Genomic DNA, 56,687 nt, shown 5'->3' on the forward strand with positions numbered 1-56,687 from the left:
CTTCGGGCAGTTGAAGTCCGAGATGTTCTATCTGCAGAAATTCGACACGGTCGAGGACCTCAAGGCCGCGATCGATGAGTACATTCATTGGTATAACTACGAACGGATCTCGTCACGACTTGGCGGCCTTGCCCCGATGGAATATCGAAGCAAGACCGCCAAGGATGGTGAGCCTATTTACGAACTATGCTGACCTCACAGCAGTCCAACTTTTGGGGACCAGTCCACGCGAGGTTGCTGGGCCGCCGTCAGGTAGCAATTAGGGGAATGGGCGGGAATGGGAAGCGGCGCCGACTCGGGGGAGTCGGCGCCGCTTTTCCTTGCCTCGACTGATGGGCTCGTGCCTTCGCTGAGGGGCTGCGGGTCAGCGTCCGCGCATCGCCTTGTGGTTCGGGCGGGCCTTGTTCGGGTCGATGCCCTTCGGGATCGGCGGGCGTGTGCCCTGCGTCCCGAGAGCAGCCAGACGGTTGCGCACGGCCAGGACCTCGGCGCGGTTGAGCTTGCGCGGCAGCTTCTGCACGGCCGGGACGACCTGCTTCATCGCGAGCTGGCCCTCTTCTTTGCCGCCCTGGAAGGTGTGGACCGGAACATTGGGGAGGATGCGTTCGTGGCGCTTCTTCTCCTTGGCCAGCAGCTTCGCACTGCGTCCCTTCGGACCTTCGCTCAGCAGCACGACGCCGGCGCGACCGGTCGACCGGAACACGAGGTCGCGGCTCTTCGGATCGACGGCGATGGGCTTCTCATCCATCAGGTAGCCGCGGCGGGCCGTGTTGAGAACGGCGCCGAAGGCTCCCGGCTGTCCGTCCATCTGAGCGAAAGCGGCGGTCTCGGCGAAGCGGCCGAGCATCAACATCCCCAGCAGCAGACCGACCATGAAGCCGAGGATCGTCGTGAAGATCGCGGTGGTGCCGCCGATGAGCAGACCGATCAGCAGACCGATGAGCGTGCACCCGAGGATCGCCGCAGCCAGCAGCCACGGGGTCGCTTTGTTGTGTTTGGCGGACAGCTCATAGACCTGACGCATCTGCGCCAGTCGGCCGGGCTTCTTGTTCGGATCCTTTGGCTTGCGCCGGAAGAGTCCCTTACGCGGTTCTTCGCTCATTCTCTCACTTGCTCTTGAGGGGCGTTGCGGCGTCGCCTCCGGAAATCAGGGGGAGGCCGACGCTCATTGCTCAGCAGTCAAGTCTACCTCTTCGCCGGGGCCGAAGGTATCCACAACGGCCTGTGCCTCCTGCCTGGCGGGGGTGTGCTTGTCCAGGTGCGCCAGATGCGAGGGGATCGCCTCTCCGCGGCGACGCATGGCGGTGGCCCATAGGCGGCCGGCACGGTACGACGAGCGCACGAGCGGACCCGACATGACACCGAGGAAGCCGATCTCCTCTGCGGCATCGCGCAGCATCACGAAATCGGCGGGCTTGACCCACCGGGTGACGGGATGGTGCCGGGGAGAGGGACGCAGGTACTGAGTGATGGTGATGAGGTCGCATCCGGCATCGTGGAGGTCCTGCAGCGCGGAGATGATCTCGTCGTTCGTCTCGCCCATCCCGAGGATGAGGTTCGATTTCGTGACCAGACCAGCCTCGCGGGCCTGGGTGATCACCGACAGCGACCGTTCGTAGCGGAATGCGGGACGGATGCGCTTGAAGATGCGCGGAACCGTCTCGACATTGTGCGCGAGCACCTCGGGGCGGGAGGAGAACACCTCGGCGAGCTGATCCGGCTTGGCATTGAAATCGGGGATGAGCAGCTCGACGCCGGTGCCGCGACCGTCGACATACGAGAGGTCGTGGATCTGGCGCACGGTCTCGGCATAGAGCCAGGCGCCGCCGTCTTCGAGGTCGTCTCGTGCCACACCGGTGATAGTCGAATAGCGCAGACCCATCTCCGCCACCGAGGCGGCCACGCGGCGAGGTTCGTCAGCGTCGAATTCGGCCGGTCGGCCGGTATCGATCTGGCAGAAGTCACAGCGCCGGGTGCACTGTTCGCCGCCGATGAGGAAGGTCGCTTCGCGATCTTCCCAGCATTCGAAGATATTCGGGCAGCCTGCCTCTTCGCAGACCGTGTGCAGCTCCTGCTTGCGCACGAGCGACTTCAGGGCGGTGTACTCGGGGCCGATATGGGCCTTCGCCTTGATCCAGGCCGGCTTGTCCTCGATGGGAGTCTCGGAGTTGCGGGCTTCGACGCGGAGCATGCGGCGGCCCTCTGGTGCGATCGTCATCTGAGTTCTCCTAAGCGGTGATGGTCTCGTGCAGGATTTCGTCGAGTCGCTGCGCCACATCTTCGGGAGTGACCGTGCGACCGAGCTCAGCACTGATGGACGTGGTGTCGGCGTCTGTGATCCCACACGGGATGATGGACTCATAGGCGCCGAGGTCGTTGCTGCAGTTGAGGGCCAGGCCGTGCATCGTCACGCCTTCGTGGATGCGGATGCCGATAGCGCCGATCTTGCGGTCACGACGGAGTTCGTCGCCGCGCAGCCAGACACCGGCACGGCCCTCGATCGTGGTCGCCTCGATCTCGTATTCGGAGAGCAGTCGGATCATCGCGTCCTCGAGTTGGGACACGAAGAGTCGGACCTCTTTGGGGTCGTTGAGTTTGTAGATGAAGTAGGCGACCAGCTGTCCGGGCCCGTGCCAGGTGATCTTCCCGCCGCGGTCGACGTCGATGACATCGGTGCCGTCGGTCGGTCGTTCGAAGTCTTCGGTGCGCTTGCCGGCCGTATAGACCGGGGAATGCTCGAGGAGCAGGATCGTCGATCGACGGTCACCTGCGAGCACTTCGGCGTGGTATCTCTTCTGCAATTCCCAAGTCTGCCGATAGTCCGAGAGGACAGGGGCGAACCCGAGCGTTTCTGTGGCCAGGGGCATGGCTCCACACTATGACTCTTGTCCCCAGTGTTCAATTTGTTTCCAATCACATCTGGGGGCCGCCAACGACGCTGTGGCCCTTGACACATAGCGACGTCGGCTAGCATCATTAAACAACACTAAACGCGACTGATCATCATCAACGGAGATGACGAACCATGACATGGGAATTCCAAGCAACGATCGCGGATGATATCCATCGCGTCGTCGATTCAGACGGTCGCAGTGCGTGGGGCGTCGTGCACAATGATTTCGATGCCGACGATCCCCGTGTTCTCGCGCTCACCGAGGTGGCGCTTCCGATCGGCGCCCGTTCGCTTCTCATCGTCCCCGCTTCGCCCGGTGGGCTCGTCCTCGACGTGATCCGCGCCTACCAGGGACTGACCGAGGCCGAGCTGTGCACCCTGTTCCTGGGCATCGTCGAGGAGCTCACGACGTGCACACGACCAGAGGATCGGCTCACTCTTTCCGCGTTCTCCCTCGACGCCCACGGTCGACCGGTCATCATTCCCGGAGTCTCGGCGCCCATGGCGACGACACCGCGCCGCGCGGTGGGAGAGATGATCTATCACGCCGTCTACGGGCGGCCGTGGGCCGAGGTGCTGCTTCCCGTCGAACTCGCGCTGTCTGAGTCATCGTCGGCTCTGCGATCGCTCGTCGCAGGTCTCTTGGACGATGCGGCGTCCGATATCGGCTTGGGCGGCGCTCTCGCCGAGGCGGCCGATTCCCTTCGTACACTCGACTGTCCCGCTGCGCTGCCGCTGGTGCCTGCCGAGAGCGGAACGTCGCCGGAATCGGCGCTCACAGCTCGACTGCGCGCGGCAACCGGGCTCAGACCGCACCGGCGATCCGAGGAGGACATCGATTCGGCGCTCAGCGCATCGGCTCCTCCTCTGCGCGGGGGCGGAGTGACTCCGCTGCGCGCCGAGGCGAAGAGCTCGCGACGTTCGAGACGCGAACGCAGGCGCGCAGTTGGCCGAAGGGTATTGATGACATCGCTGCTGGACCCCGTGGACTCCCTGTGGACCCGCCTGCTCGCGGTGGACCTGCAGCGGGCGTTCGGGCGCAGCACTCTGCTCATCGGGGTCACCGTGTGCCTGACGGTACTCGGCGGAATAGTCGTCTGGTCCTCATGGTCGTCCACCGCGGCCGTGAGCGGAGAAGAGGCGTCGTCCGCCGAGAGGGCGGACCTGTCACCCGAAGCGACGTCGACGCCGAGCGCAGACGACGTGACCGCCGTCCTCGAGAAACTGTGTGAGTCCCGCGCAGCAGCTCTCAGCAATCGCGACGAGGCGGCTCTGAAGGCGCTTACGGTGCCCGAGTCGGCCGCCGCAGCAGCCGATGAGCTCATCGATCTTTCGGCGTATGCCGACTCCGACTATGCGATCGATGTCGAGGGCGTGGAGATCGTCGCCGCCGACGATGACCGGGTGGTCGCCTCGGCGCTCATGAGGTCGAGCGGAGGCACCGGGGCCGACCTGGTGGAGTTCGCCGAGCAGACCGTCGAATTCGAACTGCACAGAGTCGAGGGGGCCTGGCTCGTAGCGGAGGTCCGGGAGGCGACGACGCGGTGAATGGCCCGAGGGGCCGACCACGAATGGTCGGCCCCTCGAAAAAGGTGTGTCGGTCGGTCAGGCTCAGAGGTCGAGATCGGCCTCGAAGTTGCCTTCTTCCAGACGCGCCTTGATGGTCTGCAGGAATCGTCCTGCATCCGCACCGTCGACCAGCTGGTGGTTGTAGGTCAACGGCAGGTACACCATGTCGCGGATGGCGATCGCCTCATCACCGTCGGCCGTCTTCACGGCGATGGGACGGCGGACGATCGCGCCCGTGCCGATGATGCCCATCTGCGGCTGGTTGATGATCGGCGTGTCGAACAGTGCCCCGACGGAACCGATGTTGGTCACCGTGAAGGTTCCGCCCGACAGCTCGTCCGGCATGATCTTGTTGTTGCGGGTCCGGTCAGCGACATCGTCGATGGCCTTCGACAGACCTGCGACGCTGAGGTCACCGGCATCCTTGATCACGGGCACGAGCAGTCCGCGCGGGGTGTCGACCGCGACGGCCAGGTGCTCGTGATCGAAGTAGGTGATCTGCTGCGACTCGAGATCGTACTGGGCGTTGACCTTCGGGTGCACCTGAAGCGCTTCGACGATGGCCTTGGCGAAGAACGGCAGGTAGGTCAGCTTCGAACCGTGCTTGGCCTGGAATGCCTCCTTGTTGGCCTTGCGCAGTTTGACGACGCGAGACATATCCACTTCGACGACCTGCGTGAGCTGAGCGGAGACGTCGAGGGACTCGCTCATGCGCTTGGCGATGGTCTGGCGGATACGCGAAGCCTTCTCCGTGGTGCCGCGCAGCTTCGCAGCCTCCTCGGGGATCTCAACCTTGAACGGAGCCTTCGGAGCTCCGGCCGATGCGCCCGCGTCTGCCGCTTGAGCGGCAGCAGGGCCGTTCTTCGCGGCCGACTCGACATCCTGCTTGCGGATGCGTCCGCCCACTCCGGTGCCGGTGACCTGCGAGAGGTCGACACCCTTCTCGCGGGCCAGACGGCGCACGAGGGGAGTGACGTAGGCAGCGTTCTCGCCGACGGTGTCGGCGGCGGCAGGTGCCTGTGCAGCGGCCTCCACCGGCTCTTCGGCCTGAGCGGCAGAAGCCGACTGCGCCGACGCGTCTGCGGCCGGCTTGGGAGCCGACTCCTGCTTCGGCGCCTCCTCCTTGGGGGCTTCCTGTTCCGGAGCCTCTTCGGCGGGGGCTTCCTCCTTCGGAGCTTCCTCGGCAGGGGCTTCCTCCTTCGGAGCTTCCTCGGCAGGGGCCTCTTCCCTGGGCGCTTCCTCGGCCGGTGCGGATTCGGCCGGGGCACCGGAACCGATGCGGGCCAGAGGCGCGCCGACCTCGACGGTGTCGTCCTCGTCCGCCAGGTGAGCCTGAACGACTCCGGCAACGGGGGAGGGGACCTCGGTGTCGACCTTGTCGGTGGAGACCTCGAGGAGCGGTTCGTCGACCTCGACCTCTTCACCGACCTCCTTGAGCCAGCGGGTCACGGTGCCCTCGGTGACGGATTCGCCGAGCGCGGGCATCGTGATCTCGGTGCCTTCGGAGGATCCGGAATCCGAAGCGGCAGGTGCTGACTCCTCCGCCGGTGCCTCATCGGCTGCCGGTGCTTCGTCAGCGGGAGCCTCTTCAGCAGGGGCTTCCTCGGCCGGAGCCTCTTCAGCAGGGGCTTCTTCGGTCGGAGCCTCAGCAGGCTCCTCGGCGGGTTCCTCCTCGTCGGATGAAGCGCCGCTGCCGTCGCCGATGTAGGCGAGGTCGCCGCCGACCTCGACCACGTCATCTTCTTCGGCCAGGATCTTCTCGAGGGTGCCGGCATACGGGCTGGGGATCTCAGTGTCGACCTTGTCGGTCGACACCTCGAGCAACGGCTCGTCTACCTCGACTTCTTCGCCCACTTCCTTGAGCCAGCGAGTGACAGTGCCCTCGGTGACCGACTCTCCGAGAGCCGGCATCTGAACGGAATTCGACATGAGTATTCGTCTCCTCGGATCTTATGAGTGGAAGTGCAGGGGTTTGCCGGCCAGAGCCAGGTGGGCCTCGCCGAGTGCTTCGTTCTGCGTGGGGTGCGCGTGGATGAGCTGCGCGACTTCCTCGGGGAATGCTTCCCAATTGACGATGAGCTGAGCTTCACCGGCCTGCTCTGACAGACGCGCGCCGATACCGTGCACGCCCACGACCGGACCGTCCTTTTCCCGGACGACCTTGATCAGACCTGTCGTGTTCAGGATCACGGACTTGCCGTTGCCGCCGAGGTTGTACTCGAGGGTCTCGACCTGATCCTTGCCGTACTTCTCTTCCGCCTGTGCGGAGGAGAGTCCGACGGAGAAGATCTCCGGTTCGCAGTAGGTCACGCGGGGGATGCCGGATTCGACGACCGGTGCCGGGTTGAGTCCGGCGATCTCCTCGGCGATGAAGATGCCCTGGCCGAAGGCGCGGTGGGCCAGTTGGAGTCCGGGGACGATATCGCCGCAGGCGTAGATGTTGCCGACGCCGGTGTGGAGACGTTCGTTGGCGAGGACGAATCCGCGATCCATCGGGATACCCTGCTCTTCGAAGCCGAAGCCCTCGGTGACCGGGCCGCGGCCGACGGCCACGAGAAGATACTCCGCCTCGAGCGTCGAACCGTCTTCGAGAGTGACCTTGACCCCGTCGGCAGTCTCTTCGACGCCCTTGAACATGACGCCGAGCTTGAACTTGATCTTGCGCTTCTTGAAGGCGCGCTCGAGGTTCTTCGAGATGGTCTCGTCTTCGTTGGCAACGAGGTGCTTGAGGCCCTCGACGATCGTGACGTCAGCTCCGAAGGAGTTCCAGACGCTGGCGAACTCGACGCCGATGACGCCGCCGCCGAGCACGATGGCCGAGCTCGGGACCTTGTCGAGCTCGAGAGCCTCGGTGCTCGTGATCACGCGGTCGGTGACCTCGAGTCCGATGGTCTTCGATGTCGAACCGGTCGAGAGCAGAACGTTCGTGCCCTTGACGGTGTGGTTGCCGTCTTCGCCGGTGACCTCGACAGTGTCTTTGCCGACGAGCTTGCCGGTGCCGAAGTAGGTGTCGATTCCGCGAGCCTTGACCAGACCCTGAAGACCCTTGTAGTTGCGGGTGATGACCCCGTCCTTGTACTCGAGCACCTTGGCGATGTCGATCCCCTTGAACTCGGCTTCGATGCCGAAGGTCTCGGAGTTCTTGGCGGTGTCGGCGACTTCTGCGGCGTGCAGAAGAGCCTTCGTCGGCACGCAGCCACGGTGCAGGCAGGTGCCTCCCACCTTGTCGCGTTCGATCAAAGCGACCTTCATGTCGAGCTCTGCGGCTCGCAGAGCAGCGGCATAGCCACCGGTTCCGCCACCCAGAACGACAAGGTCGTAGGTCAATTCGTCACTCACGGATTTCTCCTCGTAGCTGTGAATAAGCCTGCAGTACGCAGCTTTCAGTCTTATCTTTCCACTTTTCTTGCGCGGGGCGAAGAAAAACGCTGTCTGATTGGACACAGGTGGGCATCATCACGTTCACCTCGACAGCGTGTAGAACCAACGGGCTCAGGCCTTCGCCTTCGCGATTTCGATGAGGGTGCGCACCGCGGCTCCGGTCGCGGCCTTCGGTGTGTAGCCGAAGGGTGCTGAACCGTTGAAGCTCGGTCCGGCGATGTCGATATGCGCCCAGTTCGCATCCTCTCCGACGAACTCACGCAGGAACGCCGCAGCGGCGAGCATGCCGCCGGGGCGCGGTCCTGAGTTCGTGAGATCGGCGGCGGTGGAGTCGAATCCGGAGAGCATCTCCTCGGGGATCGGCATCGCCCACATCTGCTCACCGGCCACGGACGCCGAGGCGATGACCTCTGCCCGTGCGGCCTCGGAGCCCATGACACCGGAGGTGCGTTCGCCGAGTGCGACGATCTGAGCACCGGTGAGTGTGGCCACATCGATGAGCAGATCCGGGTTCTCCGCACCGGCGTCGGTGAGCGCATCGGCGAGGACGAGTCGGCCCTCGGCGTCGGTGTTCGTGACCTCGACGGTCTTGCCGCTGCGCATCTTCAGCACGTCGCTGGGGCGCTGTGCCGAAGATCCGGGCATGTTCTCCGCCATCGGCAGCCACGCGGTGACACGCACCGGGAGCTTGAGGTCGGCGATGCCGAAGAGCGCCTGTACGACGGCCGCGGAACCGGCCATATCGGACTTCATGTCCTCCATGCTCTTCGCCGGTTTGAGTGAGATGCCGCCGGAGTCGAAGGTGATTCCCTTGCCGACGAAGCTGAGATGGCGCTTGGCGCCGCGAGGTGCGTATTCGACCTTGACGAGGCGGGGCCCGCGGGTCGAACCCTGGCCGACGCCGATGATTCCGCCGTAGCCTCCGGCCTTGAGCTCCTTCTCGCCGAGCACTGTGACCTTGAGCTTGCGGTCCTTGGCCTGGTCCTTGACGATCTCGGCGTAGGACTCCGGGTAGAGATCCAGTGGGGGAGTGTTGACGAGATCGCGAGCTCTGTTCGTCGCAGCCGCGATCACCTCACCGGCGTCATGGGCCGCGGCGAAGGTCTTGCCCTTGGGGCCGATGACGGTGATCTCGCCCGGAGTCCCGGCTTCGCTGCGGTAGTCGAGGAAACGGTAGGTTCCGAGTCCCGCACCCACCGTGATCGCTTCGACCTCGGTCGGAGTGGCGGCTGGCAGAGCCAGAGCGATCGACTCGGCACCGTCGAGTGCGCGCAGCGCCGCCCCCGCGCCGCGACGCAGCGATTCAGCAGCTGCGGCGACCTCGGAGTCATCGGGATCGAAGTCGCCGAGTCCCACGAGCAGGACGGAGTCGGCGGCGACACCCTTCGGAGCGGGAACACGAGCGGTGGATCCGGCCTTTCCGCTGAACCCGATGGCGCGAGCGGTTTCGTCGAGGGCGGTCTTCGCCGCCTTCGCCCCTTCGAGACCGAGGACCGTCGAGTCCGCTGCCGCCAGCACCAGAACAGAGGCGGTGGCCTTCACCGGTGAGGTCGTGGAGTAGCTGCTGAGGGTGGATGCACCAGCCATGAGTTCCCTTTCAGTCGTCTTTGAACGTTGATTCGATCCTAATGCCAAACACCCCGACTTGCTGAAGCAGTGAGTCGCGCGCCTGCTGAAGCGATGAGGGACTCTGACATATTCTTAGGTGCGTGTACTCATTGATCTTCAGACTCCTCTTCGTTCCCATGGATGCCGAACGGGCCCATCACCTTTCGTTCTCCGCGCTGCGCCTTCTTGACTCCACTCCTCTGCTCGGTCGCCTGCTCCGCGTCGTCTGTGCCCGCGGCACCGTCCGGCCCGCTCAGGTGATGGGACTGCCCTTCCCCAACCGAGTGGGTCTGGCCGCGGGGTTCGATAAGAACGGTGTGGGGGTCCGTGCTCTGTCGTCGTTGGGCTTCGGACATATCGAGGTCGGGACGATCACCGCCCATGCGCAGCCGGGCAATGATCGTCCGAGGTTATTCCGTCTGCGGAAGAATCTCGCCCTGCTCAATCGGATGGGGTTCAACAACGACGGAGCCCGGCAGGCGTCGTTCAACATCGCCGCCGAACGGAGGAAGATCGAATCTCTCCCGCAGCGGCTGCGTCCGATCGTGGGCATCAACATCGGCAAGACGAAGGTCGTCGAGGCGGCCGATGCGGTAGCCGACTACGCCGCCTCGACTCGTGCGCTGGCTCCCTTGGCCGACTATCTCGTCATCAATGTCAGCTCACCGAACACACCCGGACTGCGGGACCTGCAGTCCGTGGGCAGCTTGGAGCCGATCATCACCGCCGTCCGCGACACGGCCGCCGAGGTGGTCGAGCGCCCGCGGTCGACGCTGGGTCATGTGCCCCTGCTGGTCAAGATCGCCCCGGATCTCGCCGACGAGGATGTGATCGAGATCTGCGACCTCGCTCTGCGCACCGGCGTCGACGGACTCATCACGACGAACTCGACGATCGATCGCGGTGTGCTGACCGATGCCGAGGCGGAATTCGCCGAAGGTCAGGCAGGCGGCATCTCCGGACGCCCCGTGGCCGAACGCTCCCTCGAGGTGCTGCGTCTGGTCCAGAAGCACGTAGGCGACGAGCTCACCGTCATCTCCGTCGGCGGTGTCGCGGATGCGAAAGACGCCCGGGCTCGAGTGGCCGCGGGCGCCGATCTGGTTCAGTTCTATTCGGAGATGATCTACTCCGGTCCGTTCTTCCCCGGCCGCATCGCACGCGGCCTCGAGTCGAGCCGACTGCTCACTCGGGGTACTGGCGGCGCTTGACCTGAGGCTTGGGCATGCGCAGCGGACGCAGCTGGATGCTGCGCATGACTGCGTAGAAGGTGATGCCCCGTTCGACCTCGCCGAACTTGTTGCGCAGTCGGTTCTTGAGGATGTAGTTGAGCACGAACCCGTCGAGGACGATCAGTGCGATGAGACTCCAGACGGCGTAGGTGAAGTACTGCTGGATCTGCACCGGCTGCGTGAACGCGATGACGAGGATGAGGATCGCGGCAGGGATGAAGATCTCGCCGATCGAGAAGCGGGCATCGATGTAGTCGCGGATGTACCGTCGCTGCGGGCCCTTGTCACGGCGGGTGAGGTATTTCTCTTCGCCGTTCATCATGCCGATGCGTGCGCGGTCGCGCTCCTGCCGCTGCTGCTCCTTGGCTCGTCTGTTCGCAACCTTGCGATCCTTGTTCACCAAAGGCTGACGGCGCGCAGACTCCTGTTGGCTGCGCTTGGGCGTGGGCCGTCCCTTCTTCGCCTCCGCTTCGCGACGGGCGTCGGCTTCTGCGGAGAGGTCGTCATGGACTGGCTGAGAGGCGGAGGTTTCGTCCTCCGCGCGAGATTTTTTGCTTCCGAACACGAGATGAATGCTACCTTTGGAGAATGAGCGAATCGACTTCAGCACTTGACAGCGCACAATTGCACGCCGAACTGGACACCATCTTCGACGAGGTCCTCGGCAATCTCACGGATCTCGTCGCCATCCCCTCCGTCGCCTGGCCGAGCTTCGACGCCGGGAATGTCACGGCCAGCGCCGAGGCGGTCGCGGGCCTGGCGCGTCAGCTCGGCCTCGAGACGGAGGTCCTCACCGCGAAACAGTCGGACGGCACCGAGGGGTACCCGGCCGTCGTCGCCTCCGTGCTGGCGCCGGAGGGCGCCCCGACCGTCCTCCTGTACGCCCATCACGATGTGCAGCCGCCCGGACGCGCCGAGGATTGGGACACCGAACCCTTCGTCGCCACCCGGAAGGGCGACCGTCTCTACGGCCGCGGCGCCGCCGACGACAAGGCCGGGATCATGGTCCATCTCACGGCTCTGCGTCTGCTGGCTGACCGCCTCGGAGTGGGTGTGACCCTCTTCTTCGAAGGTGAGGAAGAATCCGGCAGCCCGAGCTTTCGCAATTTCCTCGAGACCTACCGGGACCGTCTGCGCGCCGATGTCATCGTCGTCGCCGATTCGGGCAACTGGGCCGCGGGCACTCCGGCCCTGACGACGAGCCTGCGCGGAATGTGCGCCGTCGAATTCGAGGTCTCCACCCTCGACCATGCTGTGCATTCGGGAATGTACGGGGGAGTGGCACCGGATGCGATGCTCGCGATGACGAAGCTGCTGGCCACCCTCCATGACGACAACGGCTCCGTCGCGGTCGCCGGCCTGCACTCGAGCACAAAGACGTCCATCGACTTCGACGAGACGACTCTGCGCGCCGATTCCGGGGTGCTCGCGGAAACCGAGCTCATCGGCACGGGCACCCTGGCCTCCCGTCTGTGGACCCAGCCGTCGGTCACCGTCATCGGTCTCGACATTCCCGATGTGGCGGTCTCCTCGAATACCCTGCAGTCCTCTCTGAAGGCCAAGCTCTCGATCCGACTCGCGCCCGGGGACACCCCCGCCTCGGCGGTCAAGGCCGTCGAAGAGCACCTGCGCGCGAATCTGCCCTTCGGGGCACAGCTGAGCATCGGGGAGACCGAGGGCGGAAGCCCCTGGCAGGCCGATGAGAACGACCCCGCGGTCCGGACCGCCCGCCAGGCGCTCACTGACGCTTGGGGCACCGAAGCGGTGACGATGGGCATCGGCGGATCGATCCCCTTCATCGCCGATCTGCTCGAGGTGTTTCCCGGCGCTTCGGTCCTCGTCACGGGCGTCGAAGATCCCGACGCCAGGGCCCACAGCGCCAACGAATCGCTCTACCTGCCCGATTTCAAGGCCGCGATCGTCGCCGAAGCACTGCTGCTGCAGCGCCTCGGCGACCGATCATGACAGAAACGGGGAATAGCTTACCGGGCACCGATGTTGTGAGCGGTGTAGCCTGGGGTCAGGAACGCGAGAAGGAGTAACCATGACTGTGACCGAAAAAGCCGAAGCCACCCACGAGGTGGAGCTGTCGTCGACCGCTGCCGACAAGGTCCGCAGCCTGCTGGAGCAGGAAGGTCGTGACGACCTGCGCCTGCGCGTGGCTGTCCAGCCCGGCGGATGCTCCGGACTGATCTACCAGCTCTACTTCGATGAGCGCTTCCTCGACGGGGACGCCGTCCGCGACTTCGACGGCGTCGAGGTCATCGTCGACCGAATGAGCGTTCCCTACCTGAGTGGGTCGACCATCGACTTCTCCGACACCATCGAGAAGCAGGGCTTCACCATCGACAATCCCAACGCTGGCGGATCCTGCGCCTGCGGAGATTCGTTCCACTGATCAGCCTCGGCTGAGGAGGACCGCTTCTCATGGACCTGGAAGATCTGCGTGCCGTGTCATACACGGCCACGCAGTCCCAGGTCCTTTTGTCGTATCGGGCCGGGCTCTTCCCGATGGGAGTCGGCCACGGCGGCGCCGGTCGGATGGGTTGGTGGGCGCCACGACGCCGCGGTGTCCTGTTTCCCGGTGATCTGCGCGTGACGAAGAGCCTGCGCAAGTCGATGAAGCGCTTCGCCTTCACCACCGACCGCGCCTTCATCCACGTCATGCGCTCCTGTGCCGACCCGCGACGGACGGGAAGCTGGATCACCGAGGAGATGATCGAGCTCTACACAGGCCTCCACGAGGACGGCTGGGCCCATTCCGTGGAGGTTTGGAACGACGATGAGCTCGTGGGAGGGCTCTACGGAGTCGCCATCGGTTCGTTCTTCGCCGGCGAATCGATGTTCCACACTCAGCGGGATGCATCGAAGGCGGCGTTGGCCCACCTCGTCGGACTCTTCGACGGAACCGACGTCGTCAGCGGAGAAAGCCGGTCCGCCTCGGAGGATGCGGAGGCAGGACCGGGGGAGTGGCTCATCGACACCCAGTGGCAGACATCACACCTCGCCACCCTCGGCGTGTCGGAGATCAGCGGCCTGGAGTACTCCGCGCACCTAGATTCCGCGCTCAGGGGCAGTGTCTGTCAGGATATTCTCAACAAATGAACATCTGCAGATGAATTTCTACCGCGTGTAGCGGTAGTCTTATGAGTGACAGAGTAAGTACACGTCTCTCGGCCTGACCTGGAGACGCAGAACGTTGTGAAAGGCTGCACGTGGATTCTCCGAATCAGTCAGGACCGCAGCGGTCCTGGGCGAAGCGGCTCGGCATTCTGAGCGCGGTGTTGATACCGGCGTTGCTATCGGGGTGCACTAAAGAGCAGATCGCCACAGGATTTTTTCCCGTCGAATCGCAAGGCGCGACGAACCACACGGATGCCTATACAGCGCTGTGGAACGGCGGCTGGATCGCCCTTCTCATCGTGGGCCTCATCGTGTGGGGACTCATCCTATGGGCCATGGTCGCCTACCGCCGCCGCAAGAACGATCGCGGACTGCCGGTGCAGATGCGCTACAGCATGCCGATCGAAATCCTCTTCACGGTGACTCCGGTCGTCCTCGTCCTCGGGTTCTTCTTCCAGAACGTCCAGGTCATGGAGAAGACGATCGACGACACGACCCCCGGTGAGCAGGTCATCGAGGTCGCTGCCAAGCAGTGGGCCTGGGACTTCAACTACGAGACCGAAGACGTCTACTACTCCGGGACTCAGGTTGCCCTCGACGGCACCGAAGCTCCCGAGAAGACCGCTCCCGTCCTCTACCTCCCCGTCGACACCGACCTGGAGATCCGGCTGCACGCCCGTGACGTCATCCACTCCTTCTGGGTCCCCGCCTTCCTCGAGAAGCGCGACATGATCCCCGGGCATGACCAGAGCCTGCATCTGCGTGCCGAGAAGGAAGGCGAGTACGTGGGCAAGTGTGCCGAGCTGTGCGGCGAATACCACTCGGAGATGCTGTTCAACGTCAAGGTCGTGTCCAAGGAAGAATTCCAGGAGTACACGCAGTCGCTTGCCGATCAGGGCAACACAGGCCAGCTGGGACCGGAGTACGATCGCAACTGGTACCCGAAAGAAGGTGCTGAGAAATGACCGCCACGATGGATCAGGCGGCTCTTGATGCCCCGGTAGTTCCACGGAGCAAGGGCAAGATCATCGTCGACTGGATCACGTCGACGGACCATAAGACGATCGGGTACATGTACCTCATCGGTTCGTTCTTCTTCTTCTGCGTCGGCGGTGTGATGGCGCTCATCATCCGCCTCGAGCTCTTCGAGCCCGGGATGCAGATCGTGGAGACCAAGGAACAGTACAACCAGCTGTTCACTATGCATGGCACATTGATGCTGCTGATGTTCGCCACCCCGCTGTTCTCCGGCTTCGCCAACGTCATCATGCCATTGCAGATCGGCGCTCCGGACGTGGCATTCCCCCGCCTGAACGCCTTCGCGTTCTGGATGTACCTCTTCGGCAGCCTTGTGGCCATCTCCGGCTTCCTCACCCCGCAGGGTGCGGCATCGTTCGGTTGGACCGCCTATGCGCCATTGAGCAATACGACGTTCACGCCGGGAGCTGGCGGCAACTTGTGGGTCCTCGGACTCGCCCTGCAGGGCTTCGGAACCATCCTCGGCTCCGTCAACTTCATCACCACGGTGATCACCATGCGCGCACCCGGCATGACCATGTTCCGGATGCCGATCTTCACCTGGAACGTCCTGATCACCGGCATCCTCGTGCTCATGGCCTTCCAGCCTCTGGCAGCTGCGCTGCTGGTGCTCGGTTCCGACCGTGTACTCGGTTCGCATGTGTTCAGTCCGGGCAACGGCGGGCCGATACTCTGGCAGCACCTGTTCTGGTTCTTCGGTCACCCGGAGGTCTATGTCATCGCGCTGCCGTTCTTCGGCATCGTCACAGAGATCTTCCCGGTGTTCAGCCGCAAGCCGCTCTTCGGTTATAAGGAACTCGTCTTCGCAACGGTCGCCATCGCCGCTCTGTCGGTGACCGTGTGGGCCCACCACATGTACGTCACGGGCGTGGTCGCACTGCCGTTCTTCGCCTTCATGACGATGCTCATTGCGATTCCGACAGGTGTGAAGTTCTTCAACTGGATCGGCACGATGTGGAGAGGCTCGATCACATTCGAGACACCCATCGTGTGGTCGATCGGCTTCCTCGCCACGTTCCTCTTCGGTGGTCTGACCGGAGTCATCCTGGCCAGCCCCGCACTCGACCAGCACGTTTCCGACACCTACTTCGTCGTCGCTCACTTCCACTACGTCATCTTCGGCACAGTCGTGTTCGCGATGTTCGCCGGATTCTACTTCTGGTGGCCGAAATGGACGGGCAAGATGCTCAACGAGAAGCTCGGACACATCCACTTCTGGATCCTGTTCATCGGTTTCCACGGAACTTTCCTCGTTCAGCACTGGCTGGGTGTCGACGGAATGCCGCGTCGTTACGCCGACTACCTGCCGCAGGACGGCTTCACCTGGATGAACCAGGTGTCGACGGTCGGTTCGCTGCTGCTGGGTCTGTCCATGGTTCCCTTCTTCTGGAACGTGTGGATCACCCATCGCAACGCACCCAAGGTGACGGTCGACGATCCATGGGGATACGGAGGATCGCTCGAATGGGCAACCTCCTGCCCGCCCCCGCGTCACAACTTCACCTCGCTGCCGCGGATCCGCTCCGAACGTCCTGCCTTCGACCTCAACCACCCCGAGCTGCTTGAGTACAGCGGTCACGGTCAGGCAGAACCCCAGCTCACAGGAGACAACGCCAAATGAAGTCATCGATCTACGTCTTCAACCTCTGCGGCCTGTTCTTCATCGCAGTCGGAGTCTTCTACGGCTTCTTCACCGACTTCACCGAGCTCGTCGGATTCCCGGCGCTGCTCCTCGTCGGACTGATGGCCCTGATGATCGGCGTCTACCTCTGGCTGACGGATCGACGCGTCGGTCGTCAGCCTCAGGACAACGACGACGCCGAAATCTCCGACGCCGATGCCGACTACGGTATGTTCAGCCCGTGGAGCTGGTGGCCGATCACCTCTGCTGCTGCAGCTGCCGTCGCGTTCTACGGCATCGCTATGGGTTGGTGGATCTTCCCGTTCGGTGTCGTGCTCGGCATCATCGCTCTGGTCGGACTCACCTACGAACATGATCGCGGCGATTTCGCTCACTGATCCGGTGAACTGATCACCTCGCCACTGTGGCCCGGACTCAACTCGAGTCCGGGCCACAGTGCTATTCACCAGAAGCGGACAAACCGAAGCAGGTGGACACGAAAGACATGGTGGGGGCACGATTCCCGATCCCCTGTCGGCGCTGGAATGGCTGACGGACGAATACGTGCTCCCCTGCCGCTCCATATGGACCTCCACAGGGTCGCACTTCTTCCGTTCGGACCCGGAGCAAGCGGCGGACTGCTGTTTGGTCCAGGTTGTTCTGAACTCATCACTTTCTTCGCTGAGCATTTCAGAATATTGTGTATCAAATCGGCAGAGCACACCGCGAGGAAGGAGGCGTTGTGCCGACGCAATCGCCAAGAGCGACATCAGGTCCACCCCGGTTCGCGGCGAGCGTCCACGGGGGCGCCGGCGTCAGCGCGTGTGTGACTGGAGCTTGACTCTTCAGCAGTCGTTGAGATGTCCGGTAAGTGTGTACGAACCGAATCCGGGCAGTCGCCTCGACACGTTGAATCCACTAGGGCGGATGCAGACGCAGCCGGAGGCGATTCGAGGCTGAAGTAAGCCCTGGTGACACCCTTTCGCTGGCCCGATGCGGCAGTGAGTCACTGTACCGCTCAGCTCAATCTCTTTCTGGCAAGCGTGGGGCCGATGAGCCTCGATTCGCAGTCGCGACTTTCAGAGCAGCTATGAGGCACCAGGCAACGGGACAGGGGAGACGCAGATTTCACGTCTGGGCACAGTTGAACGAACGCCCGTCTTCGTGCACGGGCCTCCCCGAGGCGAGCGGAGCAAGTACGATCAGAAGCTTCCTGCAGGACTGCCAGCGGCGGTCGGCAGTCTCAGACGGCCTCGTTTGCTCGGCCAGGGCATTTTTGAAGTGCGGGGCATGGCTCTCATAGCCTTCAGCGGGTGTTCCGGTTCGCGGAGAACCGGATCGGATCGACACGGCACTATTTCGATCGACGCGTCAGCGGCCCAATCCGGATGGTACTGCCACAAGCGAGAAGGCACTGAGACCTGCAGGTTCAGCTGCAGATCTCAACATCAGGAGGCGGAGGACGGAGTACGCGATGGGGAGTGACGAGTGACCGTCTCTTCTGTGAATGGAGCGAGGGGCTCAGCAGTTGAACTGCTGAGCCCCTCGTATCTGGCGTGTCGAACCTGTCAGTGTCCGAGTTCCTTGTTGTTCGAACCCTCGACAGCGTCATGGTCGTGGTGCGAAGCTTCGAGCTCCTGCTTCGTCACGGGAGCCACCCGATCTTCGAAGAAGAAGCGAGACAGACGTGCACGCAGCTTCTCCATCCCCGTGATCTTGCCCTCGGCATTCGGCTCGGCCGGTACGTAGGCCGGCGACTCGAACGAAGTGATCTTCCACAGCTTGTGCGGGGGAAGAGCCTCGTGACGTTCGAGGAACTCGCCGTGGGGCAGACGGATGATATGGGCCGTCTCCCGTCCGTGCAGAGCGATTTCACGGTCCTTGCGCTGAAGCGCGAGGCACATGCGCTTGGTGATGATGTAACCGATGATCGGTCCGAAGAAGAACAGGAAGCGGAAGATGTAGATCATGTCGTTGAGCGACATCTGGAAGAACACTGCGATGATGTCACCCGAGGCAGCCGCCCACATGTTGCAGTAGAAGATGATTCCTGCAACGCCGATAGCGGTACGAGTCGGGTTGTTGCGCGGACGATCGAGGATGTGGTGTTCCCGATGGTCCTTCTGCAGCCACGCCTCGAAGAACGGGTAGACGAACATGACAGCGAACACGCCGCCCATGACGATCACGGCGCTGTTGATGTTGAACGAGATCGGCCATCCGAAGATGTAGAACTCGAACCAACCCGGGACGATGCGGAGGAACCCATCGGCCCAACCGATGTACCAGTCAGGCTGGGTACCAGCCGAGACCGGGGAGGGGTCATACGGACCGTAGTTCCAGATCGGGTTGATCGTGAACAGCGCCGAGATGAGCGAGAGCAGACCGAAGATGAGGAAGAAGAATCCTCCGCCCTTGGCTGCGAAGGTCGGCAGAACAGGTTCTCCGACGACGTTCTTCTCGGTGTTTCCGGCACCAGGGTACTGGGTGTGCTTGTGCACGACGACGAACATCAGGTGGATGCCGATGAGTGCGATGAGCAGAGCCGGCACGATCATGATGTGCAGGGTGTAGAGGCGGGCCACGATGTCGATGCCCGGGAACTCTCCTCCGAAGAGGAAGAACGAGATATAGGTTCCGACGAGCGGCAGCGACTTCAGGATGCCGTCGATGATTCGCAGGCCGTTGCCCGAGAGCAGGTCATCGGGGAGCGAGTAGCCGGTGAAGCCGGCAGCCATGCCCATGATGACGAGCAGAACACCGACGACCCAGTTGAGCTCACGCGGACGGCGGAAGGCACCGGTGAAGAACACGCGGAGCATGTGGACGCTCAATGCGGCGACGAAGAGCAGCGCGCCCCAATGGTGCATCTGTCGGATGAACAGACCGCCGCGGATCTCCAGGGAGATCGCGAGTGTCGAATCATAGGCTTCGGAGATCTCGACGCCGCGCAGCGGCAGCCAGGGTCCGTCGTAGTGCAGTTCGCCCATGGCCGGCTGGAAGAAGAACGTGAGGAACGTTCCGGACAGAACGACGATGATGAAGCTGTAGAGAGCAACCTCGCCGAGCATGAACGACCAGTGGGAGGGGAAGATCTTGCGACCGAACTCGCGCACGAGGACAGATGCCCCGACGCGGGTTTCGGCGAAGTTCGCCGCCTTCCCGATGGTGGTGGTTGGCTGTGTAGTACTCATGGGTGGTTGATCTCCCAGAACGTAGGTCCGACAGGCTCAGGGAAGTCCGACTGGGCAACCAGGTAGCCTTCGCTGTCCACGGTGATGGGCAGCTGAGGAAGCGGTCGTTTGGCCGGGCCGAAGATGACCTTGCAGTGTTCCGTCACGTCGAAGGTCGACTGGTGGCAGGGGCACAGCAGGTGGTGTGTCTGGTGCTCGTACAGCGCGACGGGGCAGCCGACGTGGGTGCAGATCTTCGAGTAGGCGACGATCCCGTCGTGCGACCAGTCCTTGCGATCCGGATCCTCTTTGAGTTCCTTGGGATCGATGCGCATGAGAAGCACGGCCGCTTTGGCCTTCTCGTTCAGCGGGTGCTCGCTGGCCTCCTCGTCGCCGATGCCGGAAGGCAGTACATGGTAGGCCGAGCCGATGGTGACTTCGTCAGCCTTGATCGGACGTTCGGAATCCACCGAGGGGATTCCGCCGACGTCGCGGATGAGGCGAGTGCCCTTCTGCCAGAGCGTGTTGAACATCTTGTCGCCCGGCAGCGGACCGAGGTCGCGGAAGACGAGAACTGCCGGCAGCGGCGCGATCGCCAGAGCGGCGATGAGCGTATTGCGCAGCAGAGGACGGCGGGCGATGCCCGACTCTTCCTTGGCCTGGTGGAGGATCTCGAGCGCAATCGCCTGATCCTCTTCGCTGCCGCCGATGTCATGGCGTTCGTCGATGCCCTCGTGATCGCTCATGAGGTTCTTGGCCCAGAGCACTGCACCGAAGCCGATGGAGAACATCGCGACAGCGGCACCGAGGCCGACGAACATGTTGTGAAGGCGGATGCTCTGCATCGATTCGCCCGGGGTGAACAGGAAGTACGCCACGATGAACCAGATGGTTCCGATCATCGAGAGGATGAACCAGGCGGCTACCTGTCGTTCGGCGACCTTCTCGGCGCGTGGGTCCGAGTCGGCCAGGCGCGGTTTGTGCTCGGGCAGACCTGGGTTCGTGAACCCGTTCAACTCCTCGAGCTGGCTGACGCCGCCGGAGTGCTCTTTCGAGGTCATTGAATTCCCCGTCTATTCTCGTAATTGATGGTGAACGACACTGTCAGACTCACTTGGCCCTGGATGACAGCCACACTGTCAGACCGATGACGGCAGCAAGTCCGAAGAACCAGATGAACAGGCCCTCTGCCACTGGGCCCAGCGAACCGAGCTTGAAGCCGCCGGGGGAGGGGTTGTCCGAGACTTCCTTGACGTAGGCGATGACATCGCGCTTGTCTTCGGGAGTCAGGTTCGCGTCGTTGAAGATCGGCATGTTCTGGGGGCCGGTCTGCATCGCTTCGTAGAGGTGCTTCTCAGAGACTTCGGACAGGTTCGGTGCGTACTTGCCGCGGGTCAGCGCACCACCGGAGCCGACCACGTTGTGGCACATGGCGCAGTTGGTGCGGAACAGACCGCCGCCGGCAGCGGGGTCACCCTTCGAAGCATCGAGGTACTCGTCTTCGGGAACTGCCGGCCCGGGGCCGAGCGAAGCAACGTAGGCAGCGATCTGAGCGGTCTGCTCTTCGTCGAACTGCGGTTCCTTGACGCGAGCCTGCGGGCCGTTGGCCTGCAGCGGCATGCGTCCGGTGCCGACCTGGAAGTCAACGGCAGCAGCGCCGACGCCGATGAGGCCGGGACCGGCCTTCGAGCCTTCGGCGTTCATGCCGTGACAGGTGGCGCAGTTTGCCGCGAAGAGTTTCTTGCCTTCTTCGATATCAGAGGCGCTGGCTGTGTCCGCCTTGGCGCTCGAAGTCTGCGTGAAGAGTGCATAGGCTCCGCCGGTCAGCAGCAGTCCCACGAGAAGAAGCGCGACCAGCGCCATGGGATGTCTGCGGCGATCTGCTAGAAGCTTCACTTGATCGTCCTTTGCTTGAAGTGTTGTGAGTCCTGGGGGCCGAGCATCTCGGGCCGGCTACTGCAGCAGGTAGATGATGCCGAACAGACCGATCCAGACAACATCGACGAAGTGCCAGTAGTAGGACACGCAGATTGCGAATGTGGCTTCATGGTGACCGAACTTCTTCGCTCCGTGGGCGCGTCCGATGACGAGCAGGAAGCAGATGAGTCCGATGGTCACGTGAATGCCGTGGAAGCCCGTGGTCAGGTAGAAGACGGAACCGTAGCCGTCGGAGCTGATCGAGATGCCCTCGCTGACGAGGGTCGCGTACTCCATGACCTGACCGGAGACGAAGATCGCGCCCAGGGCAAAGGTGAGGTAGAACCACTCGACCATTCCCCATTTGGCGATATTGAACAGCGACCCGGTCCGCCGGGGACGGAACCGCTCGGCGGCGAACACACCGATCTGGCAGGTGAACGAAGACGACACCAGGATCAACGTGTTGCCGAGAGCGTAGGGGATGTCGAGGATCTGAGTCCTCGCCTCCCACAGCTCCGGAACAACGGACCGGACGGTGAAGTACATGGCGAAGAGCGCGGCAAAGAACATCAGGTCGCTCGCGAGGAACACGATGAAGCCCACCGTGGTCACATTCGGACGATTGACAACCGGATGTGCTGGCGCTGTTTGAGATGCAGTGGCAGTTGACACAACCCCATTATTACCCGTCTCGGGGTGAGTTTTCATCTTTTACCCAGGTTTCGAGAAAGAAATTTCTACACGACGTAGCAAAAACCGCGATCTGGTGCCGAAATCTCGTTTCGGATGCCGCTTCCGCCCGCGTGTCGAAGTCGCGATAGTATGCCGCAGGTAAGGTCCGCCCTGAGCTTCGGGGCGGCGGCAGCCCCTAGTGAGAGTTCAGACGGATGACCGATTCGACGCCCATGACCACCCCGGCAACTCAGGCTTCCGGGGCCCGCACCACGGTTCCGGCGGCCGCTGAGAACTGGCCCGACCTGCTCATGGCTCTCATGCACCAGCAGGACCTCGATGGCGTTCAGGCGGCTTGGGCGATGGATCAGATCATGTCGGGCAAGACTCCGGATGTGACAATGGCCGCATTTCTCGCCGCACACCACACGAAGGGCGAGACGGTCGAGGAGATCGCCGGCCTCGTGGCGGCCATGATGGATCATGCCGTTCCCCTGCCGGGGCTGGAAGACTCCGTCGACATCGTCGGCACCGGAGGCGACCGCGCAAAGACGGCGAACATCTCCTCGACCGCGGCCATGATCATCTCCGCCACCGGACAGCGGGTCGTCAAGCACGGAAACCGCGCGACATCCTCGGCGTCGGGATCGGCGGATGTGCTCGAAGCCCTCGGCGTGCGGTTCGACATCACACCCGAACAGACCGGTCAGATCGCCCAAGAGGTCGGACTGGCCTTCTGCTTCGCCAACGTGTTCCATCCGTCGATGCAGTTCGTCGCTGCAGTGCGGCGCCAGATCAACGTTCCCACCGCGTTCAACATCCTCGGCCCCCTGACGAACCCGGCTCGGGCAAGGCATACGGCCATCGGAGTCGCCGATGCCCAGATGGCCCCGCTCGTCGTCGGCACGCTGGCCAAACGCGGGCACCAGGCCGTGGTCTTCCGATCCCGGGACGGTCTCGACGAGCTGAGCAACACCGACGTCAACGATGTGTGGGAAGTCCGCCACGGCGAGATCGAACACACGACGTTCGACGCCCTCGACCTCGGCATCGAGCGGGCGACGAAGGACGATCTGCGCGGCGGCGGCCCGAATGAGAACGCGGCCATCACACGCGCGGTCCTCGACGGTGAACGATCGGCCGTGCGCGACATCGTGGCCATCAACGCCGCGGCGGCGCTCGTCGCCGCCGACGAGTCGGCTGTGGGCACCTTCACGGAGCGTTTGGCCCTCAAACTCGAAACTGCGGTCGAGACGATCGACAACGGGGGCGGCGCGGACAAGCTCCAGCAGCTCATCGACGTCTCACACAGAGTCGCTGAGACGAACCGCTCCTGAGCTGTGTGCATGGCTGGTCGCTCCCTGGCGGGGCAGCGACCAGCCATGGTCGCCTGCGGGCGTCACAGAGACGAGCTCGGCGGTCTCCAGCCAGCCGGCCAGCAGACGCGACTCCTCCGGGAGCGAGTCGGTGTCCTGCGGCAGCGCTCCGGGGGCAGGGACCCATTCGGCCGTCGAACTCAGCGCCGACAGGGAATCTCCCATGGCTTGCCTGGTCGACACATGGCCGGCGCCGGCGAGTTTCCCGTGGCGGATGATCGCCAGGTCCCAGCCGGAGTCGAAACCGGGGGCGGCCGCAATCAGTTCGGGAACACTCCGCAAGGCCGTCACCTGTTCGGCTCGCGCCGCGATGGACACTGCCGAGCGCATTGCGTCACGGACCTCGGCGGCCGTTTCGAACCGGGCCTCTCCTGACAGTCGCTGCATGCGCTCAGCGGCCAAGCGCTGCAGTGAGGACAGGTCCCCATCGAGCAGAGCGAGGAGCTCGCGGATCGAGCTCCGGTAGTCATCGACATCGGTGATCCCCGCGCAGGGACCGCCGCACTGACCGACCTGTGCACTCACACAGGGACGATGTTCGCCGAGGCTGCGCTGCGTGATCGCAGCCGTGCACCTCTTGACCGGGTAGAGGGTGTCGAGGAGTTCCTTGACGGCCTGTGCCGATTTCCGTGACCGGAACGGTCCCAGCGGCGGAGCGGGAGAGCGTTCGAGCGCCGAGTTCGCCCGGACCACCGACAGTCGGGGGAAGAGCTCATCGCTGAGGACGATCCACGAATTGCGTTCTGGGTTCTTCGACCGTCGGTTGTAAGGCGGCGCCAAATCTCCGATCAGGCGGATCTCGCGGACTTCGGCTTCCAGCGCGTGGGCGCAGGGCAGGCAGCTGACCTCTTGTGCCGCGGTGATCATCTCGGCCATGCGGCCACGGTTCTCCGAGGCATTGAAGTACCCGCGCACTCGCCTGGCCATATTTCCGGACTTGCCGATGTAGAGCACACGGCGAGTACCGTCGAGGAACATGTAGACGCCGGGCTCCTCGGGAACGCCCTTGGCCAAATGGGATTTGGCCTGTCGCTTCGCCCACCCCGACTGTCTGACGGTCGACAGCTCCTCCAGCGTCGTCACTCCGTAGCCGCCGAAGCGTTCGAACAGATGGTGGAGGAGCTCGCCGGTCGCTCGCGCATCGGAGAGCGCACGGTGATCGGGCTCGACCTGGGTGCCGAAATGTGCGGCGAGCGTCGAGAGTTTGTGGTTGCGCACTTCGTCGCGGCCGACGACGCGTCGGGCCAGCGTGACGGTATCGAGGACTGTGGGCGCCGGCCAATGATAGTCGAGACGTTCGCAGGCCGAGCGGAGGAATCCGATGTCGAAGGGCGCATTGTGTGCGACCAGCACCGCACCGACGGAGAATTCCAAGAAACTCGGCAGAACCGAGCTGATGGGAGGTGCGTCATCGACCATCGCATGAGTGATGCCGGTGAGCCGGGCGACGAATGGGCTGATCACTGAGTGTTCCGGTTTGACCAGGGTCTGGAACTCGCCGATGACCTCGCCGCCGCGCGTCTTGACCGCGCCGATTTCGGTGATCTCCGACTGCCCGGCTCGGGTGCCCGTCGTTTCGAGGTCGACGATGACGAAGGTGACGTCTGACAGTGGAGTTCCGAGGCTGTCGAAGGATAGCTGAGTATTGTGCAGTGTGCTGGGTGCGCGGTCGAACGGGACGGTCATGATGCACAGTCTCTCAGGAGTCACTGACACAAAGCGGTCAGCGTCGCTCACACCGAGGATCCGTCGCCGCCGTCGGCGGAACGATGGCTCGGCAGGTGGAAGAACAGGCCGACCGCGCCGCCGATGCCGACGGCCAGGCCGATGAGCAGGTACCACCCCGGCAGCGGCCTGAAGAAGATCACGCCGATGAGCAGGAGCACGACCGCACCGAGCGCCGCGGCCCAGGACAGCACCAGGGTGGGCGAAGCAGTGCGCCGCCCGATCGGCTCCGCCGGTTCAGGCTCCCAATGCTCGGTGTCTTCGAGGGCGTCGCGAACATCCTCGGCGGGCATATCTCCTGTCGTCGCCGAGGGTTCGGCGATCTGCCGGACGAGGTCGTCCCAATCCTCGTCGCTGATGCGCGATCGGTCGTGCCCGATCCGCTCCGGATCGGGCACCTCCCCTCGCCAGTCCTCCCGGCCCTCGTCGTCGGGAGTCGAAGCGGTGCCGTCGTCGTTCATACCCGAGTCAGCAATTCCGTGGCCTCAGCTATTCCCCGGTCTCGGACTGCCGTGGCACGGTCGTTTCTGTGGAGACCGCCCGCAGGACCGCCTCTGCGATGGTGTTCGCGTCGAAGTCGAGGGTCGCCACATGGCGGGATCGGCGGAGGGCGACGATCCTCGGCGGGTGCGGAAGGTTCGATCGCAGCGCACGCAGCGTCCGCGGACTCACGACATTGTCCTCACCGGAGACCATGGCAGTGACGGGGCGGGTGACTTTCCACAGATCGTCGCGCAGGGTCCGCAGCGCACGATGGAACGTGGCCAGGGGGCCCACCGGTGTCCGTTCGTAGGCGTACTCGTCGCGGTCCGGGTGGGCGATGTCGCCGCCGATCGACGGAATCGTGCGCACGACGTGCCTGAGCACCGGCAGCAGGGGAGCGAAGGGAGAGTCGATGTAGAGGGCAGGATTGACCACGACGATCTCGTCGGGAGCACCCTCTGCAGCCGCCAGGGCGAGTGCCAGGGCTCCACCCATCGACAGGCCGGCGACGACGACACGCTCGTGGTCGGCCTGCAGCCGACCCAGTTCGGTGCGCGCCTCGCCGAGCCAGTCGGACCATCCAGTGGAGTCCATGTCCTGCCATGAGGTGCCGTGACCGGGCAGCTGGGGGACGCTGACGTCGACGCCCTCCGCTGCGATCGCGCGGGCGATCGGCACCCAGGAGACGGGCGAACCGGTGAGTCCGTGCAGGAAGAGAACCGCGGAGGCTGAATCGCTGTCGAGGCTGCGATAGGCGGCCGTCGGATCCGCCCCGAGTGTGAAATCGATCTCCATGCTCCCAGCATGGCACGGATGAGTCCGAGACGGACTTCGCTGTTCACCGTGCGTGTCGATATATGATTGCCGAGGACGACAAAGAGTCGTAGTCGGAAGGGTGCGCGTGATCTACTGGTTTCTCAAGCGAGTCCTCGCCGGACCCATCCTGCGGATCCTCTTCCGTCCGTGGGTGCGGGGCCTGGACAATCTGCCGTCCGAGGGCCCGGCGATCATCGCAGGAAATCACAACCACTTCATGGACTCGATCTTCGTTCCGCTGCTCGCTCCGCGTCCCGTCGTCTACCTGGCGAAGAAGGACTACTTCACCGGTCGCGGAATCAAGGGTGCGGTGACTCGATGGTTCTTCAAGCTCAACAATCAGCTGCCCATGGACCGCGGCGGCGGATCGGGATCTCAGGCTTCGCTCGAATCGGGTCTGAAGGTTCTCCGTGAGGGAAACTCGCTGGGCATCTATCCCGAAGGCACTCGCTCGCCCGACGGGAAGCTCTATCGCGGACGCACCGGCATTGCGCGTCTCGTCCTCGAGTCCGGCGCGCCTGTGGTACCAGTGGCGATCATCGGTACGGACAAGCTGCAGCCTGCCGGTCGCCTCGTTCCCAAGCTCAGGCGCGTCGGAGTCGTCTTCGGCGCACCGATGGACTTCTCGAAGTATTCGGGTCTTCCTGCCGACCGTTTCATGCTGCGGTCGGTCACCGACGAGATCATGTACGAGATCATGCGCCTGTCCGGACAGGAATACGTCGATACCTATGCGTCGACGGTCAAAACCAAGCTGCTGACGAGCGCCAAACCGAAGAAGACGGATCCGCCGAACCGGGATGAACCGAAATCAGACGGCGAAAGCCCGTCGAACTAGGCCCTTCGGCCCCGGCACCTTCCGCTCCGAGTCGCCTGAATGACATCCATGTGACATGTTCGAATACTGCGGTAACGGCGACACGCGGAAATTGTTACCTCGAGATGTTTGTCCTGGCGGGGACGGCAGAATAACTTGGAGTTGTTGAATCCCACTGTAGGTTCGCTGGGAAGAGGGCTAGAATGACTATGTTCTCGGTCCTTCCAAGCGACCTTCGCTTCCCCCAGGGACTTTAAGGAGGAGTCGGTGTGAACCGCTCAAGTCATGAAAGCGTCGACATGACGCCGATGCCGTCAGCAGCCCAGGGGCTGCTGTTCGATGATGATCTGCCCGTACTCGATGAAGAGGCCGGCTACCGCGGTCCCACCGTCTGCAAGGTCGTCGGCATCAGCTACCGTCGCCTCGATTACTGGGCGCGCACCGATCTGGTGACCCCGTCGATCCGCAATGCGACCGGATCCGGCAGCCAGCGGCTCTACAGCTTCCGTGACATCCTCGTCCTCAAGATCGTCAAGCGACTCCTCGACACCGGCGTCGGACTGCAGTCGATCCGCACCGCGGTTGAGCACCTGCGTTCCCGCGGCGTCGACGATCTCTCTCAGATCACGCTCATGTCCGATGGTGCCAGCGTCTTCGAATGCACCTCGCCTGATGAGGTCGTCGACCTCCTCCAAGGCGGGCAGGGCGTCTTCGGCATCGCCGTCGGCCGCGTCTGGAACGAAGTCGAAGGTTCGCTGTCCGAGTTCCCGAGCGAACGAGTCCCCGAAGACGATGCGGCCCTCGAAGCCATGGATGAGCTCGCCGCCCGTCGCGCACGCAAATCCGGCTGACAGCCGACAGAGTACTCACACCACCACCGAGGCGGTCCGCTCAGTTCGAGCGGACCGCCTCGGTTGTCGTATGGAACGGAAAGGTGAGGTGCAGAGCGCCTCGAATGTGTCCGAGGCGCCTGCGAACAGAGAACTGCCGTCGCGAACCTGAGTTCGCGACGGCAGTCGACGAGTTGGTGGGGGAGCGGGGACAGCTAGTCGTTCACTTCTTCTCCGGCTGCTGAGTGCCGTTCTTCGCCGGGGCGGCATCGCGCCGACCGCGGATGTTCTCCGAGCGGAGTGCTCGTTCGAGAAGAGCGTCGAACGAGCCGGCGACCTCTTCGGCGGGTTTGCCTGGCCAGGAGTGGATCGGACGCGCCGATCCCTGAGCCTGCTGCATGACGGCCCGTTCGGCCAAAGGCGGATTGAGGACGAGAGGACCGAACATCTCACGCATCTCCTGGATGCGATAGTCATGTTCGGTCGAACCGGCACGCACCCGATTGACGACCAGGCCGAGTGGCTGCAGATCGGAGGCACCACGCTGCCGCAGTTCGTCCGTCGCCCGCAGGGCGCGGTCGGCAGCTGCTACGGAGAACAGGCTGGGCTCTGTGACGACCGCCACTCGGTTGCTCGCTGTCCACGCCGTACGGGTGAGACCGTTGAGGCTGGGCGGACAGTCGATGAGGACGAGTCGGTAGCCTTTCGCGATGCGAGTCAGGGCATCTTCGAGCCGGCGCAGATAGCGCTCGGACAGCGAAGGCCGATCGAATTCCGCGGCACGCGGAGATCCGGAGATCACATCGAGGTGGCCGAGCCTGTCACCGACCCACCCGGAGGGGATGATCGCCTCGGACAGGATCTTCTGGGACTTCGGAGCAGCGAGCACATCGGCGATGTCGACACGCGTCGAGGTCGGCACGTCGAGGCCGGTCGACGAGTCCGCCTGCGGGTCCATGTCGACGACCAGGGTGGGAATCCCCCTGTTGTAGGCCGCCGAGGCCAGACCGAGCGTCACGGATGTCTTACCGACTCCGCCTTTGAGGCTGCTGATACTTAGGACAAGCACCCTCCTACGTTAACGTATCGGCGGCTGCCTAGCCGTGCCGACCACGCCGAGACTCACGTCTCAGTCCAAAGTCGACCCCCGGGCGCAGGGGTGTTCCATGTCACTTGTAGAGTATGTTCCCGACAGCTTGTCGACCAGTCGCCCAGTGCGGCCGATACAGAAGTGAGAGACACCTATGTTCTCTAAAGTCCTCGTGGCCAACCGCGGAGAGATCGCCGTCCGTGCGTTCCGTGCCGCCTATGAGCTCGGAGCCTCCACCGTCGCAGTCTTCCCGTATGAGGACCGCAACTCCGAACACCGCATGAAGGCCGACGAGGCCTACATGATCGGTGAGGAGGGTCATCCCGTTCGCGCGTACCTCAGCGTCGAAGAGATGCTGCGGGTGGCGAAGGAGAGCGGCGCCGACGCCATCTACCCCGGATACGGCTTCCTCTCTGAGAACCCCGATCTGGCACGTGCCTGTGCCGAAGCGGGCATCACCTTCATCGGGCCCAAAGCCGATGTGCTCGAACTGGCCGGAAACAAGGTCCAGGCGCTGGCGGCAGCACGCAATGCGGGCATTCCGGTCCTCGACTCGACACGTCCGTCGGCCGATATCGCACAGCTGCTCGCCGATGCCGAATCGATGGAATACCCCCTCTTCGTCAAGGCCGTCGCCGGCGGCGGTGGTCGCGGAATGCGTCGTGTGGCTCGGGCCTCCGACCTCGAGGACGCTCTCAAGGCCGCCATGCGCGAAGCCGAAGGCGCCTTCGGCGATCCCACGGTCTTCATCGAGCAGGCGGTGCAGCGCCCCCGTCACATCGAGGTCCAGGTGCTGGCCGACAACGACTCGAACGCCATCCACCTCTTCGAACGCGACTGCTCCGTGCAGCGCCGCCACCAGAAGGTCGTGGAGATCGCTCCAGCCCCGAACCTCGATCCTGAGATCGCGGCCGCCCTGCACGCAGATGCCCTGAAGTTCGCAAAGGCGCTGGGCTACCAGAACGCCGGCACCGTGGAATTCCTCCTCGAAACCGACGGGCCGCGCGCCGGCAAGCACGTGTTCATCGAAATGAACCCGCGTGTCCAGGTCGAACACACTGTGACCGAAGAGATCACCGACGTCGACATCGTGGCCTCGCAGATGCGCATCGCCGCCGGGGCCACCCTCGAAGAGATCGGCCTGCGCCAGGACGAGATGCGGATCAAGGGCGCCGCACTCCAGTGCCGCATCACCACCGAGGACCCCGCGAACTCGTTCCGCCCCGACACCGGCACGATCACCGCCTACCGCTCTGCCGGTGGCGCAGGTGTGCGCCTCGACGGCGGAACCGTCCACGCCGGTGCTGCCGTCAGCCCCCACTTCGACTCGATGCTCGTGAAGCTCTCGTGCCGCGGCCGCGACTTCGCTCAGGCCGTCGGCCGTGCCAAGCGCGCCCTGGCTGAGTTCCGCATCCGCGGCGTATCGTCGAACATCGGCTTCCTGCAGGCCGTCCTCGACGATCCCGCATTCGTCGCCGGAGACCTGTCCACGTCCTTCATCGAAGAACGCCCGCAGCTCTTCGACGCTCGAGTGAGCGCCGACCGCGGCTCGAAGCTTCTCGACTACCTCGCCGATGTCACGGTCAACCGCCCCCACGGCGAACCGGGCCTGCGCATCCGTCCGGGCGACAAGCTCCCGAGCATCGACCTCTCCGCGGAACCCGCGGCGGGCAGCCGCGACCGTCTCGCCGAGCTCGGACCGGAGGGCTTCGCTCGCGCCCTGCGTGAGCAGACGGCCCTGGCCGTCACCGACACGACATTCCGCGACGCCCACCAGTCCCTGCTGGCCACTCGCGTGCGCACCCGAGACCTGCTGGCTGTGGCCGGGCACGTCTCCCGGATGACACCCGAACTGCTGAGCATCGAGGCCTGGGGCGGTGCGACCTATGACGTGGCGCTGCGCTTCCTCGGCGAGGATCCGTGGGAACGTCTCGAAGCCCTGCGCACCGCGGTGCCCAACATCAACCTGCAGATGCTTCTGCGCGGACGCAACACCGTCGGCTACACACCGTATCCGACCGAGGTCACCGACGCATTCGTCGATGAAGCGGCCCGCACGGGTATCGACATCTTCCGCATCTTCGACGCTCTCAACGACGTCGAGCAGATGCGTCCGGCGATCGAGGCCGTGCGCGGAACGAACACGGCACTGGCCGAGGTGGCGCTGTGCTACACCTCGGACATCCTCGATCCGAAGGAAGAGCTCTACACGCTCGACTACTACCTTCACCTGGCCGAACAGATCGTCGACGCCGGAGCTCATGTGCTCGCCATCAAGGACATGGCCGGCCTGCTGCGCCCGGCTGCCACGGTCAAGCTCGTGACTGCTCTGCGGGAGAACTTCGACCTGCCCGTCCACGTCCACACCCACGACACTGCGGGCGGACAGCTGGCCACCCTCTATGCTGCTGCCGCCGCCGGTGCCGATGCCGTCGATGCCGCCTCGGCGGCCATGGCCGGAACCACCAGCCAGCCGAGTCTCTCCGCGCTCGTCGCCGCATTCGAGAACACCGAGCGTGACACCGGCATCAGCCTCGACGCCGTCAGCGACCTCGAACCCTACTGGGAATCGGTGCGCAAGCTCTACGCACCGTTCGAGTCCGGGCTCGCCGGGCCGACCGGCCGCGTCTACCGTCACGAGATCCCCGGCGGACAGCTGTCGAACCTGCGTCAGCAGGCCGTCGCACTGGGCCTGGGGGAGCGGTTCGAGGACATCGAGCACATGTATGCGGCCGCCGATTCGATTCTCGGCCATCTCGTCAAGGTCACCCCGTCTTCGAAGGTCGTCGGCGATCTGGCGCTCCACCTCGTCGGAGCCGGAGTTGCGCCCGAGGAGTTCGCGGAGAACCCCGACAAATTCGACATTCCGGATTCGGTGATCGGGTTCCTCAACGGCGACCTCGGTGACCCTCCGGGCGGATGGCCCGAGCCGTTCCGCACGAAGGCCCTCGCCGGCCGTTCCGCCAAGCCGCTCACCGAGCATCTCGAACCTGCGGATGCCGAAGCACTGCAGACGCCGGGCCGGGACCGGAAGGACAAGCTCAACGAGCTGCTGTTCCCCGGTCCGACGAAGGAATTCCAGTCGATGCGCTCGAACTACGGCGACCTCTCCGTCGTCGAGACCTCCGAGTACCTCTACGGCCTCACCAGCGGCGAAGAGCATGCCGTCGAGCTGGCGAAGGGCAAGAACCTGCTCATCGGCGTACAGGCCATCGGCGGCACTGACGAGCGCGGGATGCGTTCGGTCATGTTCACTCTCAACGGGCAGCTGCGTCCGCTGCAGGTGCGTGACCGCTCCGTCGAAAGCGAAGTCAAGACAGCGGAGAAGGCCGATCCTAACAACAGCGGACACGTCGGCAGCCCGTTCGCCGGAGTTGTGACCATGCAGGTCCACGAGGGCGACAAGGTCTCCGCAGGCGACACCGTAGCCACCATCGAGGCGATGAAGATGGAAGCGACGATCACCACGCAGACGGCCGGAACCGTCTCCCGTGTGGCCATCGCCGATGTCCAGCAGCTCGAAGGCGGAGACCTCGTAGTGGTGATCGATGCCTGAACGCGAGATCCGACTGTGGGGTGACCCCGTGCTCCGTAGCAAGTGCGAACCGGTGACGGTATTCGATGATCACGTCGAAGCTCTGGCAGCCGACCTCGTCGACACCGCACGGCCCGAGGGCCGAGCGGCCGTTGCCGCTCCGCAGATCGGGGTCGGACTGCGAGCCTTCGGCTACGACCTCGACGGCCGCACGGGATACGTCATCAATCCGGAGATCGTCGAGCTCGGCGGGCAGCTGCGTGATATCGAAGAAGGCTGCCTCTCCGTCCCCGGGCTGTTCTTCGCTACCCCACGCTATGAATTCGCTCGGGTGCGAGGGGTGGATGCGAAGAATCAGCCGATCGAGATCGAAGGCACGGAAGTCTTCGCCCAGATGCTCCAACACGAGGTGGGGCACCTCGACGGGCAGGTCTACATTCAGACTCTGCCCGGGGAACGCCGCCGGGAGGCCATGAAAGCCATCCGGTCGGCCGATTGGTTCCTCGCCCGAATGCCCTGAGCTGAGACATTCGCACCCGACCGACCATATAGATCAAGAAGGAGAAGTTTATGAGCATCCAGCGCACCGCCGTCATCGGCAGCGGACTCATGGGAGCCGGAATCGCCGAAGTGCTGGCGAAGTCCGGTCTCGACGTCATCGTCCGCGAGATCAACGAGGAGGCCTCGGCCGCCGGTCGTGCCCGCATCGAGAAGTCCCTGGCTCGCGCAGTGGACAAGGGCAAACTCGATGCCGCTGCCCGCGACGAGGCGCTCGGCCGACTGCGGTTCACCACCGATATCAGCGATCTCGCCGATCGTCAGCTCGTCATCGAAGCCGCCAGTGAGAACGAGGACATCAAGAAGTCGATCTTCGCCGAACTCGACCAGGTCGTCACCGACCCGGAAGCGATCCTGGCCTCGAACACCTCGTCGATGCCGATCATCCGATTCGCGCAGGCGACCTCGCGCCCCGAACGCGTGCTGGGAGTGCATTTCTTCAACCCCGCACCGGTCCAGCCGCTCGTCGAGATCGTCTCCTCGGTGCTCACCGCCGAGGATGTCCGCAGCACCGTGACGTCCTTCGTCGCCGATGCGCTCGGGAAGAATCCGATCCAAGCCGATGACCGTCCCGGTTTCATCGTCAATGCCCTGCTCATCCCGTACCTGCTCAGCGCGGTCCGGATGCTCGAGGCCGGACATGCGACGAAGGAGGACATCGACGCGGGAATGGTCGGCGGCTGCGCCCATCCGATGGGGCCGATCAAGCTGGCCGACCTCGTCGGTCTCGACACCTGCCTCTATGCCGCGGAGAGCATGTATGAGGAGACCGGTGACCCTGCGAACAAGCCTCCGATCCTGCTGTCGCGCATGGTCGATGCCGGCCTGCTCGGTGTGAAGTCCGGACGCGGATTCTACGAATACTGATCCGACGCCCCCGGTACAGACAGGTCCGCCCCGAACCCTTCGGTTCGGGGCGGACCTGTCTCAGTCTGCAGGCCGCATTCGAGTGTCAGCCGGCGAGCAGCTTCTCATAGCTGGCCAGGCGCACACACGCCACGAGGCCCTGAGCGGCGAGTTCGACTTCATCGAGTGTCGGCATCGTGGGCGCGATGCGGATGATGTTGTTGTTCGGGTCGAGGCCGTACGGGTGCGTGGCACCGGCAGGAGTCAGCTTCACTCCTGCTTCCCCTGCGAGTTTGACGACGCGATCGGAGATGCCCTCCATCGTCGTCAGAGTGATGAAGTACCCGCCGTCAGGTGAGGTCCACTGCGCCAGCTCTTCCGCTCCGAGTCCGTCCTCGAGCGCCTTGAGCACCGCATCGAATTTCGGTGCGACGATCTCGGCATGCTTGCGCATATGTACTTCGACCCCGGCCGAGTCGGAGAAGAACCGGACATGGCGCAGCTGGTTGATCTTGTCGGGGCCGATCGCGACCTTCCCGAGGTTCGCTCGCATCCAATCGACCGTGGCAGGGCCTCCGGCGAAGAACGACACCCCGGCCCCGGCATGAGTGATCTTCGAGGTCGATGCGAAGACCCATGCACGTTCGGGATGACCTGCCTCTGCGCAGAGTGAGAGGATGTCGAGATTGTCCGGATGGTCCTCTCGCAGATGGTGCACCGCGTAGGCATTGTCCCAGAGCAGAGTGAAGTCGGGCGCCGCTGTCGGCATGGCAGCCAGTTCCCGTGCCCGCGCTTCGGTGACCGTGATTCCCGTCGGGTTGGAATACATCGGCACCAGCCACATGCCCTTGACCGCCGGATCCTCGGCCAGACGCTGCGCCTCGGAGATGATCGGGCCCTCGTCATCCATCGGGATGGTCAACAGCTCGAACCCGAGGGATTCGGCCAAGGTGAAATGGCGGTCGTAACCGGGCACGGGGCACAGCAGCTTATGCGGACCCTGCCCCCACGGGCGATCATCGACGGCCGTGCCGTGCATGAGGGCGAAGGTCAGCGCCTGGGTCATGAAGGTCAGCGAGGCATTGCCGCCGGCCAGCAGCTGGTCGGCCGGAACCTTGAGCAGCGGAGCGAAGATCTCCCGCAGCTCGATGAGTCCGTCGAGTCCGCCGTAGTTGCGGGTGTCGACACCACCGGGAGAGCGGAAGTCGTCGCCGTTGACCGCAGTCAGCAGATCGGCAGCGAGGTCGAGCTGCTCCGGGGCCGGCTTGCCCCGTGTGATATCGAGCGCGAGACCGCGCGAGGCGAATTCCTCGTATGCGGCGGAGGCTTCGTCCAGTTTGGACGAGAGGTCGGACGGTGCGGACATGCTGGCTCCTTAGGGCTGGGAACGGGCCGATGGCTCCATCCTATCGACTCGGCGGATGTCGACGACGCTAGAGTGGTCTGCAGCGGTCGCCCGGACAACCGCAGGCAATTCGATGAAAGGCAGACTCAGATGGTGCGACCACGTGCGCAGGCCGCCCACGGACGCAGTTTCGGCACCCAGGCCCGAGTCTATAACGAGGTGCGGCCCGGATATCCCGACTCAGCCCTCGACCTCGCGCTGACCGGTTGGGAGCCGCAATGGTCTGGTCTGCGCGTATGCGACCTCGGTGGGGGAACGGGGATCCTCACCCGCCGGCTGCTCGCGCGCGGTGCTGATCTCATCGCCGTCGATCCCGACACAGCCGCACTCGAACGCAATCCTGCCCCCACGAAGATCGGCACCGCTGAGGACACCGGCCTGGAAGCAGAGAGCCTCGATCTCGTCACCGTCGCGCAGGCCTGGCATTGGTTCGACGAAGCGAAAGCGGCCGCCGAAGTGGCGCGCATCCTTCGCCCGGGAGGCCGGCTGCTCATCCTCATCAACCAACTCGATGTCCGCGTCGACTGGGTGCTGCGCCTGAGCCGGATCATGCACGCGGGCGACGTCTATCGACCGCAGTACCGACCTCAGCCCGGCAACGGTCTGGCTCTCACCGACCGCAGGCTCGTCGAATTCACCACGGAGCTCACCGTCGACGGAATCGTCGACCTCGCTCGCACACGGTCGTATTGGCTGCGCTCGAACGAGAAGACACGAGCCCGAATCGAAGCGAACCTGCGCGAGTACTTCAGTGTCGAGCATCCGGTGTCCGGCACGGTGGATCTGCCGTATATGTGCCTGGCGTATCTCCTCGAACGGGTCTGAACAGACGAAGCGGACCGCACTCGATGAAGGTGCGGTCCGCAGTCGGCAACCGGGGAACACCTCGGCGTCCGAACCTCGGCCACCGTGATTCCGTCCGAATCCGGCGCCGGTGTCAGCTGTCGAGGCCGGGGGAGCGGGGGTCGTCGGACGAGGACGATTCGACCACCTCGGGGGAGGTCTGTCCGGCTGCATGCGAAACGGAGATCTTCCGGGGGCGGGCCTCCTCAGCGACGGGGATCGTCAGCGTGAGGACACCGTCGCTGTAGTCGGCGCGGATGCGATCCAGCGCCACCCGGTTGCCGAGCGTCAGCTGGCGAGCGTAGGTGCCGTTGGTGCGTTCTCGGGTCAGCCACTTCACGTCCTTGTCGGCGACCTCGGACTCGCGGCGAGCGCGAACCGTGAGCGTGCGGTCTTCGACGTCGACATCGATGCTGCTCGGATCGACTCCGGGCATATCGATGCGGGCGACGAAGACTTCGCCGTCGCGGTAGAGGTCCATCGGCAAGGTGGTGGCGTTCGGGGTGCGGGTCACCTCTGAGAAGAATCGGTCGAGGTCTCGGATGGGGTCGAAACGTGTAGCCATGTGCTTCCTTTCGTTCGGTTCCTATATTGAGTCAAACACACTCAACTTTGAAATGATTCCAAACTCATGAAATTCTCAGTCTGTGAGCCTGGTTCCCATACTCCTCGCCCTTCTTCCCGTCACGGCGCTCATCGCCTTCGGTCTCGTGCTGAAGAGACTGCCGGGATTTCGGAGTCCGGAATTCTGGTCGGGCGCGGAGAAGCTCGCGTACTACTGCCTCCTTCCGGTGCTCCTCTTCACCTCCGTCGCCGAGGTGGACGTGGCCCATGTCCCGCTCGCGCGCTTGGCAGCGGCGCTCGTCATCCCCACCGTGATCGTGTCCCTGGGCATCGTCCTCGCCCGCCGGGTCATCGCCCGCGATCTTCCGGCCTTCACCTCCGTGCTCCAAGGTGGGGTCCGCTTCAACACCTATATCGGCCTGTCGTTGGCGGGCAGCCTGTTCGGTTCCGAAGGCAGCGCCGTGGCCGCGATCGTCGCAGCGATCCTCGTCCCCACGGTGAATGTCATCTCGAGTCTCGGCTTCGAGTTCCTGCGCACAGGACCGAGCTCGCTGCTCGCGCTGTTCAAGGCGATCGTGACGAATCCTCTCGTACTCGGCTGCGTCGCCGGGGCCTTGGCCAATGTCAGCGGTCTGGGTCTGCCGGACGTGGCGGCCACGGTCCTCGATCCCTTGGCGGTCGCCTCGCTGCCCATCGGGCTCCTCTGCGTCGGCGCCGGTCTGCAGGCATTCTCGATGCGTGCACATGCCCGGGCCATCATCGCCTCGACGATCATCAAGCTGATCGTGCTGCCGGGGCTGTCCCTCGCCGCACTGTCTCTCTTGGCAGTCCCGACGGTGCCGGCGCTGGTCGCACTGCTCTTCCAATCGATCGCCACGGCGAGCTCGGGCTATGTCATGGCCCGGCAGCTCGGGGGAGATGCGAAGCTCATGGCCGCACTCATCGCCGGTCAGACCGTTGTCATGCTCGTGACCCTGCCGGTCGTGCTGCTCATCGGCAAATCGGTCCTCGGCTGAGGACGGACCGGTCTCCCCGCATCCTCGGGCCTGCACACGACAGCGGCCGATCCCGTGCTGGGATCGGCCGCTTGAGTACTCGATTCGAGTTCACACTCAACTCATCGAGCTCGCTCGTTCTGGGCACTGAGCCGGAGCGGTCATGCAGTTCTCACTCGCTGTCGACGGTGATATCAGGGTGGCGTGAGCCGAGTTCGGAGTCGATGCGCAGGACGCCGGCACCGTCGTTGCCGACCCGCTCGAGGCGACCGATGATCTCGGAGATGCTCGACTCCTCCTCGACCTGCTCGTCGATGAACCAGTGGAGCAGCGGCAGGACGTCGAGGTCGGCCTCGTCCTGAGCGGTGCGGTAGATGTTGCGGATGGACTCCGAGACCTTCTCCTCGTGAGCCAGTGCAGCCTTGAAGAAGTCGATCGGCTGCGAACCGGAGACCTTCGGAGCAGCGATATCGCCGATCTGAGGGCTGAATCCGCGGTCGAGGCAGTGCTGGGTGAACTTGGCGGCGTGAACCTGCTCCTCTTCGGACTGGGCGCGCATCCAGCGCGTCATTCCGGGCAGATCGAGATCATCGAGCTGGATGGAGAGCTGGAGGTAGACCAACGAGGCTTCGAGTTCGAGGGTGACCTGCTCGTTGAGGACCTTCTGCATGGCGGGGCTCAGGTGCATCTTTTACTCCTTTGCGGTTCGAGGCGGATCCGTTCCGCCTGCTTAGAGAATATCCTGACACCTTTTCTAGAACCGTTCCAGTGTGGAAAGGCTCGGCAAACTCTGCCCAGGTATGCCATACCTGCCTCGACCGACGCCGCGTCCTGCGAAGAATGCCGATCAGAGATCCGGCCGTCTGAGGTGATGAACGGTGGCGGCTTCGAAGGCATGAGCGACTCGCAGCAGTTCGACGTCCGCACCGGGCTTGGCCACGATCTGCGCACCCACCGGCAGACCGGAGGCCGAGAAGCCGGCGGGTACCGAGATCGCGGGGCAGCCGGTCGCCGAGACCAGGCACAGTGCTCGCATCCAATCGAGATAGTTCTCCAGTTCCACCCCGTTGATCTGTGTCGGATACTCGATGTCCGCATCGAACGGCAGGACCTGGCACGTGGTGAGCACGAGGACGTCGTGGTCGGCGAAATAGCTGTCGACTTCCGCGTGCAGGCGGGTGCGGGCTGATTCGGCCGAAGCCACCTCGGCGCCTGTGAGGTCGAGGCCCATGCGGATGTTCCACCGGACCGATTGCTTGATTCTGTCCGGGTGCGCCTCATACAGATCGCCCCAGGAGCCCACGAAGTCGAGGGCGCGGCGGACGTTGAACACCTCGTCGGCGTCCGTGAGATCCGGGATCTCCTCATCCACATGCGCGCCGAGGCTGCCGAACACCGGCGCTGCGGACGCGACGATCTCCTTCACCTCGGATTCGACCGGAAGCAGTCCGTCCAGGTCGGGGTTGAAGCCGACCCGCAGTCCGGCGAGGTCGGGGGAGCGGTCGGCGTCGAGCGCGAACTCCGGGAGGTCGAAGACACTGCCCGATTCCAGGATCGATCCCGGCGCCGAAGGATGTGGTCCAGAGGCCACCGACATGAGCAGCGCCACATCGGAGACCGTGCGTGCCATGAATCCGCTCTGAGACAGCCACGCAAAGGGGTTGCCCGGTCGAACATGGGGGATACGGCCGTTGCTCGGCCGCAGACCGACGACGTTGTTGAACGATGCGGGCGACCGCAGTGATCCGCCCATATCGGAGCCGTCTCCTGACGCCTGGATCCCGGCTGCGAGCACTGCGCCCACGCCGCCGGAGGATCCCGCTGCCGATTTCGTCCGGTCGTAGGGGTTCACGGTTGTGCCGAAGACCTCATTGAAAGTGTGGGAGCCGGCGGCGAACTCGGGCACGTTCGTCTTGCCTGTCGTCGTGATGCCGGCGGCTTTGAGACGAGCGATGATGAGCGCATCCGATTCGGGCACGCGATCGGCCATGAGCGGTGAACCCCAGGTAGTGCGCATACCTGCCGTGTCGTGGGTGTCCTTATGCGTCATCGGCACTCCGTGCAGGGCACCGAAGCTCTCACCGCGGGCGGTTGCTGCGTCTGCGGCATCAGCTTGAGCGAAGGCGGCTTCGTCGTCTCGGGTGACGACGGCGTTGAGAGCGGGGTTGACCTCATCGATGCGGTCGAGATGAGCCTGCAGAGCCTCCCGGGCCGAGACCTCCTTGGCGGCGATTCGGCCGGCCAGCTCACGAGTCGACCACCACAGCATCTCCTCGCTCATGCGCGGTCCTTTCCGACCTTGCTCAGCACCGCGGACAGCGCGGCCCTGATGCCGTTCTCGAGAGTCGTCTCGACATCGTCGGGAGCGAAGAACGGGGAGTGATTCCCGGGCGGGGTCTGACCATCGGCGAACTTCTCGGGGGAGTAGCCGCCGAAGAACCAGTACACGTACGGGACGCCGATGTCATCGCCGAACGCTCCGACGTCCTCGCTGCCGGTGGCCGGCTCGGTCAGGTGGACCTGTTCGGTGCCGAGTTCGGCTCCCGCATATGTGAGGAACGAATCGGTCTCCTCGGGTTCGTTGAAGCAGCGCGGGAACCGATACATCTCTTCGATCTCGGGCTCCGGAGCTCCGGAAGCCTGGGCCTCGGCTTCGATGATGCGGCGGACCCGGTCGAGGACGACCGCGCGGACCTCCTCGGTGAAGGTGCGGATATTGAGTTTGAATTCGGCGGAGTCGGGGATGATGTTCTCTTTGAGTCCGCCGTGGAAGGTGCCGACGGTGACCACCGACATGTCGCGGCCGGAGATCTCGCGGGACACGACCGACTGGAGGCGGGTGATCATATAGGCGCCGAGGACGATCGGGTCGATCGCGTTCTCCGGCTGGGATCCGTGTGCCTGCTTGCCCTTGACGGTCACGCGCAGGCAGTCGGACATCGCCATGGCGGTGCCGCTGCTGACGTAGAGGTGACCGGCGGCACCGGGCCACACGTGCTGACCGAAGATGACCTCGGGGCGCACGATCTCATCCCAGAGCCCGTCATCGAGCATGGCGCGCGCACCTTGGCCGGTCTCCTCACCGGGCTGGAAGAGCATGACGACTGTTCCCGACCACAGGTCCCTGTGTGTGACGAGGTGCTTGGCGAGGTAGAGGCCGACTGTGATGTGAGTGTCGTGGCCGCAGCCGTGCATGACCTTAGTCGTCTCGCCGTCGGAAAGAGTGCCGTCCGCCGTGGAGGCATAGTCGAGTCCGGTGTCCTCTCTGATCGGCAGTCCGTCGATGTCGGCACGGTAGCCGATGACCGGACCGTCGCCGTTCTCGATCACAGCGACGACTCCGGTTCCGCCGAAGGTGTGTGTCTTCAGCCCGAGGGCCCGGAGCCGGGAGGCGATCTCCGCGGCGGTGTTCGTCTCCTGCATGGACAGCTCGGGAGTGCGGTGGAAGTGCTTGTAGTCGGCGATCGTCTGGTCGAGATCGGCACTGATCGACGCGCGGAGGGCGGAGTTGAGCGACATGATGTCCTTTCAGCAGAGGTCTGGTGCCATCTTGGCAAGAATTGTCGGATGCGGGGGTCGGTCTCGGCAGACGAGCACCGACCGTTCTCCGCCGTCAGTTGATGCCGACGGTGTCGGTGCCGTCGCTGGCGGGTCGCTTGTCCGTGACCGCCTTGTTGCGCGTGAACCATGTGATGAGGATGGTCAGGAACACGACAATGGCGACGTCGCCGGGCGCGAGCACGGGAACCAGCCGGACGAGGACGAGTATGACCAGCGCCGCCATGCCGAGGGCGATGAGGGTCGACTTCAGCTGTTTGAGCGACGCGATGAGCTGGACGGTGACACCGCCGAGGATGGCCGGGAGGATGTAGAGCTTCGCGACAAGGGTCACCGGCTCGGGAATGAGGGAGACGAGCCAGGTGCCGAGGATGCCGACGAAGATGACCATCGAGGCGACGTGGATGATCGCGGCTCCGCAGATGGCCATCGTCGCCGCGTATTCGCCCTTGCGGGTGCCGGGCTTCGCCCCGATCGTGTCCTGGGCGACGATCGCCGAGGGCAGCAGCTTGTTCGCGACATTGCCGATCATGAAGGCCTGGTACATCCCGGCGGGTCCGAGGATCGGGAAATAGGTGAGAGGTTCGACGATGTAGAAGACTCCGTAGACGGCGAACACGGCGAGGAAGCCCTTGAGGATCTCTCCGAGATCGATGTTCGCGTCGGCGACGAACAGAAGATAGAACGGCACCGAGGTGGCGATGAGGAATCCGATGAACAGCGTGATCGAGCCCCACCGGTTGGTGGTGCGCTCGAATGCCGCGTGCGAGGGTGATGTGATGATCGATGGCATGGTCTCTCCTCAGGCTTCGGTCATGCCGAGACCGGCATAGTGGGCGAAGTAGGCGGCGACGAGGCCGATGAGCAGGGAGATTCCCATTCCCCATTCCTTCAGCCAGTTCTGTTTGAGCGTCTTGGCGAGGAGGAGGCAGATGCTCATCACCACTGCCGAAACGATGACGGCGATGACATGGGTCGGTGACTTCGGCAGCTCACGGAAGGTCAGCGCCGCAAAGGCCGCGAGCAGTGCCGCACCCGGGATGATCACCTGATCGGCGGGGGAGCCCGCTATACGAAGCTGCTGCAGCAGGCGAGCACGGAGGAGGTCGAAGCCACCAGGGGAGCCGGTCACCTCGCAGAGGACATGCTCGAATCCTTCTGGACTCACGAGGGGTCGTTCAGAGCGCTGGTGTACGAATGCGACCTCCACGCGCCGGTCGCTCATCGGATCGGCAGCATCCCGGGAACGCAGCTGGTGCAGATGCGCATTCTCGAGCTCACACTCCATGCCGCTGATCTCTCACGCGGCACCGGACATGACTGGCGGATCGATGAGAGCCTTGCCGAGTTCAACAGGCCGCCACGCCCGATAGGCGGGGGAGTCACGCACGCTCAACGCGTGCTGCTGCTGTCGGGCCGGTAAAGGGTTCCAGGCGGTGACCTGGTAGAGCCGCGGTGCTTCAGCGCTTCTTCGGTGAGATGTACATGGTGATGCGTGCGGTGACGAAGGCGATGCCATTCGCTTCGAGGACATCCACAGGGACGATCAGGTCGAACTTCTCGTCGCCGAATTCGGGGATCTCTTCAAGCCGGGTGACTGCCATGACCGCCCCTTTGCTGGCCTTGGCGTTGTATTCCACGGTCATTCCCGCTGGGATCCAGCGGTGAGTGGGCGGCACGGTCGCTTCCGTCATGACACCGGCGGCGACTTCGGCCATATTGCACGACGCGATCGCGTGATAGGTGCCGATATGGTTGTGCATTCCACGACGGTTGGGCGCAGTGACGCGGCACAACCCGGGTCGCAGCTCTTTGATCTGCGGGCGCACAGTACGGAAGTAGGGTGCTTTGAAGCAGATGCCCTGAGAGAACAGCCATGAACCGACGAGGCCGCCCAAAGGCATCTCCTGCATCTTCTTCCAGAGCTTGAAGGTGGGTGCAGATTCGGCGGTCTGCACGGCTGTGGTGTCTGCGGTCATGGAGGCGCCCTTTACTGTGATCTGAGTTACTGTTCAGTACACATGCTATCAGTCGGACCATTCGGCGAGCGTGTGGTCACGAGTGCGCTTGAGGAGTTCACGCAGCACCGATTCGTCGACGTCATGCAAGCGCGTGAGATACAGGCACGATGTGCCGCTGCGGTACTTGCCGAGCGTGGAGACGAGGTGGGGCCAACGGTCCTCATAGTCGCTCGTGAGATAGATCGTATGCTGACGCGAGGCAGGGGAGTACGCGAGAACCGGCATCCTGCCGCGATGTCCGGATTCATACCGATATTCGACCTCACCGAATCCGATGATGCGTGAGGCCCACACCACAGGCTCCTCGCCGGAGATCTCTGCGAGGATCTCGCGGAGGCGATCGGCTTCGGCGCGCCTGGGACCGCCTGCACGGTCGAGCACGTCATCGACGGGTTCACCTGTCGGTCGCATTGCCGGTTGCTTCGTCGCCATTTCGCCTCCTGGTGTCGCCTGATGGGCCACAGACTCAGATCGCCGGATTCAACTGTAACTGCGCACCTCGGGGACCGGCTCAATATCTTTACTTAACATAATGTATATTATCGGCGTTCTATCCGAAGACGGAGAGGAGCCTCGAAACTCACGGATGACACTCCCGACACGAAAGCACAATGCACGGCGACGACCCTTACCGACAGAAATGGCCGTGAGCGACGCATGGGTCACTCACGGCCATTCCATGATCACGATCACAGCGCACGTGTCCATGCCTGATCGTCAAATCAGCGTGTGGTCTCAGCTGCCGACGGTGACGTTGCCGCCGAGGCCGACCTTGCCGCTGTCGTCAGAGCCACCGTCGTCCTTCTTGCCGCCATCGTCCTTCTTGCCGCCTCCGTCATCGGCAGCGCCATTGGACTTCGTCAGTCCGGCTTTCTCACCGCAGGTCGGCCATGCGCCCGGTCCCTGCTCCTTGAGGACCTTCTGAGCAATCCGGATCTGTTCCTTCTTGCTGTGCTCATCCGCAGTGCCCGAACCGCCGAAGCCGTTCCAGGTCTGCTTGGAGAACTGCAGTCCGCCGTAGTATCCGTTGCCGGTGTTGATGTGCCAGTCTCCGCCCGATTCACATTCGGCGACCTTGTCCCAGACGCCCTTCTCAGATGCCTGGGCCGGCTGCCCTGCGCTCACTCCGGTCAGTCCGGCCGCTGCGACCGCGCCGGCGCCGACGAGCAGGGCGACCTTGCGGAGGCTTGTGCTGTAGAGGTTCACTGTGTCTTCTCCAAAGTACGACTGCATTTCGGTTCTGTAACCCGGTCGTTACCGAGCCGTTGTACACCGTAACGAATCAATAGCCGCATTTGAACCCGAGACCGTGAATTCAGCATCCAAATCGTCTCCGCGGAACCTGAGTGAGGCCTGAATAGCACCGGCTCCCCCCGGTCAGGCGTTCACATACGCAGCCAGATGCTCCGCGGTCAGCGATCCATTCGCCTTCGCCCTGCGACCAGCTCAGTCGGGCTGCCTTCGAAGACGATCGACCCTCCGTCATGTTCGGCGTCGTGACCCAGATCGATGATGTGGTCGGCGTGAGCCATCACGGCCAGGTTGTGTTCGATGACGATGACGGTCCGCCCCGAGTCGACGAGTCCGTCGAGGAGCTGCAGCAGATTCTCGACATCGGCCAAGTGCAGACCGGTCGTCGGTTCGTCGAGGATGATCACCTGCGCGGCATCAGCGGCCTTCGCCGGCAGCTGGACCGCCAACTTCAATCTCTGCCGCTCTCCCCCGGACAGAGTCGGCAGCGGCTGGCCGAGGCTGACATAGCCGAGTCCCACCGCGGCGAGGATCTTCAGAATCTTCACGACCGCGGAGATACGCGACTCCCCCGCACCGAAATGCTCGATCGCTGCGTCCACCGGCAGGTCGATGCCCTCACGTATATTCAGTCCGCCCAAGGTGAACTCGAGCACCTCGGTTTGGAAGCCCTTGCCCTCGCACTCGACGCAGGGTGCGGACACGCCGCCCATGAGCGCCATATCCGAATAGATGATTCCGGCCCAGAGCGCAGACATCGGCGATCGACTTACCGGCTATCAGCGAGGACCGGGCGGCGGTGTTGAGCCGTGTCCCGGCGCATTCGGGGCAGGTGGTGAACACGACAGCACGGTCGACGAATTCGCGGATGTGCTTCTGCATCGAGTCCCGGTCCTTGGACAGGAACGAGCGTTGGATCCGTGGGATCAGACCGTCGAACGTGATGTTCGTGCCGTTGATCCTGACCTTCTCACCTTCGGCATAGAGCAGGTAGTGCCGCTCGTTCTCATCGAAGTCGGCGACCGGTTTGTCGGGGTCGAAGTCCTCGGATTCGGAGAACATGCGCACCGACCAGCCGCCGGGTTTGTACCCGGGGACGGTGATGGCTCCGTCAATGAGAGATTTCGACTCATCGACCACCTCGGCGATGGAGATGTCTGTGGCTGTGCCCATGCCCTCGCAGTGCGGGCACATGCCGCCGTTGATGGAGAATGACTTCCGTTCGACCTGTTTGCCCTCGCCCTCGTCGGCAGCCGCTGCTCGCCTGCGGCGACTCCGTTGCGGTAACGGGGCGGTGAGAGTCCGACGAGTTCGCTGAAGCGAGTGCCGAAGGTGCCCAGGGACGAGAAGCCGACGGTGAAGCAGATCTCGGTTATCGTGAGATCGCCGCGGCGGATGAGGGCCATGGCCCGTTCGATCCTGCGCGTCAGGAGATACGAATACGGCGATTCGCCGAAGGCCGCTCTGAACCGGCGGCTGAAATGCCCGGAGGACATGCGCACGCCTGTGGCCAGGCCTCCCCGCTCAAGGGCTGGTCGAACTCGCGGTCGATGCGGTCCCGGACTCGGCGCAGAGCCACCAGCTGTTCGTTCACCCCTCGTCGACTCCCTGTTTCAGGGTGCGTCCGCGGAAGAAGTCGGGATGGCGGACGGATTGGATGATCATGATGACCACACCCAGGGCCAGCACCCCGATGCCGAGGACGAAGACGAGTCCGACGCCGAAGACCGAGGATCCCGAACCGTAGTCGGGGTCGAGCGAGTCGATTGCGGTGGTGACGAAGATGACCAGCAGGGTCACGCCCCCGATGAGCGGGAACAGGAGCCGGTAGAAAAACGTGCGGGTCGAGGCGAAGAGGCTGCGTCGGAAATACCAGATGCAGGCCAGACCCGTGATGCCGTAGTAGAAGCAGACTATGAGTCCCAGCGCAGTGATCGTGTCCCACAGAGCGTTCTCCGAGAGCAGGCGCATGACGACATAGAAGATGATCGCGGCCCCCGCCGAGGTGACGGTGGCGACCGATGGGGACTTGTAACGGGGAGAGACCCGACCGTACTTCTCCGGAAGCGCCCCGTAGTGGCCCATCGCCAGGATCGTCCGCGAGGGCGAGACCATCGTCGCCTGCAGCGAGGACAGGGAAGATGAGAGCACCGCAATGGACATGAGCACTGCGAAGGGCCCCATGACCGGGCCGGCGAGTGAGGCGAAGATCGATTCCTGGTTATCGGGGTTGCCCGCACCCAGGCCTTCGGTGCCGACTCCTGCGAAGGAGATGACGGCGATCGTGCAGGCGATGTAGATGATGACGATCGCGATGATCGTGAGCATGGCCGCGCGGCCAGGAGTCTTCTCCGGGTCCTTCGCCTCCTCGTTCATCGTGATCACCGTGTCCCAGCCCCAGAACAGGAAGATCGACAGCGATACTGCTGCCGCGACGGTGGAGAAGTCGCCGGCGGACAGCGGATTGAACCAATCAAGTGAGACCGGGGTCGAATCATAGGAGGTGCCGTTGGACACCTGCACAATCGCAGCGACGACGAACCAGCCCAGCGCCAGCACCTGGAAGGCGACCAGCCACACCTGCAGCTTCTCGGTGGCTTCGACTCCCCGATAGGACACCCAGGCCGCAGCAGCGGTGAGGATGATCGTCACGGGGATGTTGATCCACAGCACCCGTGTGAGTTCGGCGATGGACGGGTCGGAGAACACTTGGGACAGCAGGAGGAAGAGGAAGTCGACGGCCACGGCCGCGAGATTGGACAGCACGAGGACGGTGGCGGCGACGAGTCCCCAGCCTCCCATCCAGCCCAGCCAGGGCCCGAACGCTCTGGTCGCCCACGTGAACGTCGTGCCCGAATCCGGCATCGCGGTGTTCAGTTCCCGGTAGCCGAAGACGACGAGCAGCATCGGCACGAAGCCGATGAGCAGCACGGCCGGGGTGTGCACCCCGACCTCGGAGATCGTCGGGCCCAGTCCCGAGGTCAGCGTATAGGCCGGAGCGATGCAGGAGATGCCGATGACGGCTCCCCCCGATGGCTCCGATCTTGCCGGCGGAGAGTCCTTTGGAGCTCAGTCCGCTCGTGTTCGTCGACGGTGACGGCTGTGTGCTGCTCATCTCAGGACTTCTCGCCGAGGATCCTCTCGGCGGTGGCGGTGCCGATGCGCACCGCTCCGTCGACGTGCTGGTAGCCTTCGGCAGCGATATCGGAGCTGGCGAAGTGGATGGGCCCGACCGGATCGTTCTGGAACGGTCCCCACCGGTGCAGACCGCCCAGGTCGTAGCTCGTCGCATAGGCTCCGCGGGTCCATTCCTCCGCGCCGAAGTCGGAGAGGTAGAACACCCGGGGTTCGAGCGCCTTCGGGCCGAGGAATTCGGCGAGGACTTCGAGGATCTTCGTCCGGCGGGACTCTTCGTCCAGGGCCCACATGGCATCGGCGTTGACATCGGAGATGAAGCCGACGAGAGTGCCCTGCTCTTCACCGTGGTTCGTATTGTCGTAGACCTCTTGGACGAGACGGGAGGCGCCGAAACCGGTTCCGCACAGACCGTCTTCGCGCCAGAACGGGGTGTCGTAGGTGGCGTGGACCTTGATGACGAGTCCCATCGCCTGGTGTTGGTGGAAGATCTGCTGGAGCCTCGGCAGAGGCGGGTCATAGCTGATGCGCGAGTAGAGGTTCGGTGGCACGGCGACGATCGCCTGGCCTGCGCTGACTGTCAGTTCGTCGGTCGATACACTCACTCCGGTCTCCGACCATTCGATCCGGCGCACCGGCTGCTGCAGACGGACGATGTCCTCGCCGAGCTCCTCGGCCATCTGCACCGAAACCGACTGCATCCCGCCGACGACGCGACGATCGAGGATGAAATGATCGTCGACGAGATTCGTGAAGGATCCCGCCGAGGCGGCCATGAGAATGGCTTGGAGTGCTGAGAAGGTGGTGGCGGGCTTGGTCAGCATGCCGCCGGCGACGAACAGCCCGATGTTCTCACATGCGAGTTCGTCCTCGGACTGCTGACGCAGCCAGTGGTGAAAGGAGATCGAGTCGAGTTCGGCAGCGTCCTCGGCATCCCAGGGTGCCTTCGGACCGATCCGGGCGGCGAGTTCGTCGAGGATGCCGATGAGGCGCTCCATCTCGGACTGGGTCGACTCCCCCACGGGGAACATCTCCCCCGAATAGACGGTACGAGTTCCGTCGGGAGCGATGTACACGCTGTCTCCGTCACGGTACCGCGGGTAGGTCTCTTTGCCGAGTTCGTCGACGAGGGCCAGCAGCGCGGTCTGGTCCGGGGAGATCCACTGTCCGCCGAGTTCGAACATCTGCCCGTCGATGTGTTCGGTCCAGGTGCGGCCGCCCACGCGGTCGCGGGCCTCGAGCACGATGACGCTCCGTCCGGCTTTCCGCAGCCGACGGGCGGCGCTCAGGCCCGATGGGCCTGCTCCGATGATGACGACGTCACGGGTTTCTGCGGACACGACGAACTCCTCCTGAAGCGATTGGGGCGGCTTCAGACTAACGAGGTCCCGGGCCCGTGCCAAGACGGATTCGGCAAGTGCGGAATCCGCACTCGCCCGCGCGGTCAGCGGAATTCGCGGGGATCCGCCGCAGGGTCGTTCTCGAGAGCGGTGATGAAGCTCCACGAATCGGGTCGCGAACCGTCGAGGTCATTGAATCCGTAGTGGACGGCCAATCCGTGGGTGTCCTGCGTCGTCGAGTTGAAGCAGTGCCGGTCGGGATCGGCGGCCAGTGTGACAACGGAACGACCGAGCAGATGAGGCGTCTCGGAGATCGCGAAATCGCGTGGTGGTTCGGTGCGGGTTTCGTCGAGCGAGTCGCGCATCCAGTCGTCCTCTGTGGTACCGAAGTGATCGAGCATCATCTCCGATCGCAGCCAACCGGGGGTGATGGCGACGGCCGTCGCTTCCGCCTTGTCGAGTTCGTGGCCGAGTCCGAAGGCCAGACGGCTCACCGCCGTCTTCGTGAGGTCGAGGAAGATGCTCTCGCGGTAGTGGCTCGCGTTGAACTCTGCGGTGCCGTCGGTGATCTCGATATGGAGACCGCCCGGCTTCCGTGTGAGCAGGGGCAGGGCAGCATGTGCGGTGTGCAGGTGAGTGAGCAGACCCGACCGGAACAAGCGCATCTCGGCGTCGAGTTCGGTCTCCCAGAACGGCGTGCCCCACTCCACGTAGGCTTCTCCCCCGATGTCGTTGACGAGGATGTCGAGACGACCGTGGTCGGTGTCGATCTGGCCGATCACCTGTGAGATCCGGGCCGCATCGAGGTGATCACAGACGTGGGCTTCGGCCTGGCCGCCTTCGTCGGTGATGAGGGCGACGGTGCCTTCGATCGTCTCTGTGCGTCCGTAGTCGGAGGGACGCCCGTGGGTCGATCAGCCGGTGCAGTGGACGAAGGCGCCGGCGCGTGCGAGATCGCGGGCGATGGCGCGGCCGGCTCCTCGGGTGGCCCCGGCGACGAGGGCGACCTTGCCGCTCAGTGCACGGTGGGAGAACGGAGCGAAGTCGGCAGGGTCGGCGGCGTGAGCTGATTCCGGTGTCGGTGTATTCATGGAACCAGTCTCATCGGCTTCCACTGACATCTCGTGTCAGTGTCCTTCATTGTTCTCAGAAATATGAAAGCTGCTCGCCTCGTTTCGGAGATCGTCATCCTCGGTGCGCGTTCGCGGCCGATCACGGCAGCCGATCTCGCGCGACGTCTCGAGGTCACCGAGCGGACGATCTACCGTGACCTCGGTGAGCTGTCGCGGATGGGCGTTTTCGTCGTCACCGAGGCGGGGCCCGGCGGCGAGATCAGCCTCCTCGGCGACTGGGTCTCGCCTGTGGCGGGTCTGACCAGGGACAAACTCGATTCCCTCCTCATCGGCTCCCATGCTGCGGCAGATCTCGGCTTCTCGTCCGCGTTGGCCTGGGCGCGAGCGAAAGTTCTCACCGAATCGTCATCGGCGTTCTCGCAGATCATCCTCGTCGACGGGCCGGACTGGTTCATGGCTGAGGAGAATCCCGAGCAGCTCGACCTCATTGTCACCGCACTGCGCACTCAGCGGGGACTGCAGGTCGCGTATCGCGGACGGAACGGTCTGCGATCGCGCACGCTTCTGCATCTGGGGGCTCGTCGTCAAGGCCGGTCGCTGGTATCTCGCGGCTCAGCCGCCGGGAGGCAGGCCTCGAACCTATCGAGTCTCACGGATCGGCTCGCCCGAGCTGCGATTCCTCCGCTGCACTCCCCCACCGAATTTCGACCTCGCGGCCTACTGGACGGGTGCGCAGGCCGAATTCGACGCCTCGATCCGTCGAACTCGTGTGAGACTGCGGCTGCCCGTGGCCCAGATCGATGGCCTTCTGCGTACGATTCCGGGCCGACTCACCGAGGATGCCGTCAACGCGGGGCGGACGGATCGCGACACCATCGAGATCGACCTTCCCATGGAACCCGACGAGGTGGCTGTCAGTCAGCTCGTCACCGTGCCCGGCGTCGAGGTCCTCTCACCAAAACAGCTCCGCCGCGACCTGCACGATCGTGCACGGGCCGCGGCGGAGCTCATTGAGTGATGTGAGCAGTCAGCAGCTCACCGGTGGGGTCACTGCACTTCGTACTTGCCGTTGATCTGGCCGGCGCCGACGCCGCCGACGGCTTCCATGGCGGCCTTGGACAGGTCGAAGCACCGATTGCCGTGGTAGGGGCCGCGGTCGTTGACGCGCACCGTCACGGACTTTCCGTTCGCGCTGTTCGTGATCTTCACCTTGGAACCGAACGGCAGGGTCTTATGGGCCGCGGTGAGCTTGTTCGTATCAAACTTCTCACCGTTTGCAGTCGGACGGCCGTCGAATCCGTCACCGCCGCCGTAGTAGGACATGGGGCAGCTGCCGGATTCCCCGGCCGACTTCCCGGAGTTCGACGGTCCGTCGTTCTCATCCGCGGAGCCGCCAGCCGAACCCTCCTCGCCAGAAGATTCTCCACCGCCGGTCGAGTCCTCTTCCTTCTTGTCTGCGGTCTTCGACGGCTCGGGGCTGGGTGTCTCGATATGGGTGTCGATCGTGACTTCTGCGGGCTTCTCCTTGGCCTGCTTCTTCGCCTTGGCGAGGAATTCATCTGCGGCCTTCGTCGGTTCGGAGACGGCGACGGCGGGGGCTTCGGCGGGCGCTTCGGCCACGACCTGGCCGCCCGAGGAGGAATCATTGGGCACCATTGCGAGGCTCGAAGCGACGACGGCTGCCGTTGCGGCGGTCGGCACGATGAAGGCGGAGAGCACCGGACGGGTGCGCACTGCCGCCAGCACTCCCCCGGCGGTGTTCTGACGGTCGATCGGTCCGTGGCGTCCGGTCTTCTTCTTCGCCGTCAGCGCTGAGAAGATCGAGCCGGTCTTCTTGGTGCTCGGTGCTGAGTGTCTGCCCACAGTGGTGTTCCTCGTCATCATCAGAGAGTGTCTCGGCAACTCGGAGATGCAATGGGAAGACCTCTCGCAGCAGTGCGCTCGAGGAGAAACTCCAAGTTATCTGATCGTTATCTTCACAAATTCTAGTTAAGGAACTGTTACAAAAGCAATGTGGCACACCGAAACGGTGTGCCACATGGATGAGAGTCTGCTCACTGAGTGCTTCGGCGAGAGTTGGTCAACCGCCGCCTCTCGAACGCGGTGCGCGAGCTGCGCAGATCCAGGCCGGTGGAGTCTGCCCGGTCAGCGGGACTTGCGCGTCACCAGCTTCCGGACGTTGTCGGCTCCCGTCGTCACGGTCTCCTGCGCCCGGTCGAAGGCTCGTTCGACCTTGCCGCTGCGCACAGCGTCATCGATCGCGTGAGAAACGCTTCCCAGTGCACGGTTGACGCTGTTCTCGGTGGCTTCGATGAGGCGAGAGGTCGAGGCCGCCTCACGCGCGTTCTTCACACCGGTGCTCGCAACGCTGTAAGCGCGTCCGGCGGCCCGGCGGGCGCGTTCGGTCGGGGTCTTCGCGGTCGCGTCGATGACGTCGTCGGGTTCGATGGGTTCGCGGTGTGAGCTCATGGCTCCATCCTTGAACACAGCCTCGGTGAAATCAACACCCTGGTTAGGATTGGACCATGAATTCCCAGCGGGAGGTCATCGCGGACCCAGAGATCATCGCACATCGAGGCGGCCTGTGGCCGGGGATGAGTGAGAACACCCTTGAGGCCTTCGCCGCTGCGGCGGCGGTCGGTGTCGAGTGGATGGAGACCGACGTCCACGCCTCCGCTGACGGCGTCCTCTTTGCCGCGCACGATGCCGACCTCATTCGCATTGCCGGACTGGACCACACCATTCGGGAACTGCCGGCAGCCGAGCTCGACCGAGTTGAACTCCTCGCAGGGGGTCGGCTCCCCCGCCTCAAGGCGTTGGTGGAAGCACTTCCGAAGGTGCGATGGAACATCGATGTCAAAGCCGCTCACAGCATCGGTCCGATGATCCGCTTCGTTCACAATTTCCATGCCGCCGACCGCATCCGCCTCGCTTCCTTCGATTCCGCAACGCTCCGCCGGCTGCGCATAGCTCTGCCCGGTGTGCGGACGTCGACGGGGACGACGGAGACCGCCCTCTTCGCCCTCGGTCGACTGCCTGGAATTCCCGATCACGGGGTTGTTCCCCTCCCGCCCGGAGCCGACGCTCTCCAGGTTCCGGTCTCGTTCAGACGGGTCCCCGTGGTCACAGCGGATTTCGTCGACCGGGCTCACCGCTCAGGGCTGCTCGTCCACGTCTGGACAATCAACGACGAGGCGACGATGCGGAGGCTGCTCGACCTCGGTATCGACGGGATCGTCACCGATGATGTCGAACTCGGCCTCTCGGTGCTGGCAGGCCGACACGGCTGAATCGAGAACCCGGTCGAGGAATGGATCCCTCCCGGTCGGCGAGGAATATTCGATCACGGTAGACTGTTGCATTGCGTCCAAGGTGTGCAGTCGAGTCGGAAGGTCTTAGATATGAGCGAACGCAGTCTCCGCGGAACACAGTTGGGCTCGCGCAGCCTCGAAACCGAAGAGGGCGTCGAGCCGGCACCCCGCCAGATGGTCGAATTCGAATGCGAAGACGGGACCCGTTTCAAGGTGCCGTTCTCCATCGAAGCCGAAGTCCCCTCGACCTGGGATTCGGGAATCCACGGCATCGGTGTCCGCGTCGGAGTCAACGAACCCGATGGCGAACCCGTCAAGCATGTGCGTTCCCACTGGGACATGCTCCTGGAACGCCGATCCTTCGACGAACTCCAGGTGCTCCTCGACGAGCGCCTCGCAATCCGTCGCGGTGAGGTTCCGGCTCAGAGCTGAATCAGCCGCAACAGGAACCCATAAGGGGTGCAGGTCAACCGACCTGCACCCCTTATTGCTACCTGACGGCGGCCCAGCAACCTCGCGCGAGGTTGCTGGGCCGCCGTCAGGTAGTAAGAGGGGTTGGTTAGGTGGTGGGGCTGGAGCGGGTCAGCAGACGGCGCAGCTGACTGCGGCGGCGGGTCAGGCCCCAGCCGGCGACCTTCGTGAACGCCTCGGAGATGATCGAGCCGCTCATCTTTGATTCGCCGAGCTCGCGTTCGACGAAGACGATGGGCACCTCGGCGACACGGAATCCGGCCTCCACGGTCCGGTAGGTCATGTCGATCTGGAAGCAGTATCCCTGCGACTGCACACCGGAGAGATCGAGTGCCTCGAGCACAGCGCGGTTGTACGCGCGGAAACCGGCAGTCGCATCTTTGACTCCCAAACCCATGACAGCGTTGACGTAGACATTCGCGCCGCGGGAGAGGAAATATCTCGACTTCGGCCAGTCGACGACCTCGCCGCCTGGCACCCACCGTGAGCCGATGATGAGGTCCCCTCGCCTTTCTGCCGCGGCATCGAGCAGCTGCCCCAGGTCGAGTGAGCGGTGGGAGCCGTCGGCATCGAACTCGCAGATGATCTCGTAGTCGCGGTCCAATGCCCATTCGAATCCAGCGATATAGGCCATTCCGAGGCCCGACTTCTCGCTGCGGTGGAGGACGTTGATGCGGGGATCCTGCTCAGCCTGCTCATCGGCCCACTCGCCAGTTCCATCGGGAGAGCTGTCGTCGACGATGAGGACGTCGACTTCGGGCTGCTGTTCGAACAGTCCGGCCAATGTCACGGGGAGGGCGAGACGTTCGTTGAAGGTGGGGATGACGACAAGAATCTTGGAAAGCACGGACTCCACGATACGGGAAACTCGCCCCAGACAATGAGTCGACACCCCCGCCTTCGGACCACGCTGCCGCAGCAGCGAGTTATCTATTGACGGGAGTGCCGACTCCATCCCACGTCAAGCGGAATGTTCACGTCGAATCTAGTGGCCGCCGGAGACTTTGCAAAATCGCTGTGACCTGGGCTGATGGCTGAAACTGCAGGTCAGAGGCTTAATTAGAAACCGAAATTTTCAGTCTATCGGCGTGTCGGCTGGACAGGCCGAAGCATCGGTTTCAGATCAGAGTTCCACCCGGGTGGGCAGTGCCACATCGGGAGACAATTCGGGCAGCCCCGGTGTACCCGACCGCGGATCGGTGCTCCAGGCTGCGACGCGCGGGTCGGCGACCTGGACGACGAGCCGTTCGACCTTCCAGCGCACGATATCGGCATCGGCACCGGGGGCGAGCACTCCGCCTTCGGGATTGCCAGCCGCACGGTGGGCGAAGCGGGTCGCAGCGTTGAAGGCCGCACGGGCGCCGATTCCTCCGTCGCCGACGACGGCATCCCGCACTCCTGCCCAAGGCGAGGTCTCGGAATGGCTGAAGGACACCTGCGCCCCTGCTGCGAGCAGCTGAGCCAACGGCTGCGGGCGAGCCGGGTCGAGGGTGATGGCGATTCCGCTGCGACCGAGGGCTTCGACCTGATCGTCCGGAACGGCGAAGTCCAGGCGCAGACGGTACCCGTGGCGTTGGGCATGAGCGGCATCGGCCCGCAGGGTCTCGAGCACCTCGGTGAGCTGGTCGTCCGATGCGACGAGGATGAAGAGGCTCAGTGCCGGCAGCTCCTCGAGTCCGAGCAGGTCAGCGGCGGTGATCGAGGCGCGACGGGTCCCGGCAGAACCGGAGTCCAGCTGCGGGTAGTCGACGATCGACAGCGCTTCCGGGGCGTCGGCGGCGAAGCGGGCGACCGCCTCGGCGGTGCCGATCGCGTGCACATGGGTGAACCCCTGTGCGTACAGGTCGGCGGCCGACGGGGCCGAGTCGTCCACGATCAGCCCGGCATGGACGAAGCCCGGGGTGAGGAAGTCCTCACCGAGGTCGATCGCCTCCGGGTCCAGAGCCTTGGCCGCTTCATCGGAACCGATGAACGAGACCTTCCCGTCCGCAGATCCCAGCGCCGTCGCAAACGGGTCGACACTGCTGTAAACATCTCCACCAAAGTACATAGTCACAGCCGACAGGCTACACCGTCGGCCGTTGCGGCTACACCTGTGTCAGAAGGGTCGGGTATCGTCACCTGATGTGAAGCCCTTGGTTCTGCTCGATACTCCAGCCCTGTACTACCGCGCCTTCTATTCGGTGCCGGATTCGATCGTCAACGCCGACGGTCACCCGGTCAACGCCGTTCGAGGGGTCCTCGACACCGTCGCCCAGATGGTGCGCCGGTTCGACACCGATCGTGTGATCGCGACGATGGACGCGGATTGGCGTCCGGCCTTCCGCACCGCGATCATGCCCGAGTACAAGGCGGCACGTGTTAAGGACGAGGAAGCCGGCACGGAGATCCCACCGGAGCTGGCCGTGCAGCTGCCG

Annotated in this window: 54 protein-coding genes and 5 pseudogenes (1 of these 59 running past the window's edge); 23 read left to right on the plus strand and 36 right to left on the minus strand. The window is 63.9% G+C overall.

Annotation, left to right across the window (positions count from 1 at the left end):
• The coding region (locus tag BI49514_RS02770; RefSeq protein WP_145996175.1) for an IS3 family transposase at positions 1-193 on the plus strand (193 nt) is incomplete at its 5' end.
• 171 nt (positions 194-364) lie between these two features.
• Here the strand turns inward: BI49514_RS02770 and BI49514_RS02775 are convergent.
• From BI49514_RS02775 to lipB, 3 genes are all read right to left on the minus strand, one after another.
• Positions 365-1,102: a DUF4191 domain-containing protein gene (locus BI49514_RS02775; RefSeq protein WP_101544115.1), complete on the minus strand. Its 738-nt coding sequence runs from the start codon at positions 1,100-1,102 to the stop codon at positions 365-367.
• 63 nt (positions 1,103-1,165) lie between these two features.
• Positions 1,166-2,218 (minus strand): lipoyl synthase, encoded by a 1,053-nt coding sequence (gene lipA, locus BI49514_RS02780; protein ID WP_101544117.1) that lies wholly within the window; start codon positions 2,216-2,218, stop codon positions 1,166-1,168.
• Between the two features lie 10 nt (positions 2,219-2,228).
• Complete coding sequence (gene lipB / locus BI49514_RS02785; protein ID WP_101544119.1) at positions 2,229-2,867, minus strand: lipoyl(octanoyl) transferase LipB; 639 nt, start codon at positions 2,865-2,867, stop codon at positions 2,229-2,231.
• Positions 2,868-3,025: 158 nt separating this feature from the next.
• On the opposite strand from lipB, the gene BI49514_RS02790 reads away from it, so the two are divergent.
• The gene (locus BI49514_RS02790; protein ID WP_101544121.1) at positions 3,026-4,441 is read left to right on the plus strand and encodes a hypothetical protein; all 1,416 of its coding nucleotides are present in this window, start codon (positions 3,026-3,028) and stop codon (positions 4,439-4,441) included.
• 63 nt (positions 4,442-4,504) lie between these two features.
• Here the strand turns inward: BI49514_RS02790 and sucB are convergent, their stop codons facing one another.
• From sucB to BI49514_RS02805, 3 genes are all read right to left on the minus strand, one after another.
• The gene (gene sucB / locus BI49514_RS02795; RefSeq protein ID WP_101544122.1) at positions 4,505-6,391 is read right to left on the minus strand and encodes a 2-oxoglutarate dehydrogenase, E2 component, dihydrolipoamide succinyltransferase; all 1,887 of its coding nucleotides are present in this window, start codon (positions 6,389-6,391) and stop codon (positions 4,505-4,507) included.
• Between the two features lie 21 nt (positions 6,392-6,412).
• Positions 6,413-7,801 (minus strand): dihydrolipoyl dehydrogenase, encoded by a 1,389-nt coding sequence (lpdA, locus tag BI49514_RS02800; RefSeq protein WP_101544125.1) that lies wholly within the window; start codon positions 7,799-7,801, stop codon positions 6,413-6,415.
• 153 nt (positions 7,802-7,954) lie between these two features.
• Complete coding sequence (locus BI49514_RS02805; RefSeq protein WP_101544127.1) at positions 7,955-9,430, minus strand: leucyl aminopeptidase; 1,476 nt, start codon at positions 9,428-9,430, stop codon at positions 7,955-7,957.
• A gap of 122 nt (positions 9,431-9,552) precedes the next feature.
• On the opposite strand from BI49514_RS02805, the gene BI49514_RS02810 reads away from it, so the two are divergent.
• On the plus strand, positions 9,553-10,659 hold the full coding sequence (locus BI49514_RS02810; protein WP_101544129.1) for a quinone-dependent dihydroorotate dehydrogenase: 1,107 nt from the start codon (positions 9,553-9,555) through the stop codon (positions 10,657-10,659).
• Here the strand turns inward: BI49514_RS02810 and BI49514_RS02815 are convergent.
• Positions 10,634-11,245, minus strand: a complete 612-nt coding sequence (locus BI49514_RS02815) for a DUF3043 domain-containing protein (RefSeq protein ID WP_101544131.1) — start codon at positions 11,243-11,245, stop codon at positions 10,634-10,636. The genes BI49514_RS02810 and BI49514_RS02815 overlap by 26 nt on opposite strands.
• Before the next feature lie 23 nt (positions 11,246-11,268).
• On the opposite strand from BI49514_RS02815, the gene BI49514_RS02820 reads away from it, so the two are divergent.
• From BI49514_RS02820 to BI49514_RS02845, 6 genes are all read left to right on the plus strand, one after another.
• Entirely contained in the window at positions 11,269-12,645 is a 1,377-nt protein-coding gene (locus BI49514_RS02820; RefSeq protein ID WP_101544133.1) for a dipeptidase, read from the plus strand.
• A gap of 79 nt (positions 12,646-12,724) precedes the next feature.
• Positions 12,725-13,078: a HesB/IscA family protein gene (locus tag BI49514_RS02825; protein WP_025778316.1), complete on the plus strand. Its 354-nt coding sequence runs from the start codon at positions 12,725-12,727 to the stop codon at positions 13,076-13,078.
• Between the two features lie 29 nt (positions 13,079-13,107).
• Positions 13,108-13,785 (plus strand): leucyl/phenylalanyl-tRNA--protein transferase, encoded by a 678-nt coding sequence (gene aat, locus BI49514_RS02830; RefSeq protein WP_101544134.1) that lies wholly within the window; start codon positions 13,108-13,110, stop codon positions 13,783-13,785.
• Positions 13,786-13,895: 110 nt separating this feature from the next.
• Positions 13,896-14,768 (plus strand): aa3-type cytochrome oxidase subunit II, encoded by an 873-nt coding sequence (gene ctaC, locus BI49514_RS02835; RefSeq protein ID WP_101544136.1) that lies wholly within the window; start codon positions 13,896-13,898, stop codon positions 14,766-14,768.
• A complete protein-coding gene (ctaD, locus tag BI49514_RS02840; protein WP_101544137.1) occupies positions 14,765-16,462 on the plus strand; it encodes an aa3-type cytochrome oxidase subunit I in 1,698 nt (565 codons plus the stop codon). The genes ctaC and ctaD overlap by 4 nt, the downstream gene beginning before the upstream one ends.
• Positions 16,459-16,860 carry a cytochrome c oxidase subunit 4 gene (locus BI49514_RS02845; protein WP_101544139.1) on the plus strand — a complete coding sequence of 134 codons (402 nt, stop codon included), beginning with the start codon at positions 16,459-16,461 and terminating at the stop codon, positions 16,858-16,860. The genes ctaD and BI49514_RS02845 overlap by 4 nt, the downstream gene beginning before the upstream one ends.
• A gap of 1,170 nt (positions 16,861-18,030) precedes the next feature.
• On the opposite strand, the gene qcrB is transcribed toward BI49514_RS02845, so the two are convergent.
• Genes qcrB through ctaE form a run of 4 tightly spaced genes read right to left on the minus strand, consistent with a single transcriptional unit; the run spans position 18,031 to position 22,263 of the window.
• Entirely contained in the window at positions 18,031-19,656 is a 1,626-nt protein-coding gene (qcrB, locus tag BI49514_RS02850) for a cytochrome bc1 complex cytochrome b subunit (protein WP_101544141.1), read from the minus strand.
• Complete coding sequence (gene qcrA / locus BI49514_RS02855; protein WP_101544142.1) at positions 19,653-20,696, minus strand: cytochrome bc1 complex Rieske iron-sulfur subunit; 1,044 nt, start codon at positions 20,694-20,696, stop codon at positions 19,653-19,655. Before qcrA ends, qcrB begins: the two co-directional genes overlap by 4 nt.
• A 49-nt stretch (positions 20,697-20,745) precedes the next feature.
• On the minus strand, positions 20,746-21,531 hold the full coding sequence (gene qcrC, locus BI49514_RS02860) for a cytochrome bc1 complex diheme cytochrome c subunit (protein ID WP_101544143.1): 786 nt from the start codon (positions 21,529-21,531) through the stop codon (positions 20,746-20,748).
• A 57-nt stretch (positions 21,532-21,588) separates the two neighbouring features.
• On the minus strand, positions 21,589-22,263 hold the full coding sequence (gene ctaE, locus BI49514_RS02865) for an aa3-type cytochrome oxidase subunit III (protein WP_180954346.1): 675 nt from the start codon (positions 22,261-22,263) through the stop codon (positions 21,589-21,591).
• 197 nt (positions 22,264-22,460) lie between these two features.
• On the opposite strand from ctaE, the gene trpD reads away from it, so the two are divergent.
• A complete protein-coding gene (trpD, locus tag BI49514_RS02870) occupies positions 22,461-23,564 on the plus strand; it encodes an anthranilate phosphoribosyltransferase (protein ID WP_420808574.1) in 1,104 nt (367 codons plus the stop codon).
• Here the strand turns inward: trpD and BI49514_RS02875 are convergent.
• The 3 genes from BI49514_RS02875 to BI49514_RS02885 are packed head-to-tail and all read right to left on the minus strand — an operon-like array spanning position 23,532 to position 26,606.
• Positions 23,532-25,289, minus strand: a complete 1,758-nt coding sequence (locus BI49514_RS02875; RefSeq protein WP_101544147.1) for a DEDD exonuclease domain-containing protein — start codon at positions 25,287-25,289, stop codon at positions 23,532-23,534. The two genes, trpD and BI49514_RS02875, sit on opposite strands and share 33 nt — an antisense overlap.
• A 47-nt stretch (positions 25,290-25,336) precedes the next feature.
• Positions 25,337-25,789 carry a YiaA/YiaB family inner membrane protein gene (locus BI49514_RS02880; RefSeq protein ID WP_101544149.1) on the minus strand — a complete coding sequence of 151 codons (453 nt, stop codon included), beginning with the start codon at positions 25,787-25,789 and terminating at the stop codon, positions 25,337-25,339.
• A gap of 28 nt (positions 25,790-25,817) precedes the next feature.
• Complete coding sequence (locus BI49514_RS02885; RefSeq protein ID WP_101544150.1) at positions 25,818-26,606, minus strand: alpha/beta hydrolase; 789 nt, start codon at positions 26,604-26,606, stop codon at positions 25,818-25,820.
• 106 nt (positions 26,607-26,712) lie between these two features.
• Here BI49514_RS02885 and BI49514_RS02890 point away from each other — a divergent pair, with 106 nt between their 5' ends.
• Together BI49514_RS02890 and BI49514_RS02895 are read left to right on the plus strand one after the other, a co-directional pair.
• The gene (locus BI49514_RS02890) at positions 26,713-27,465 is read left to right on the plus strand and encodes a lysophospholipid acyltransferase family protein (protein ID WP_101544152.1); all 753 of its coding nucleotides are present in this window, start codon (positions 26,713-26,715) and stop codon (positions 27,463-27,465) included.
• Between the two features lie 248 nt (positions 27,466-27,713).
• Positions 27,714-28,295, plus strand: coding sequence for a MerR family transcriptional regulator (locus tag BI49514_RS02895; protein WP_101544153.1), 582 nt, complete (start codon positions 27,714-27,716; stop codon positions 28,293-28,295).
• 202 nt (positions 28,296-28,497) lie between these two features.
• On the opposite strand, the gene BI49514_RS02900 is transcribed toward BI49514_RS02895, so the two are convergent.
• Complete coding sequence (locus tag BI49514_RS02900) at positions 28,498-29,343, minus strand: ParA family protein (RefSeq protein ID WP_101544155.1); 846 nt, start codon at positions 29,341-29,343, stop codon at positions 28,498-28,500.
• Between the two features lie 175 nt (positions 29,344-29,518).
• Between BI49514_RS02900 and BI49514_RS02905 the strand changes: the two genes are divergently transcribed.
• Genes BI49514_RS02905 through BI49514_RS02915 form a run of 3 tightly spaced genes read left to right on the plus strand, consistent with a single transcriptional unit; the run spans position 29,519 to position 34,324 of the window.
• Entirely contained in the window at positions 29,519-32,920 is a 3,402-nt protein-coding gene (locus tag BI49514_RS02905; protein WP_101544156.1) for a pyruvate carboxylase, read from the plus strand.
• A complete protein-coding gene (locus BI49514_RS02910; protein ID WP_101544158.1) occupies positions 32,913-33,419 on the plus strand; it encodes a peptide deformylase in 507 nt (168 codons plus the stop codon). The genes BI49514_RS02905 and BI49514_RS02910 overlap by 8 nt, the downstream gene beginning before the upstream one ends.
• A gap of 50 nt (positions 33,420-33,469) precedes the next feature.
• A complete protein-coding gene (locus tag BI49514_RS02915) occupies positions 33,470-34,324 on the plus strand; it encodes a 3-hydroxybutyryl-CoA dehydrogenase (RefSeq protein WP_101544160.1) in 855 nt (284 codons plus the stop codon).
• An 85-nt stretch (positions 34,325-34,409) separates the two neighbouring features.
• On the opposite strand, the gene BI49514_RS02920 is transcribed toward BI49514_RS02915, so the two are convergent.
• Positions 34,410-35,669, minus strand: a complete 1,260-nt coding sequence (locus BI49514_RS02920) for an aspartate aminotransferase type Ic (protein ID WP_101544161.1) — start codon at positions 35,667-35,669, stop codon at positions 34,410-34,412.
• A gap of 129 nt (positions 35,670-35,798) precedes the next feature.
• On the opposite strand from BI49514_RS02920, the gene BI49514_RS02925 reads away from it, so the two are divergent.
• On the plus strand, positions 35,799-36,533 hold the full coding sequence (locus BI49514_RS02925; protein WP_101544163.1) for a class I SAM-dependent methyltransferase: 735 nt from the start codon (positions 35,799-35,801) through the stop codon (positions 36,531-36,533).
• 112 nt (positions 36,534-36,645) lie between these two features.
• On the opposite strand, the gene BI49514_RS02930 is transcribed toward BI49514_RS02925, so the two are convergent.
• The gene (locus BI49514_RS02930) at positions 36,646-37,116 is read right to left on the minus strand and encodes an Hsp20/alpha crystallin family protein (protein WP_101544165.1); all 471 of its coding nucleotides are present in this window, start codon (positions 37,114-37,116) and stop codon (positions 36,646-36,648) included.
• A gap of 82 nt (positions 37,117-37,198) precedes the next feature.
• On the opposite strand from BI49514_RS02930, the gene BI49514_RS02935 reads away from it, so the two are divergent.
• On the plus strand, positions 37,199-38,131 hold the full coding sequence (locus tag BI49514_RS02935; protein WP_101544166.1) for an AEC family transporter: 933 nt from the start codon (positions 37,199-37,201) through the stop codon (positions 38,129-38,131).
• A gap of 151 nt (positions 38,132-38,282) precedes the next feature.
• Here the strand turns inward: BI49514_RS02935 and BI49514_RS02940 are convergent, their stop codons facing one another.
• The 5 genes from BI49514_RS02940 to BI49514_RS16285 form a co-directional block, all read right to left on the minus strand.
• The gene (locus tag BI49514_RS02940) at positions 38,283-38,798 is read right to left on the minus strand and encodes a ferritin (protein WP_101544168.1); all 516 of its coding nucleotides are present in this window, start codon (positions 38,796-38,798) and stop codon (positions 38,283-38,285) included.
• Positions 38,799-38,957: 159 nt separating this feature from the next.
• Complete coding sequence (locus BI49514_RS02945) at positions 38,958-40,391, minus strand: amidase (protein WP_101544169.1); 1,434 nt, start codon at positions 40,389-40,391, stop codon at positions 38,958-38,960.
• On the minus strand, positions 40,388-41,629 hold the full coding sequence (locus tag BI49514_RS02950) for an amidohydrolase (RefSeq protein WP_101544171.1): 1,242 nt from the start codon (positions 41,627-41,629) through the stop codon (positions 40,388-40,390). The genes BI49514_RS02945 and BI49514_RS02950 overlap by 4 nt, the downstream gene beginning before the upstream one ends.
• Before the next feature lie 94 nt (positions 41,630-41,723).
• Entirely contained in the window at positions 41,724-42,461 is a 738-nt protein-coding gene (locus BI49514_RS02955; RefSeq protein ID WP_101544172.1) for a hypothetical protein, read from the minus strand.
• Positions 42,462-42,470: 9 nt separating this feature from the next.
• Entirely contained in the window at positions 42,471-42,800 is a 330-nt protein-coding gene (locus tag BI49514_RS16285) for a DUF5058 family protein (RefSeq protein ID WP_244195098.1), read from the minus strand.
• 12 nt (positions 42,801-42,812) lie between these two features.
• Here BI49514_RS16285 and BI49514_RS16815 point away from each other — a divergent pair, with 12 nt between their 5' ends.
• A complete protein-coding gene (locus BI49514_RS16815; protein WP_101544174.1) occupies positions 42,813-43,091 on the plus strand; it encodes a hypothetical protein in 279 nt (92 codons plus the stop codon).
• A gap of 37 nt (positions 43,092-43,128) precedes the next feature.
• On the opposite strand, the gene BI49514_RS02970 is transcribed toward BI49514_RS16815, so the two are convergent.
• The 10 genes and pseudogenes from BI49514_RS02970 to BI49514_RS16830 all read right to left on the minus strand — a co-directional run bounded on the left by BI49514_RS02970 (position 43,129) and on the right by BI49514_RS16830 (position 50,506).
• Positions 43,129-43,647 (minus strand): hotdog fold domain-containing protein, encoded by a 519-nt coding sequence (locus tag BI49514_RS02970; protein WP_208634981.1) that lies wholly within the window; start codon positions 43,645-43,647, stop codon positions 43,129-43,131.
• Between the two features lie 48 nt (positions 43,648-43,695).
• Positions 43,696-44,121: a DUF1801 domain-containing protein gene (locus BI49514_RS02975; protein WP_101544175.1), complete on the minus strand. Its 426-nt coding sequence runs from the start codon at positions 44,119-44,121 to the stop codon at positions 43,696-43,698.
• A 303-nt stretch (positions 44,122-44,424) separates the two neighbouring features.
• Positions 44,425-44,895, minus strand: a complete 471-nt coding sequence (locus BI49514_RS02980; RefSeq protein ID WP_276330049.1) for a transglycosylase family protein — start codon at positions 44,893-44,895, stop codon at positions 44,425-44,427.
• A gap of 171 nt (positions 44,896-45,066) precedes the next feature.
• A pseudogene (locus tag BI49514_RS17370) lies at positions 45,067-45,683 on the minus strand (excinuclease ABC subunit UvrA); the annotation flags it as partial.
• Positions 45,684-45,864: 181 nt separating this feature from the next.
• A pseudogene (locus BI49514_RS17375) lies at positions 45,865-46,134 on the minus strand (excinuclease ABC subunit UvrA); the annotation flags it as partial.
• A 50-nt stretch (positions 46,135-46,184) separates the two neighbouring features.
• Positions 46,185-46,534: pseudogene (locus BI49514_RS16825) on the minus strand (helix-turn-helix domain-containing protein); the annotation flags it as partial.
• Positions 46,531-48,055 (minus strand): annotated as a pseudogene (locus tag BI49514_RS02995) (APC family permease). The pseudogenes BI49514_RS16825 and BI49514_RS02995, both read right to left, overlap by 4 nt.
• 1 nt (position 48,056) lies before the next feature.
• Entirely contained in the window at positions 48,057-49,415 is a 1,359-nt protein-coding gene (locus BI49514_RS03000; protein ID WP_101544181.1) for a flavin monoamine oxidase family protein, read from the minus strand.
• A 104-nt stretch (positions 49,416-49,519) separates the two neighbouring features.
• Positions 49,520-50,287, minus strand: coding sequence for an SDR family oxidoreductase (locus tag BI49514_RS03005; RefSeq protein WP_257904109.1), 768 nt, complete (start codon positions 50,285-50,287; stop codon positions 49,520-49,522).
• Positions 50,288-50,329: 42 nt separating this feature from the next.
• Complete coding sequence (locus tag BI49514_RS16830; RefSeq protein WP_244195099.1) at positions 50,330-50,506, minus strand: hypothetical protein; 177 nt, start codon at positions 50,504-50,506, stop codon at positions 50,330-50,332.
• 63 nt (positions 50,507-50,569) lie between these two features.
• Between BI49514_RS16830 and BI49514_RS16835 the strand changes: the two are divergent.
• Positions 50,570-50,680, plus strand: a pseudogene (locus BI49514_RS16835) (HTH domain-containing protein); the annotation flags it as partial.
• A 295-nt stretch (positions 50,681-50,975) separates the two neighbouring features.
• On the plus strand, positions 50,976-51,506 hold the full coding sequence (locus tag BI49514_RS16840; protein ID WP_244195100.1) for a helix-turn-helix transcriptional regulator: 531 nt from the start codon (positions 50,976-50,978) through the stop codon (positions 51,504-51,506).
• A gap of 29 nt (positions 51,507-51,535) precedes the next feature.
• Here the strand turns inward: BI49514_RS16840 and BI49514_RS17155 are convergent, their stop codons facing one another.
• Positions 51,536-52,369, minus strand: a complete 834-nt coding sequence (locus tag BI49514_RS17155) for a septal ring lytic transglycosylase RlpA family protein (protein ID WP_101544423.1) — start codon at positions 52,367-52,369, stop codon at positions 51,536-51,538.
• Positions 52,370-52,633: 264 nt separating this feature from the next.
• The gene (locus BI49514_RS03020) at positions 52,634-52,957 is read right to left on the minus strand and encodes a hypothetical protein (protein ID WP_101544182.1); all 324 of its coding nucleotides are present in this window, start codon (positions 52,955-52,957) and stop codon (positions 52,634-52,636) included.
• 56 nt (positions 52,958-53,013) lie between these two features.
• Between BI49514_RS03020 and BI49514_RS03025 the strand changes: the two genes are divergently transcribed.
• The gene (locus BI49514_RS03025; RefSeq protein WP_101544184.1) at positions 53,014-53,778 is read left to right on the plus strand and encodes a glycerophosphodiester phosphodiesterase family protein; all 765 of its coding nucleotides are present in this window, start codon (positions 53,014-53,016) and stop codon (positions 53,776-53,778) included.
• A 111-nt stretch (positions 53,779-53,889) separates the two neighbouring features.
• Positions 53,890-54,231, plus strand: coding sequence for an RNA polymerase-binding protein RbpA (locus BI49514_RS03030; RefSeq protein ID WP_098731087.1), 342 nt, complete (start codon positions 53,890-53,892; stop codon positions 54,229-54,231).
• A 127-nt stretch (positions 54,232-54,358) separates the two neighbouring features.
• On the opposite strand, the gene BI49514_RS03035 is transcribed toward BI49514_RS03030, so the two are convergent.
• Both BI49514_RS03035 and BI49514_RS03040 read right to left on the minus strand, forming a co-directional pair.
• A complete protein-coding gene (locus BI49514_RS03035; RefSeq protein WP_244195101.1) occupies positions 54,359-55,117 on the minus strand; it encodes a polyprenol monophosphomannose synthase in 759 nt (252 codons plus the stop codon).
• Between the two features lie 276 nt (positions 55,118-55,393).
• On the minus strand, positions 55,394-56,320 hold the full coding sequence (locus BI49514_RS03040) for a metal-dependent hydrolase (RefSeq protein WP_101544188.1): 927 nt from the start codon (positions 56,318-56,320) through the stop codon (positions 55,394-55,396).
• Positions 56,321-56,396: 76 nt separating this feature from the next.
• Between BI49514_RS03040 and BI49514_RS03045 the strand changes: the two genes are divergently transcribed.
• A protein-coding gene (locus BI49514_RS03045; protein ID WP_244195102.1) for a 5'-3' exonuclease H3TH domain-containing protein crosses the window boundary here: on the plus strand, positions 56,397-56,687 show its start. Its footprint extends 1,413 nt past the window's final position; 291 of the gene's 1,704 nt are visible here — the first part of the coding sequence; the start codon lies at positions 56,397-56,399; its stop codon lies beyond the right edge, outside the window.

This window comes from Brevibacterium iodinum ATCC 49514, from assembly GCF_900169265.1.
GTDB lineage: Bacteria > Actinomycetota > Actinomycetes > Actinomycetales > Brevibacteriaceae > Brevibacterium > Brevibacterium iodinum.

Coding starts and splice junctions, on each gene's coding strand:
- BI49514_RS02880 (WP_101544149.1), bottom strand. CDS start 25,789: ATGAACGACGACGGCACCGCTTCGACTCCCGACGACGAGGGCCGGGAG.
- BI49514_RS17155 (WP_101544423.1), bottom strand. CDS start 52,369: ATGACGAGGAACACCACTGTGGGCAGACACTCAGCACCGAGCACCAAG.
- BI49514_RS02825 (WP_025778316.1), top strand. CDS start 12,725: ATGACTGTGACCGAAAAAGCCGAAGCCACCCACGAGGTGGAGCTGTCG.
- BI49514_RS02975 (WP_101544175.1), bottom strand. CDS start 44,121: ATGGCGACGAAGCAACCGGCAATGCGACCGACAGGTGAACCCGTCGAT.
- BI49514_RS02915 (WP_101544160.1), top strand. CDS start 33,470: ATGAGCATCCAGCGCACCGCCGTCATCGGCAGCGGACTCATGGGAGCC.
- BI49514_RS02930 (WP_101544165.1), bottom strand. CDS start 37,116: ATGGCTACACGTTTCGACCCCATCCGAGACCTCGACCGATTCTTCTCA.
- BI49514_RS02955 (WP_101544172.1), bottom strand. CDS start 42,461: ATGCCATCGATCATCACATCACCCTCGCACGCGGCATTCGAGCGCACC.
- sucB (WP_101544122.1), bottom strand. CDS start 6,391: ATGTCGAATTCCGTTCAGATGCCGGCTCTCGGAGAGTCGGTCACCGAG.
- BI49514_RS03020 (WP_101544182.1), bottom strand. CDS start 52,957: ATGAGCTCACACCGCGAACCCATCGAACCCGACGACGTCATCGACGCG.
- BI49514_RS02920 (WP_101544161.1), bottom strand. CDS start 35,669: ATGTCCGCACCGTCCGACCTCTCGTCCAAACTGGACGAAGCCTCCGCC.
- trpD (WP_420808574.1), top strand. CDS start 22,461: ATGACCACCCCGGCAACTCAGGCTTCCGGGGCCCGCACCACGGTTCCG.
- ctaE (WP_180954346.1), bottom strand. CDS start 22,263: ATGAAAACTCACCCCGAGACGGGTAATAATGGGGTTGTGTCAACTGCC.
- lipB (WP_101544119.1), bottom strand. CDS start 2,867: ATGCCCCTGGCCACAGAAACGCTCGGGTTCGCCCCTGTCCTCTCGGAC.
- BI49514_RS16815 (WP_101544174.1), top strand. CDS start 42,813: ATGCTCGAATCCTTCTGGACTCACGAGGGGTCGTTCAGAGCGCTGGTG.
- BI49514_RS02820 (WP_101544133.1), top strand. CDS start 11,269: ATGAGCGAATCGACTTCAGCACTTGACAGCGCACAATTGCACGCCGAA.
- qcrB (WP_101544141.1), bottom strand. CDS start 19,656: ATGAGTACTACACAGCCAACCACCACCATCGGGAAGGCGGCGAACTTC.
- BI49514_RS02950 (WP_101544171.1), bottom strand. CDS start 41,629: ATGTCGCTCAACTCCGCCCTCCGCGCGTCGATCAGTGCCGATCTCGAC.
- BI49514_RS02885 (WP_101544150.1), bottom strand. CDS start 26,606: ATGGAGATCGATTTCACACTCGGGGCGGATCCGACGGCCGCCTATCGC.
- BI49514_RS02925 (WP_101544163.1), top strand. CDS start 35,799: ATGGTGCGACCACGTGCGCAGGCCGCCCACGGACGCAGTTTCGGCACC.
- BI49514_RS02905 (WP_101544156.1), top strand. CDS start 29,519: ATGTTCTCTAAAGTCCTCGTGGCCAACCGCGGAGAGATCGCCGTCCGT.
- BI49514_RS02805 (WP_101544127.1), bottom strand. CDS start 9,430: ATGGCTGGTGCATCCACCCTCAGCAGCTACTCCACGACCTCACCGGTG.
- BI49514_RS02775 (WP_101544115.1), bottom strand. CDS start 1,102: ATGAGCGAAGAACCGCGTAAGGGACTCTTCCGGCGCAAGCCAAAGGAT.
- BI49514_RS02845 (WP_101544139.1), top strand. CDS start 16,459: ATGAAGTCATCGATCTACGTCTTCAACCTCTGCGGCCTGTTCTTCATC.
- ctaD (WP_101544137.1), top strand. CDS start 14,765: ATGACCGCCACGATGGATCAGGCGGCTCTTGATGCCCCGGTAGTTCCA.
- BI49514_RS16830 (WP_244195099.1), bottom strand. CDS start 50,506: ATGAATACACCGACACCGGAATCAGCTCACGCCGCCGACCCTGCCGAC.
- aat (WP_101544134.1), top strand. CDS start 13,108: ATGGACCTGGAAGATCTGCGTGCCGTGTCATACACGGCCACGCAGTCC.
- BI49514_RS02945 (WP_101544169.1), bottom strand. CDS start 40,391: ATGAGCGAGGAGATGCTGTGGTGGTCGACTCGTGAGCTGGCCGGCCGA.
- BI49514_RS02875 (WP_101544147.1), bottom strand. CDS start 25,289: ATGACCGTCCCGTTCGACCGCGCACCCAGCACACTGCACAATACTCAG.
- BI49514_RS03030 (WP_098731087.1), top strand. CDS start 53,890: ATGAGCGAACGCAGTCTCCGCGGAACACAGTTGGGCTCGCGCAGCCTC.
- lipA (WP_101544117.1), bottom strand. CDS start 2,218: ATGACGATCGCACCAGAGGGCCGCCGCATGCTCCGCGTCGAAGCCCGC.
- BI49514_RS02970 (WP_208634981.1), bottom strand. CDS start 43,647: ATGACCGCAGACACCACAGCCGTGCAGACCGCCGAATCTGCACCCACC.
- qcrA (WP_101544142.1), bottom strand. CDS start 20,696: ATGACCTCGAAAGAGCACTCCGGCGGCGTCAGCCAGCTCGAGGAGTTG.
- BI49514_RS03040 (WP_101544188.1), bottom strand. CDS start 56,320: ATGTACTTTGGTGGAGATGTTTACAGCAGTGTCGACCCGTTTGCGACG.
- BI49514_RS02940 (WP_101544168.1), bottom strand. CDS start 38,798: ATGCACCTGAGCCCCGCCATGCAGAAGGTCCTCAACGAGCAGGTCACC.
- BI49514_RS03025 (WP_101544184.1), top strand. CDS start 53,014: ATGAATTCCCAGCGGGAGGTCATCGCGGACCCAGAGATCATCGCACAT.
- BI49514_RS02790 (WP_101544121.1), top strand. CDS start 3,026: ATGACATGGGAATTCCAAGCAACGATCGCGGATGATATCCATCGCGTC.
- BI49514_RS02910 (WP_101544158.1), top strand. CDS start 32,913: ATGCCTGAACGCGAGATCCGACTGTGGGGTGACCCCGTGCTCCGTAGC.